Origin of the sequence: Mycoplasma anseris ATCC 49234 (assembly GCF_000702805.1) — a bacterium.
GTDB lineage: Bacteria > Bacillota_I > Bacilli_A > Mycoplasmatales > Metamycoplasmataceae > Metamycoplasma > Metamycoplasma anseris.
Window position 1 is genome coordinate 1 of the sequence record NZ_JNJX01000005.1, and the last position, 56,034, is coordinate 56,034.

A 56,034-nucleotide genomic window follows, 5' to 3' on the forward strand; every position below is an offset into this window, starting at 1 on the left:
AAAAACTTTTTTAAATTAACATTGGCAATTATAATTGTGAAAAATTACCCTCTTATATTTTTATAATTTTTTGAATGATTTTTACATTATGTATCAAATTTAAATATTAATATAATTAAGATCACGTTTTCATAAAAAAGAAATAATAAATTAATAGCAAACATTAAATAAAAACAAAAAAAATGAAGAAAACAAACAAAAAGTATTGAAAAAAGAATGTTTTTTTTTTTTTTTTCAAAAAAAATTTTTATTTTTTGATATTCTTTTTTTGAATTTTATAGAAGGAGAGTAAACAATGAGCAGAAATCGTAAAGTTAAAATTATTCTTGCAACAATGTTAGGTTTAGTAGCTGCTGGTGTTACTGCTGGAACAGCATATGTTTTATTAAGAAATGATATTGATAATAATTTAAAATTAGATATTGAAAAATTAATTAATGAGATCAATTCTTTTAAAGATAATAAATTAAACACTGATTTAAAGAAACATTTGAAGAATAAAGCATTGATGTTAGTTGATAATCTAAATAAAGCAAAATCAAACAAAAAGAATAGCGAATTAAAAGCAATCTTAGAAAAAACTAATTATGATTTTAGTCTTTTGAAAAAGCAAAATGAATATGTTGACTTAGCCAATGAAGTTGGTGAATATTTAAAAACTATTGGTACCAAAGAATACCAAGAAATTTATGATACATTAAACAATCAATTAAATGATAGTAATAATAAAGTTGAAATTGCTAAAACAGTTGATGACATTGCTCATGAAATTGATGAATTAAGAAATAAATTGGATTATGCTAAAAAAGAAGTAGAAAATCATATTGCATCATCAAAACGAAATTCATTGATTGAAAAATTCAATAAATTAGCCGAAGATATAAAAGTTGAATTAAACAATTGAAATGATCCAAAATATGACAATTTAAAAAATTCATTAAATACTAATGTAAATAAAGCAAAAGAGATTATTTTAAATCCAAACTCAACAATTGAAGATATTGAAAATCAAATAAAAGAGTTAACTGACAAATTTAATAACTCAAAACATCAAAAAGAAATTATTGCTGCGAAATCTGAATTTGGCAACCTTGTTTCATTAATAAATGATGAAACCTCATCATGAAATGATCCAAAATACTCTACAATCAAGGATGAATTAGATGATTTTATTCACAATAAAACTGAAGAAGTTACAAATGAAAATAATTCAGTAGAAAATATTAAAGCCAAAATTGAAGAAGTTAAATCTAAATATGAGGAATCTAAAAACAAAAAGGCAGAAATTGATAGTTTATCTGAAGAACAACTTCATAATCGTTTAGTTAATGAGCTTAGACAAAAAGCAAAAGAAATTAAAACAGAAACCAGCAAATGAAGTACTCCAAAATTTGATGACATCAAAAAACCTTTACTTGATTTAGTTAAAAACAAAGAATCAATCGCTGATATTGAGACAACAACTACAAAAGAATTATCAGATGCAATTAAAGAATTAAAGACTGAATATAAAAAAGCTCTTGATGCTAAAAAGGCTATTGAATTAAATGATGCTAAAGCAAAATTTAATGATTTAAAAAATGAAATTATTAATGAAATTAAAAAATGAAATGATGATAAGTATACTGATATTAGAACTAATCTTGAAAATTCAATATCAACTAAAAATGATACTGTGGGTAATGAAAACGAATCTATTGAAGCAATTGAAAGGGTTATTTCTAATTTAAGAGATGAATATGCAAATGCTATTTCAACCAAGGCAATTATTGATGCAAAATCAGAGTTTGATAAAGTGTTAGAAAAAGCAAACATTTTAAAAGATGATCATAAATTAGAAAATTACGAAATAATTAAACATTATTTAGTAAATCAAATAAATTTAACTACAAATAGTGTTGAAACAACTCCTACTGTTGAAAATATTAATAATCAAAAATCTATTTTGGAAAATGCAATTGAAAAAACTAATAAAGATTATGAAATTGCAAAAGCAGGCGATGAATATATTAGTATTTTCAGTAAGGCTCAATCATTGCATAAGAAATTAGAAAATAATTCAGCTGAAAAAATAAAATTAGATCAAGTAATGGTTGAAACAAAAAATACAGTTGAAGCCCATGATAGAACTAAGCAATCAATTGAAGCAGCAACAACAAAATTAAAAAACGTTATGTCTGAAATTGAAGAATCACTTGCTAATAAAGCTTTAAAAGAATTTACAGATGCATTGAATAAATTAAAAACATATCAAAAATCTCTATCTGCTTGAAATACTAATGCAGCACAACCTTTAACAATTCGTATCAATGATTATGATCAAAAATCAAAAGCACCTAATATTAATAACGAATTATTCAAACAATATACTAAAGAGATTAATGAGTTAATAACTAATACAATAAATAATGTATTAAGTTCTACAATCGATAAAGCACGTACTTATTCTAAATCAGCTCCTGCTAATGAATATCCTTCAATTCAAAGCAAATTAAACAATAAAATAGCCGAATATAATAATACTAGTTCTTGAAGTGAAACTGATAAAGATTCTAAATCTTTAGAATTACATAATTATGTTGCTACAATTAAAAATGAAATTAAAGAAAAAGCTTATTCAACATTTAAATCATTAAAATCAAATGCTTTATCATATATTTCAGGTGATTATACCGATTCAACTACTATATCTAAAATTAATGAACTTAAGTCATTGTTATCTTCATATGATTCATATAATGAAAATACTGATGAATCACAACTTGTAGTAGCTAATAAAGAAATAGATAAACGTTTAAGCGAAATTAATAATTATATTGAACACGACAAATTCTTGACATTAGAGAAAACCGTTCAAGATTTTATTAAAGACCCAAGTAAAGCTAATGAAGTTAAGTTTAAATTAAATAATGTTTTACCAGGTATTAAAAATAAAGAACTTACTGAGTTTGCTAATAAAAATACATTAGGAATTAGAGCACAATATACAGCTTTAAAAAATGTATTTGATTTTGCAACTAAATTTAATGAATATTATGATCTTAAAAAAGTGTTTCAATCATTAGAGACTAAATATCCACTATATAATGATGAACAATTCTTTATTGATGCTAAAAAAGTATTTACTTCATTAAAAACAGAAGAAGTACCTACAATCAATAATACTGATTTAAATAAAGCTGACGAAATGATTAATAAATTTAGACCTGTTGTTAACCAATTACGCCAAACAATAATGGAAAAAGAAAGAGCAAGAAATACCACTTTAAGTGCTGAAGCATTAAGAGTTGCTGATGCTGCTTCTACAAATCCCTTTGCATTTAAAGAAGTATTAACATATAAACAAGATATTGCGCCACTAGTGAATTATAGTGCTAATCCCGATGATATCGCAAATAGAAGATATGAAAAAATTACTGATGAATTTTATGGAAAAAATAATTTACTTGCTGATAAGATTAAAAATATTAATGATATAAATAATTCAGTTGCAAATAAATTTATATCAAATGATATTAAAACATGAACTACAAATACAATAAAAGAAACAGAGAATACTTTAACTGAATTGAATTCCAGAGCAGCTATATACAATGATGGTGTTACTTACAACTTTGCAAGACGTTTAATTAAATCAGAGTTTATTAAGCTTTTTAATCGTGTTACAAATAAATTTAATGATTATAAACAAAAATTCAACCAAAATCAAAATAATATTGCGTATTCAATAGCTGTTCAAACTTATGCAAAAACAATTGAGGAATTATATATTTATTATATGTCATCTGCTGATGTTGATTGGATTAAGCATAGAGGTGCTGGTCAATCAACAACCTGACAAAAGCTAACAAGAAAATATTATGGTTCACAATATGGTGCAAATTGACGTGGCTTATTTACAAATGAAACGGGAAAAAGAATTATTCCAAAAATCTCAAATTATCCTAGCAGATTTAAAAATAATGTTATTTCATCAATAACTGATGGTTTTTCAAGTATTTTTGGTCATGAAAGCTCTAGAAATCTAAATATAGTGTTAACACAAGATGGTTATATTCCAATTGTTACAAATACATTAAATTATGTTGATAAATTTATTGAGATTTTAAATAATATGTCAAGTATTGTAAAAGAAATGGATTCAAAAATTTCAGATAAAGCTAAGTTAAACCAAATATTGAATCATTTGAATTCTAAATTGCAAAGTATATCTTCTAATTTCACAAAATCCGTTGATAAATATGAGGTTATGAGCAGAACAGATTTACAACAAGAATTCTTTAACATGAAACAACAAATTACAACTTGATTGTCAAATTATAAGAGTGAATCATCAAGTAAAAATATTAGACATGAAGGTGCCACTTTATATTTAGAAGATCGCTTAAAAGATTATGAAGGAGTGATCACGACTTCAGGTAGTTTTGATGAACAAAAAGTAGCGTTGCGTTCATTATATGATGCATTTAATAATGCTAAACGTATTGCTGATAACAAAACATCAGGAGTTGTTGCCAATGAACATAAGTCATTCTTAAAATCTGAAAATACTAATTTATTAATTGAATTTTTTGAAATATTAATTAAATCCCAAGAAAAATATAATTTCTCATTCAAAAACCCAATTCAATGATTGCCTGTTTATAAAGCAGATACAATTATGGATGAAGATTGATACCATGATAAAGATTCAAATGGTAATATTGTTAATTCAAACTTTATAAACTTCGATGAACATGAATGAAATTGACAAAAAAAATATAATGTTCTTAAATCACGTGTTGATTTCGGTTTGGTATTCAATATGTTCCCATCATATGCAACCGAAAGTATTACAACTATAATATATCATGCAAATTATGCATATCAATTGGGTAGATATGAAGAAGCATATAATAAATTAAAGAATGAAATTAAAAAATATGATCCAAGTTTTGGAGACCCTAAATAAAAAATATTAGACAACGTTTGTTGTCTTTTATTTTATAGAATTTCTAAAACTTTATTATTTAAGCTAATACCAAAAAAACAAAAAAACTCACAAAAAGAAGTAGGTATTTCCAAAATTATATTTATTTAAAAAATATTTCTTAAGTAAAATTAAAAACCCAAACAAGATGTTTGGGTTCATAGAATAAATTATTTTGTAATTTTGATTACTGAACCAGCACCAACAGTTCTTCCACCTTCACGAATTGAGAATTTTGTTCCTTCTTCAACAGCGATTGGAGCAATTAACTTAACTTTTAAGTTAACGTTGTCTCCAGGCATAACCATTTCACGTCCATCAGTGAATTCAATTCCACCAGTAACGTCTGTTGTACGGAAGTAGAATTGTGGTTTATAGTTATGGAAGAAAGGAGTGTGACGTCCACCTTCTTCTTTTTTAAGAACATAAACAGCAGCTTCAAATTCTGTGTGAGGAACAATGGTTTTAGGTTTAGCTAAAACTTGTCCACGTTCGATTTCTGATCTATCAATACCACGTAGTAATAAACCAGCATTATCTCCAGCTTGAGCTTCTTTTAAGTTCTTTCTAAACATTTCGATACCAGTAACAGTTGTTTTTTTGGTTTCTTTTAAACCAACGATTTCAACTTCTTCACCTAAGGTTAACACACCACGTTCAACTCTACCAGTTGCAACAGTTCCACGACCTGTAATGGTGAATACGTCTTCAACTGCCATTAAGAATGGTTTGTCAGTTTCACGTTTTGGTTCTTCAATGTATGTATCAACTGCATCCATTAATTCTAAAATAATTTTTTCATATTCAGCGTCACCTTGAAGAGCTTTTAAAGCTGAACCAGCAATAACAGGAGCATTGTCACCATCAAAACCATATTCTGATAGTAATCCACGAACATCCATGTCTACTAATCCAACCATTTCTTCTCTTTCTTCTGGTTTGAACATGTCAATTTTGTTTAAGAATACAACAATTTTAGGAACACCAACTTGTTTTGCTAAAAGAATGTGTTCTCTTGTTTGAGGCATAGGACCATCAGTAGCAGCAACTACTAAGATAGCACCATCCATTTGAGCAGCCCCAGTAATCATGTTTTTAACGTAGTCAGCGTGACCTGGACAGTCAACGTGAGCATAGTGACGTTTTTCTGTATTGTATTCAATGTGTGAAGTATTAATAGTAATACCACGAGCTTTTTCTTCAGGAGCATTGTCGATTGCAGCATAATCTTTAGCTTCTGATAGACCTTTTTTTGATAAAACTGTAGCAATAGCTGCTGTTAATGTTGTTTTACCATGGTCAACGTGACCGATTGTACCAATGTTTACGTGTGGTTTAGCACGGTCAAAATCTAATTTTGCCATAATATTTTCCTTTCTAATGAAATATATTTTATGTGATTAAACGCGTTTAACCAACCAAAGTATAGCCTTTCAACTATATCCTGTCCATTTCGTTAATCATAGCATATATAATTTTACTTAAAAATTTTAAAAAGTTAATAAATAAAATTATATAGATAAAATTTGAATTTTTTTATTTTTAATAATCTGGAAAAGTACTATGTACTTTTGTAATAAGAAAACTTGTTTTTGTTTAAAAAGATTAATAAATTTCAATCTTAAATTCAACAATAACTAAAAAATAAAGATGCTTTTAATCAGCATCTTTAAAGATATTTACAAGAGTTTCTTGTAGTTGATCAAGAATAACAGGTGTGAACAATCCATTTTTAGCTAAAGTAATTCCCCCATTTTCTTCTGATACTACTAAAGTTGTTGCATCACAAATTTCACTAATTCCCATTGCGGCTCTATGCCTTGCTCCATATTTATTGTCAATTGATTTCTTTGTAATTTTGTAATATGTTGAAGCATAGTGGATTTTATTATTTTTAATAATAATAGCCCCATCATGTAATGGGCTGTGTTTATTGAAAATTGAAATAATTAATGAGCTTGAAACATTAGCATCAATAATAATTCCATCAGTTCTTAAATTATCTAAGTCATCATTATTTTCAATGGTAATAATGGCACCAGTTTTGGTTTTTGAAAGATATTCTAATGATTCTTTTAGTTGGTGGATTAATCTAATTTTAGTTGATTGCCCTAAAGCAGTTTTAGTATTTTTGGCCTTCTTTCAATTTCTTAAAAGAATTGTCCCATAATGAATTACTGCTCCAGCAAAAAGAATTGAAATCATTGCTAAAATAATATAAAGAATAATTAACATTTAATCTCCTATCATCACTTATTCAATCCAACTATAATCAATAACATTGCAATAAAAACTACGGTAACAACACTAATGATGATAATTCTTTTGGTCTTTGACAATGGTTTTGCTTTTTCAGCAAGAGGCGAATCAGATCATTTTTCATATTCCATATAAGGAGTGTATTTGGCTTTGAATAGTCTTTGGCGTTTGGCAGTCTCTTCTATTTTATCTTTCAAATTTTCATCCATTATTTTCATAAATCGAATCTCTTTAAAATATTCAAAAATTTTCATTTCATCAATTGGTTTAATAAAATGAGCATTTTTATGATAAATTTGAAATTCAGTAATTAAAGTTGAAACACTATCATTTTCTGGGTCATATTTTAAAGTTCTGGTATCTTTTTGTTTTTGTGCATTCAAGATTTTTTTCATGTCATCCCCCAATAATTAAGTAGTTAGATTAATATAAGAATTTTAGCATTTATTATATAATTTTAACAAATTCACAACGAGAAGGAGACAAAATGAAAAAAACACTTAAAGATTTGAATTTAAATGGTAAGCGCGTAATTTTAAGAGTAGATTTTAATGTTCCTATTATCGACAATGAAGTAGCTGACATTAAAAGAATCAAAGCAGCTTTACCAACAATTAACTATATTTTAGAACACGGTGCTAGTTTAGTTATGCTTTCTCACTTAGGAAGAGTTAAAAAAGAGGAAGATAAATTAACTAAATCATTAGCCCCAGTTGTTAAAAAATTTGCCCAATTAATCAACAAAGAAGTTAAATTTGTTGCTCAAACTAGAGGCAAAGAAGTTGAAAATGCAGCAAAGAATTTAAAGGCTGGTGAAATTTTATTTTTAGAAAATACTCGTTTTGAAGATTTAAATGACAAAGCTGAATCTTCAAACAACCAAGATTTAGCAAAAGAATGAGCAAGTTTAGGGGATGTTTTTGTTAATGATGCTTTTGCCACTGCTCACCGTGCTCATGCTTCAACAGCAGGTATTGCAAATTATGTTAAAGAATCTGCATTAGGTTTTTTAATGGAAGCTGAAGTATCACACTTAGACAAATTAGTTAACAATTTTGAAAGACCTTTTGTAGCAATTATTGGAGGAGCTAAGGTTTCTGATAAAATCAAAGTTTTAGAAAAATTGTTTAATGTCGCAGATAAAGTTTTAATTGGAGGCGGAATGGCATATACCTTTAATAAAGCTTTAGGAAAGAAAATTGGAACTTCTTTAGTTGAAGATGACCAAGTAGAATTAGCTAAAAAACATTTAGAAACTTACAATGATAAAATAGTATTGCCAATTGATAATGCCATTACTAAGGAATTTGCTAATAACGAACCAATATATACAACTCCAGAAAACAATAATATTCCTGATGATTATATGGGATTGGATGTTGGACCTGAAACTGTTAAATTATTTGCCAAAGAAATTGCCAAAGCCAAGACTATTTTTTGAAATGGGCCTTTAGGAGTAACTGAATTTTCATATTATGAAAATGGAACTAGAAACGTGGCAATAGCAATTGCTAATAATCAAGCTTGTTATTCAGTTGTAGGTGGCGGAGATTCAGTAAGTGCTATTAATAAATTAGGCTACCACGACAAATTTAGTTTCATCTCAACTGGTGGTGGAGCATCAATTGAATTTGTTCAAGGAAATCAATTACCAGGAATTGTTGCTATTCAAGATAAATAATTAGACATCTTAAAATTTATGAAACAAAAACCAAAAAAATTGTCAATCGAACAAAGACAAATTGCGATTGATTTAATTAAAGAAAAATTTAGAAAATATTTAGCAAAAGAACTTAAACTAATAAGAGTAAGTGCACCATTATTTGTAAGTAAACAAAGTGGATTAAATGATGGTTTAAATGGTGAAAAACCTATTGAATTTAAGGCTAAAACCATATATGATGATTTAGAAATTGTGCATTCATTAGCTAAATGAAAACGGCAAGCGTTAGGCAAATATGATATTGGTAAAAATAATGGAATTTACACTGATATGAATGCCATTCGTAAAGAAGAAAATTTGGATCAAACCCATTCTTTATATGTTGATCAATGAGATTGAGAACTAAAAATAAATCCCGAAGATCGTAATATTGACTATTTAATGAATGTGGTTTCCAAGATATACAATGCTTTAAGAAAAACTGAACATATTATTTATAAAAAATATAAAATTGCCAAAAGATTATCTAAGAAGATTTATTTTATTGATTCAGAAGAACTATACAATATGTACCCTAAATTAGAAGCAACTCAAAGGGAATATGAAATTGTTAAAAAATATCAAACAGTTTTTATAATGCGAATTGGTAATCTTTTAAAAGACAATAAACCGCATTCAAACCGAGCTAAAGATTATGATGATTGAACACTAAATGGTGATTTAATTGTCTATGATGAAATTAATGATTTAGCATTAGAACTTTCTTCAATGGGAATTAGAGTAAATAAAGAAGCTTTAATTAATCAATATAACTTACCTGAAGAAGAAATTAAATTAATTAGTCCATATCATAAAAATATTATTGAACAAAACCTTCCTTTAACAATTGGCGGAGGAATTGGTCAAAGTCGAATTGCAATGTATTTATTGCATTGCAAACACATTGGTGAAGTTCAAGTTTCTATTTGAGACGAAAAAAACAAGAAGTTTGCTAAAGAAAACAAAATTGTATTGTTATAAAAAAAAGAGGCAAAATAAATGCCTCTTTTTCATTTTATTAAGAATGATTACCTTTTTTGCCTTAAATTAAAGATAACAATTGCAATAATGCTTGCTATACAAATAAATAATAAAACCGGGATAATTCATCAATTGTCTAATGAATGAGCATTATAGGCAATGACATGATAAATAGCCAAGCTAAATGCGCAAAAAACAATTAAAGCCAAGGAAATATTTAAATAAATTTTGGCAATTTTTTGTTGAGGTGATACTGAAGTTTTTGTAATTCTTTTTTGCGCTGAAATTTCATTTAATAAAGCATTACAATAATTTTTATATTCTAAATTGTCAACAGCTTTAGTTAAAACTTTTTTATAAAAAATATTTTCATGAATGTTAATGAAATTATCAATGTAAGATTGATAATATTCAACTGTTGTCTCAATATTTTTTTGCATTTTTAAAGTAAAGTTGAAATGTTTAGAAATATTGTTTAAAACTGATTTAATAATGAATAATTCACTAATAATTTTGATTTGGGCTTGGATGGTTAAATAAATTTCGGTACTTTCAAAAATATCATTAATTGAATTTATAGTTTTTTCGGTTTTAATAACTAATTCATCTTTACCATAATAAAATTCATAATTAAATTGCTTAAAATCTTTTTTTTCATTATGCAAAAGCTTTTTAGATTGAAGAAAATCTTGTTCAATGTCTTTTAGTATTTGATTATTAAGTTTGCTTTCATTGATTTTTAATTTATGACTTGTTGTAATATAAAGTAATTCTTGGTCAGTTGCAACATTATTGGTAAATAAAACTGAATTAATATAATTAAAACCATTTTTACCAAAATGAATGCTTGATGCTTTTTCTCTAGGCAACAGATTCTTTTTCTTAAAATTTAATGAATAATAAACATCTCAACAAATGTTTTTAATTTTATTCATGATTTCAATTTCATTGGCAAATAATTTATCATTTTGATAATCATCATTTATGAATAATGATTTAGCAAAATGTCTAACAATAAAGTTTTTTAAAATCAATGAATTTGAATCACGATTATACTTATTTAATAATGCATTATGTTTATCAAATAAAATGAATAGGCCAATTCCATTTGCTTGAATTAAGAAATAAAATTCGTTAGTGATTTTAGCATGAGCAATAGTATCTTCAAATAAACTTGTTTTCTTAATTTCATAATCCAAAAAAGCATCTTGATTAGTTCATTCAAATGAATTAATTAATTGAATATTTTTTAATTCTTCAGTAAATTTAATATTAATTCCATTTAAAAAATTAGTGGTCTCATTTAGATCATTTAAAAGGTTTTTGCTTAATTTTTCAACTAATGTTCCACCAATCTCGAATGGAATGATGAATAAATGAGACATTGTCGGGCTAATCTTTATTTCATTTGTCATAAATCTCTCCTTATAAAAGTTCTTTATATAGTTTTTTATAAATTAACTTCACAATTTCAATCAAAATAATATATACACCTAGAAATAATACTAATCAAGCATAATAAATTGCTGGTAATCCTGACAAGAATAATCAATCTTTGATATATGGAATATATTGAATTGAAGTTATTATTCCAACTCCTAATGAAGTAGAAATAATAACTGGAGTAGAAGCATTTGAACGAATAAATGGAATTTTATTTGTTCTCATAAAATGAATAACTAGACATTGAGTTCACATTGAAGCAACTAATCATCCAGTTCAAAATAGTTGTTTAAATAATTTAATATCATTAGCCTCTGTTAATTGATTAAAATGTAATCCATTAAATTGGCTAGGAATCATTACATAATATAAAATTAAGAAAGTTATGATATCAACAATTGAACTAACCGGCCCAAATCAAAACATAAACTTAAAAATTGATTTATGTTCTCATTTCCGCGGTTTTTTAATAAATTCTTTGTCAACATTATCTCATGGAATCGTGCCACAACATAAGTCATAAATTAAATTTAAGAAAATAATTTGAACTGGCATCATTGGTAAAAATGGTAATAATATTGAAGCTAAAACGACACTTATTACATTTCCAAAGTTTGAAGAAACAGTCATTTTTACATATTTATTAATATTAGCATGTGTCTTTCTTCCTTCTTCAATTCCAGTTGCTAAAACATTTAAATCTTTTTCTAAAAGAATAATATTAGCAGTTTCTTTTGCAATATCTACAGCAGTATCTACTGAAATCGAAACATCAGCAACTTTCATAGCTGGAGCATCATTTATTCCGTCTCCCATATAGCCAACTACATGTCCATTTTTTCTTAGAATGTTAATGATTCTTGCTTTTTGATCGGGGCTTAATTTAGCAAAAATTTGGGTATTTTCCACTTCAATTGCTAATTCAGCATCACTCATATTGACAATATCTTTTCCTAAAAGAATCTTTTCATAAGGGATACCAACTTTAGAACAAATAGCTTTAGTTACATAAGGGTTATCACCAGTTAGAATTTTAACTTCAACACCAAGATTATGAAGTTTTTGGATAGCATCTTCAGCTGAGTCTTTTGGCGGATCTAAAAAAGTTAAATATCCAATTAGAGTCATTTCTGCTTCATCAGAAACCGAGAATTGTCCAACTGGAGCAGCATCATTTTTTGAAGCAATTGCAATAACTCTCATTCCTTCTTTACTTAGGTCTTCTACTTTTCTTAATACTTTTTTAATCATTTTTTTATCTAGCGGTACAACTTTACCTTCTAAATAAATTTTTGAACAAATACTAATAACTTCTTCAACAGCTCCCTTAGTAATCATTTTGATACGATTATTTTTTAATGATCTAACTAAAACTGACATTCTTTTACGGTGAAAATCAAAAGGAACTTCATCAATTTTTTCAAAATGTAATTCTAAATTATCTAGTTCTTTAATATTATCGGCTAATTCTAAAGTTCGATTAATAATAGATTTATCTAATAAATTTTTTAATCCAGTTTGGTAATATGAATTTAAAAATGCATATTTCAAAACATAGGTATCTTCTTTTCCTAAAACATCTAGATGTCTTTCTAAAATAACTTCATCTTGAGTTATTGTTCCAGTTTTATCAGTACATAAAATATCCATTGCTCCAAAATTTTGAATTGAATTGATATTTTTTATTATTGTTTTTTGTTTCCCCATTTTAATAGCACCTTTTGAAAGGCAACTAGTAATAATCATTGGAAGCATTTCTGGTGTTAATCCAACAGCAATAGAAACTCCAAATAATAAAGCATTAATTCATGGGCTTTTATCAGCATCTTTATTAGTTAACCCAACAATTAAAAATACTAAAGGAATAATAATTGCCATAATGATAGTTAGCATTATTGATATTTTTCTTACCCCTTTTTCAAAACTAGTTGGCACTTGTTTTTCATTAACTTTAGCAGCTACTTGACCAATATAAGTGTCATCCCCAACGACCACTACCACTGCTTTAGCAGAGCCAGAAATAATATTAGAACCCATAAAAGCAAGGTTAGGATGATCGGTGATATTATCATATTCTTGATTTGGATCAATTGAATTGAATTTTTCAATGGGTTCACTTTCTCCTGTTAAAGAAGATTGTGAAACAAATAAGTCTTTAGCTTGAATAATTCTTACGTCAGCAGGAATAATATCTCCAGCAGCCAAATGGACAATATCTCCTACAACAATTTCATCTAATGGGATTTCTTTAAGAACACCATTTCTTTCAATTAATGATGTTGTCTCAATTATTTCGATTAATTTATTAGCTGAAGAAGCTGATTTTTGTTCTTGATGAAAATGAATAATGCTGCTTGCAAAAACCATTACTAATATAACGATCATTGTTATATAGTTTCTTTCTTCAGGAGTAGCCAAAATAACATCTACCACCATTGAAATCATTGCTAAAACAAACAAGATAATATTAAAAGGATTGAAAAATGATCTAAACAATCTTTTTCCAACAGTGTCAGCTCCCTTTTTAGAAATAACATTTTTACCAAATTGTTCTTGATTTTCTTCAATTTGTTCTTCATTTGTTATACCATTTTGGGAACTATTATAATGTTTTAAAATGGTTTCAGTATTTTCCTTGGAAGCAAATAATAATCTTTTTTTAGTTTCCAAAAATTTTAGTTCAGCTTCTTTTTTAGCCTTTTTTGAATTTAACATCATTGCCATATTTGCCTCCATTAAAATGTGTTTTCTTTTTATTCAATTTTAGCATATAAAAAAATTTATTTCTTTGAATATAAAAAAAGGCAACTTGCCTTTAATAAATTTGAATTAATTTATTAATATCATTAAATTCAGTTTCATTTAATTTAACGATTGATTGGTTTTTAATTAAATAAACTGAATCAAAATTATGAGGAATTAAATTAAGATCATGAATGTTTAAAATAATTGTGGTTTTTTCTTCTTTATTAATGCTTTTTAATAAACTGATTACATCATTTGCTGAAATAATATCTAAATTGGAAGTTGGTTCATCCGCTAAAATTAATTTGGATTTCTTTAATAAAATTTTTGCAATTTCAACTCTTTGTTTTTGCCCACCACTTAAATCACTAATCCTAAAAAAGCTTTTTTCAAAAAGTCCTAATTTAGTTAAAACATTCATTATTTTTTGTTTATCTTTTTTAGTTAAAATGTTAAATCAAGCAAAGAATTTATTTTGAAAGTTATCATATGTTCTTTTAATTGAATCAAAGATGGTTTCATATTCGATTAAATTTGTTTCTTGAGATAAAAAACCAATTGAATTTACAATTCTTTTTCAATCTTTGGATTTAACATTTTGAATATCTTTTTTAAATAAAAAGCATTGCCCAGTTACAATGTTTAATTGTCTTAATAATAAGTTAAACAAAGTTGATTTCCCAGCTCCAGATTTACCAAGAATCGCAACCATTTCTCCTTCTTTGATATCCAAATTTATGTTTTTCAAAATTAAATCAGAATGTTTTGAATATGAAACCGATATATTATTTAATTTAATAATTTCTTCCATATTCAAAATTATATTTTAAAAAAACAAAGTTAAATAAAAAACGCTTTTTGCGTTTTTATTATTCACTAATTAAACCACTTGGTTTAGTATTAATTCTTTTTAACACTTCTAAGACTGTCTCTTTAATTTCTGTTGAATAACTATCAAATAATGCTTGATCTTTTTCTTCTAACCTAATTTTAGGAAGATGTCTATAACCTTCTTTTCCTAAAATTACCGGTAAACCAAAATAAACTCCCTTGGCTTGGTAACATTCAGGTAGCTGAACACCCAATGAAAAAACGGTTTGCACATCATTTACGATGGCTTTGGTAATTTCAGCTAAACCTTCACCGATTCCGAAATTAGTAATTCCTTTTCCAGAAATAATTTCAAATGCTTCATTTTTTACCTTAGCATTTAATTCATCTAATCAAGCTTGATCAATAGTATTGTTCGTTATGAAATCTCTTAAAGAACAAAGTCCGATTCTCATTTTTCAAAATGGAATCATACATCTAGCGCCATGTTCACCAATTACATAACCAGTGATGGCTGATGATTTCACATTTAATTTTTGTGATAAAAATTTCTTCATTCTGGCTGTTTCAAGAATTGTTCCTGAACTAATAACTTTTGAAGCATCAAAACCTGAAACTTGTTGATAAATGCTTGCCATGATGTCAACTGGGTTTGAAGCAATAACAGTAATTCCATTAAAGCCTGACGCTTTAATTTTTAAAGCAATTTCTTGCATTAGAATTGCATTATCGCTTAATAATTCTAAACGATCTTGTAATTTACCTTCTTTAGGTCTTACTGAAGCAGTAATAACAATTACTTTTGCATCTTTTAAATCATCATAATTACCAGCAACGAATGTTGACCCATTACTAATCATTGATGAAGCTGCATCATTTAAGTCCTTAGCTTGGGCAATTGCAAAAGATTCAAATGCATCAATTAAAACATATTCAGCTTCAATATTTCTATTTAAACTTGCATATAAATAAGAACTTCCAACAGCTCCAACGCCAATAATTCCAATTTTATTCATTTGTACTCCTAAATATCTTTGATATTCTTTTTGAAATTGATATTAAAACTATTTTGTGTATTATTAATAAAAGGATTAACTCCAATTAAATATGCGAACATAATTGAAGAATAATGTAAGAATGATAATATTCAACCAAAAGTTTCCACATTATCATCCATAATCTCAATTTTAATATTCGGTATTTTATAAATGATAACATGATTTTCAATAAAACTTTCTATGACAGTGCGATTAATTTTATTATAAGTAGTGTCAATTAGGTATTTGATATGTTCATCGCTTTGATTTTGATAAGGTGCAATCTTAAAATCATATTTGGGAATTTGGATGTGAATTGTAGTATAAAAAATTTTAAATTCATTTTCAGCAAGTGATTGTCCAAAAGCTTTAATTGAGCTATTTGCATGATTAAGAATTGGCAAAATTCCTTTTTTTTGTTTAACGCAACTTTCAGAAGCATACATTTGAAATAATTCACCCAATTTCATTTCTTGTTTGGAAAAGACATTAATATTTTCAATTTTAAATTCATTCCGATAAAGAATGTATTTAATAACAGCATATCGATAAGCACTATTTTTTTCTAAATCATCAATTGAAAATCACGCTTTGGCTTTAATTGCACCATCAATTACTTCTTTAATATTGATATCAGCACAAGCTAAGGGAAATAATACTGCCGGTGAAAGACCTAAATATCTTTCAGTTAAATTATCTAGTAAAATAAAATGTTTCAAATTATTGTTTGTAACTTCTTCAAATAAGTATCCGAAATTATTATTAGTTGTAATGTAAATATATTTGTTGGCTACCGCTTTTGAAAAAACTTGTTCCAAAAGTGATCTAAATTCTCTGTATAAAATTAAAGTTTCTAAACTCTCACTATTTTGTGAAATGACATTGATAGCAAAGGTTTTATCTTCTAAATAATTAATTAAATTAGTTAAATCTCGCCCATCTAAATATTCATCAACATAAATAATTTCAAGTCCCTTATTTTTATTTAATTTAGGCATAAACAAATCAATAAAAGCTTGTGATTGTAAGCAAATATGTTTACCCCCAATTACAAGTAATACCTGAACGCCTTCATCTTTTAATAATTTAGCTTCTTTTTGAATTTTAATTAAATCTTGTTCAATAGTATTTTTTAAGGGATCACGAAAGCCATAATTTTCATGTCCAGACATTGTTTTTTTGTTAATTCGGTGATTAATATCATTAATAAAAGCTTGAAATTTATTGATTGCTTCATCTTTAATAGCGAATTGATTTGAAATGGTTATTTTACAATTATTTGCCATATCTTAATCCTTTGTTTGTAAAATCTAATAATGCATCAAAATTAGTATCGATATCATCCATTCTAAATTCAAAAGGATTTCTTAATTCCTTTGGATGAATTCTTTTAAACGAAACAATATACTCCCCAGTATTGGTTACGTCTATGACAATTACTTCTTTAATATCTCCAATTTTAAAAAATTGTTTTAAATCACTAATAAAATAATCACTAACTTCTGATATATTTAAAAAGCATTTAACGTTTTCTTTAGTAGTTAAAATAACTGAGTTTTTTCAAACTTTAGTTACTTTCGCTTTGATTATTTTTGAAATATTCAAATCCATAGGAACTCCTTAATTAAAAATTATACAAAATTATCTATATAATTTAATTTATAAAGAACAGGGGTGCTTTTAAAAAAGCTGAGAAATACCCTCATTAACTGATCTGGTTAATACCAGCGTAGTGAGTTTCTCTTTTTTAGTACTCCTTCTAAAATTTTAGGAGGATTTTTTATGAAAAAAATATTATGAGGACTAAGTATCATGCCAATTTGTGGTATTTTGCCACTAACCACTATTAGTTGCAAAGAACCAAAAAATATAAAGGTTATTAATTTCGCCATCAACAAACCTTGATATGGTGAAAATAATGATTTCTTTTTTCAAACCATTGCTAATGAATATAACAAAATCAAGGATCAAGATTTAACAAAAATTGAAATTAAACCTGATTTTGTAGAAGCTAATGCTAGCATTTTAGATTCCTTAAAAAAAGGTTCAAGTGATGTAGCAATTTTGACTAGTGCTTTATATGAGAATTCTTCAGTTTCTGATAAATCTAAATATAAACCATTTATCCAAACTACAACAACTAGTTTTGTGTTTGATCAAGAATATTCAACTTATGTCAATGGGTCAAATGAAGATCCGTTAATAAAAATTGCTAAAGAAGCTGAAAAAACATTCAATTTAAAACCTTTTTTAGAATGAAATGATGAAGAATATCAATGAAATGGTTCATTATATAAGAAATTCTATAATGAATCAAATTTAGTTTCTTATTATCGAGGTGCTATTTGAATTTGAGGAACTAAGTCGGAATTAATAGCTATTAAAAATGCTTGAGATAATAAAGATTGAAATGCCTTTAGAAATTTTGGAATTTTATTAAGTGATGAAACAAGTGGTTCAAAATATCAAATTCAAGAAAAATTATTTCAAAAACATTTTAATAAGCCAGATCAATTGTTTCAATCATTTGCCTTTGATAAATTGAAGCATAATGATAAATATAAGATTGGCAAAGCCAAAGATATGGGAAAAGGAGCAAATGTTCATTTTCATATTGTTTTCGATGAATTAGGTAGCTTTGCTTATACTCATAATTACAAATTGAAAAATAATCAAAAAGAAATGAGAGATTATTATCGCCCTTCAGCAGAAAATACTTTTGTTGAAATGTTAACAGTTACCGATCCGATTGAATACAATAAATTTGTTGCCTCAAATAAATTAAGTACAAAAGAAATTGAATTTTTGCAAAAAGCAATTTTAAAGGTTTGAAAAGATGGTAAGGACTCTTATGGACCAACAGTTGGTTTTAATGGCTATAAGATAATAAAAGTAGAATAGGAAAACATGAACAATAACCAAAAAAGCATTTTCTTTGATGTATATCAATATCAACAACAAACAATTAAAGGAAAATTGAAAGCCAGATGAAAATTTTTGCTTTTATTTTTGTTTTTGCTTTTATTTTTTATTTTTTTTATTGGAATTGATTGAAAATTTGCTCCTAGTGGATTTGCTTTATTTAAAGAAAATATAATAAAGTTTTTTCATGTAAGCAACATAAGTAGTTATTATGGTAATACTAATTTATGAGTTTTAAGTTTTCAGTTTCTTTTTTATAGTATCAAAATAATTTTTGTAGCAACTTTTGTTGGTGCTTTATTAGCATTTTTAACAGCCTTATTGACTAATTATCAAATGGTAAAAAAATGAGTAGTAATCCCTTTTAAAATTATTGTTATTAGTTTAAGGCTTTTTCCTGAATTATTATTCATTTATTTCTTTTCCATTTCATTTGATAAAACTTTGGGTTTATTTCTATTGTTTGTTTGATTTACCTGACTATGATTACATGAATATTTTTCACAAATTATTGAAAATGCCAATTTTAAAATTTATTTCCATTTAGCAAAACAAAAAACAAATCGTTTTAAGGCTTTTTTTCAAGAAATTTGGCCTCAAATTAAGCCTAAAATATTAAATTACTTCTTGTATTCCTTTGAATCTAATTTAAGATGATCTTCAATTCTTTCACAGTTAGGATTTTTAGGAATTGGAACTTTATTGCAAGTACCTTTAATTCATAATAATTATTATTCTGAATTATTCATACCATTATTCGTTTTAATTTGTTTTTTTGTCATTTTAGAATTATTACAATTATTTATTAATGAAAATTTCTTTAAATCTAAAAGCTTAAAGACATTTAAACAATATAATGATTATTCACTTATCAAAAAATTAATAGTTGCTTTTCTTTCTTTATTGGTTATTTTATTATTGATTTTTGTTATTAATGATTTGGTAAATCAAAAAGTCTATTTTGCTAATCAAAAGGAATATTGAAATGATTTATTTAATCCCAATTGAAGAATTTTAAATTTGGAAAGTTATAAAGAAAATAACTTCTTTTGAATACTTTTTCAACTTTTTGCTTTAATATCTATAACTTGCTTATTATTATTCTTTGTTTTATATGTAAATCTATTTTTTATTAATAAATACATCTTCAATAAATTTGTATATATAATTTTTAAAATTATCAATTTATTTATAAGAATGATTCCTATTTTGATTTTATTTATTTTGATTAATCCAATATTTAATTCATATGCAACAACTTTTATTTTTGCTTTTGCTATTCATGGTTCTAGTTCTGTTATCAGAAACTTAGAAATGAGTATTAATAATTTAGAAGAATCAAAAATTAAAAGTCTTAAAAAGCAAAACTGGACAAAATGAAAAATTTATAATAAATTTATTCTTCCTTCCATTAAGTTAGAATTAAGCTCATTTATGACCTTTGAAATTGAGAAAATCACAAGAAATTTCATGAGCTATGGTCTTTATAATTCTTCGTTGTTTGGTGGAAATATGATATTAAATAGAGTTAGAGAATTTGACGATATTGCTCCTTATTTATGAATTGGTTTTATTTTGATTGCTATTATTTCTATTTTTGGATATTTAAAAAGATTACAAATCCAAAGAAATTACATTTTTAGGGCTTTTAAGTCCAAGAAAAAAACACCTTTAATTTCTTAAAAAACTTCGATTTATTTTTCTTATATTTAAAAATTGTTTAAAATTTACTTATTGATAAAAAGGAGTGAAAATGAATAAAATTAAATTAGTATTAGCAGGCACAGCTAGTTTTTCAGCAAAGATTTTTGAAAGCTTGTTAAACAATCCGGCTTTTGAAGTTGTTGCTTTGATTAGCCAACCAAACAAAGAAAAAAATCGTCAAAAAGAATTATTAGATACTGAAGTAGCCAAATTAGCAAAACTATATCATGTTAGATTGTTTCAACCAAATAAAATTAAAGAAATTTATGATGAATTAGCTAATTTGGAATTTGATTTTTTCATTACTGCTGCTTTTGGTCAATTTATTCCTAATTCTATTTTAAAATTACCTAAAAATGCTGCCATTAATGTTCATGGTAGTTTATTAGAAAAATATCGTGGAGCAGCACCTATTCAGCATGCTTTATTAAATGACGATAAAGAAACTGGCATTTCTTTGATTTATATGATTGATAAAATGGATGCTGGAAATATTATTAAAACTGCCAAATGTCAAATTGATCCTGAAGACACCGCTTTAGAGGTTTTTGATAAATTAGCAAATTTAACTATTGCAAACTTGGCTAATTGAATTCAAGAAATGAACAAACAAAAGATTGCTGGACTAATGCAAGATGAAAATAAAGTTACATTTGCAAATAAAATTACAAATGAACAATGTGAATTATTTAGTCATGAAAAGGCACGTGATGCTTTAAATAAAATTAGAGCTTTTAATGATCAACCTGGCGCTTTTATATTTATAAATAATAAACGCTTAAAAATTTATAGAGCAACATTAACTAAAATTAAAACGCCTTTATCTCTTCAATTTGCTGATGCTAAATTATATTTAATTGAATATCAATTTGAGGGCAAAAAGAAAGTTAGACATGAAATTTAATTTTCAAGACTTCTTATTAAAAGAACAACAAAAACCATATTATCAATTGCTGATGTTAAAACTTTCTTCAACAGAATATTTGCCTAGTAAAGAAAATTGATTTTTTGCTTTAGAAGATTTTGATTTTGATAATCTAAATGTTGTCATTCTTGGTCAAGATCCATACCATACTAAAGGTGTTGCTCATGGTTTAGCATTTAGTAGTTTAGCAACAAACACACCTCCATCATTAAGAAATATTTTTGATTGTATTAAAAAAGACTATCCAAAAACGGTTTTTGCTTCCAATAATTTAACTAATTGAAAAAACCAAGGTGTTTTATTATTGAATCCAATTTTGACTGTTTCACCTTCAAAACCATTATCACATAAAAATTTAGGTTGAGAAACATTTTCTTTAAATTTATTAAAAACATTAGTAAACCAATATTCAAATATTATTTTTGTAATTTTAGGCAAAAATTCTCTTGATTTTTTAAGTTCAATTGATTTAAAAAATCAAATTACTTTAAAAACATCTCATCCTTCTCCTTTTTCTGCACATTTAGGTTTTAATGATTCCCATATTTTTAAAAAAATTAATCAATATTTAATCAAATTAAATAAAAAACCAATTGACTGGTCAACAAAATAAATTAAGGAGTCCTATGATTATTTCATTTTTTCATTCCCTGAGAAGAAAATTTCAATTAAAATCTTTCAAATTGACTGTTTTCGAAATTGCTTTATATGGCTTATTATTAGGCATTTATTTTGGGTGTTCTTTATTAGAAAGATATGTATTTAAAGGACCCTTTAAAATCACTTTAACTTACGTAGTTTTTATTATCTTTGGTTTAGCCTTAGGACCTTTGAAAGGTGCTTTTTTAGGAATTCTTTGTGATACACTAGACCAAGTTATTTATGGAATTAGCACATGAATGGTTGAATATGCAATTGTTCCTGCAGTAATAGCAATTTTAAGTGGCTTAATGATGATGTTCATTTTTAGCACCAAAAAGCGAACATGACCCATTGGCTTTATTATATTAAGTATTATTACCACTATCATGGTTGTCTTTTTATTAAAGTATAATCAACCATTTGATTGATCTGAATATCGTTTTAAAAGTAAAGAACCAATATCTAAATTAGTAGTTGGTTTAGTAAGTGGTTTTGGTTTAGGAATTGTTTGAATAATGTCATTTTGTTTCTTTTTAGTTAACAAATTTAATAAGAATTTTGAAATTCGTTTTAAAATGCAAAATTTATTCGGGATTCTTATCGGAACATTTTTAATTATTGTAATTGTAAGATGGTTTTGAGGCCCTTTTGCATATATTAATTATCATAATCGGTTCCGAAATGGAACTTGAAGTTATCAAACTTATTTTTTACCATTTATGATTCCAATCATGTTTAAATCATTTTTAGAAGTTCCGGTTTATGCGACAGTTATTTTTGCCTTTAAACCAGTAATTAGTTTAATTGTTGATAAAATTAATTTCTATACCCAAAAAATTTTTGTATATTAAAGTAAATAAAAAGACAAGAAAATTAACCTTGTCTTTTTATTATTAAGCATTAGCTTGTTCTTCGTGGTTTTTTTTGCATTCTTTTTTCTTTTTAATAATTAAAGCAATTAGAAGAATTAGAATTAATAATGTTAATAAAGCAATGATTCATCAAATAATGTCATGTACTTTTGAATTAGATTTAGAATTGTTAATCCCTTCTTCTAATTCTTTTATTTTGTCTTCTAATTTAGTAATTTTGTCTTCTTTATCAGTTAGTTGTTTTAATAATAAAGACATTTGTGCTGAAGATAATAATTTGGAATCAAAACTTGATAACTTATCTGCATTAAAGTTATGACCATCTGCTAATTCAGTATTGGCATATAACAATGGTAATAAAATATCATTTAGTTTTTTGTTTAATTGTTCTAATGATTCTACTTTAACTTTTTCGGTTAAGAAAGCCTCAACAGGGCTTTTTCCTTCTTTTAACTTAGCTTCATAATATGTTATATATTCTCTTAAAGCATTAATTGAATCAGTAATTTCAGTTTTATTTTCTAAAGCGTTAACATTTTCATCATAAGAAATTTTGCTGTCATATTTAGCAGAAACTTCTAATTTGTTTGTTGCTAAAAATTCTTTGAATGGTGCTAATTTAGTATTAACTGTTTCATAAATAGGTTGATATTTTGTATTTTTAAATAATTCAACATTTTTTGAAATTTCTTTAATTAATGTTGTTGGTAATACATAGTCATATAAAACGCTACGGAATAAGTTGGCTTGATTTAATCATTTTGCAATAAGGAAAGTTCCTTCTTGTTCATTTTTAGTTTTTAATTCTTCTTTTAAAGATACTTTATTTTTTAAAACAATTTCAACATCTTGTTGATTTTCTTTATATGGAAGTCTAAATTCATTATTTGCTAATGTCATATATTTTTTGATTCATTCACTTGTGTTTGAAAAGTTTTCAAATTTTTCAATTCTGTCATATACATCATTGTTTTCAACATATTTATCATATAAATATGTTTTTAAATCAAAAGCAAGAATTTTTTTAGCAGCAGCATCAAAAGTAGCAGCTGAAATTGTTCCTCCATTGGCATTAGCTTCATTATATGCATTTATAAATTCTTGATTAGCAAGAACCATTTTTGCCGCAGCAGTTAAATCTGTTGGACTAAAATAATTTCCCATTGACACTTGAATTTTCTTAACTGCAAGTTGTTGTAGTTCAATAATTGTTTTTCTTTCATTAGAACTATTTTCATTTGTAGCAGCAGACATTAAAACTACTGGAGTTAAAGGCAACAAAGCAACACTTGATAATATTAATTTTTTCTTTAACATTTTTATATTCCTTTCATTAAAAATAAGTAAATTATAAAAGAAAAATACATGTTTATTACATTAAAAAAGAAAAAGTGCTTAAATTCTTTTAAAAATTGTGCTTTCATTTATATAAAAAATTCAATTTATAAAGTCCAATCAAAAATATTGAATCATAATATAATAGTAATATACAAGGTTATTAATTACATAAAACTAAGGAGATAATATGAAAAAAATATTAGTTTTATATTCTTCACCCTCATTAAAAACTAAGTCAAGTGCAAATTTTTTTGCAAATAAATTTATTGAAGAATACCAAAGAATTCATCCAGAAAATGAAATTAAATTTTATGATTTAAATGAATTAAAAATGGCTAATATAACACTAAATTCATTGAATATGAATAATTTTTTCAATCAAGAAGATAGTTTAAATTACATTAATGAGTTAAAATCATTTGATAAATTAATTATCATTACATCAATGACTAATTTTAATATTCCAGCTGTTTTAAAAAATTACATTGATCATATTTGTTTAGCTAATGAAACATTTTCTTATAAATATTCTAAAAAAGGTGATGCTATTGGCCTTTTAGATAATTTAACTGTTCAAATTATTGCAACTCAAGGTGCTCCAAAAGGATGATATCCTTGAGGAGATCATGTTGCTTATTTAGAAGGCACTTGTAAATTTTTAGGAATGAAAATTAATCCAAGTATTTTAATAGCTGGTACTAAATTAAAAGCATTTTCAGAAAAAACATTAGAACAACATTATGAAGAATTTAAGCAAGAATTTATTTCAAAAGCGAAGACTTTTTAATATATTAAAACATTTAGTTTAAAATGAGTTTTCATAATGAAATAAATTAAGTTTATTGGTTAAAAATGCAACATAACGTTTTATTACAATAAAATGTTGCTTTTTTATTTGTAAAGCAAGTTTTTTGATATAATAAAAAACGCAATTATTTAATTGCCTCTAGCAAGTGGGAGAATTCAAACAAGAAATTCATTTGCACCACAAAGATCGAAAGGAACTTATTTTATGGCAAAAGAAATTGTTAAAAAGGCAAAATTACAATTCCTTGCTGGTCAAGCAAAACCAGGTCCAGCTCTAGCTGGTGTAGGGATCAATATGCCTGAATTTACAAAAGCATTTAATGATAAAACAAGAGAAAGAGGTTCTGAACCTGTTCCTGTTTTAATTACAGTATACAAAGACAAATCATTTGATTTCCAATTATTTACTTCGCCTACTTCATATAAATTAGTACAAGCTGCTAAAGTTAAAAAAGGTAGTGGAGTGCCAAACAAAGAAAAAGTTGGTTCAATTACTATTGATCAATTAAAAGAAATTGCAGAATACAAATTACCAGATTTAAATACCAAAAATATTCGTTCAGCTATGAAACAAATTGCTGGAACAGCTAAAAATATGGGAATTACTGTTGAAGGGTATGAAGAATTTTTAAAGGAAGGAACTAACTAATGGCTAGAAAACTTTCAAAAAATTTAAAAAATGCTAAATCACAATTTGACAAAAACCAAGTATTACCATTATTAGAAGCAATCGAATTAGCAAAAAAAGTTTCATATGCTAAATTTGACGAATCTTTAGATATTGCAATTAAATTAAACTTGGATACAAGAAAATCTGATCAACAATTACGTGGAGCTATTGTATTACCTCACGGAACTGGGAAAACTGTTAAAGTTTTAGTTGCCACTGATGATGTCAATGCTCAAAAAGCTTCAATTGAAGCTGGTGCTGACTTTGTTTATACTGCTGCTGAATTACCAGAAATTTTAAATCAAGACAAATATGACTTTGATGTTATTGTTGCTGATCCAAAAATGATGTTAGTTTTAGGAAAATATGGTAAAAAATTAGGACCTAAAGGTTTAATGCCAAACCCTAAAACTGGAACTGTAACCACAAACCCTGCTAAAGCAGTTGAAGAACTTAAAAAAGGTAAAGCAAATTACCGTGCTGATAAAGGTGGAATTATCCATGCTTCTGTTGGTAAAAAATCAATGGATGCAAACTTATTAGCAGATAATGCCGGTGTTTTAATTAGCACAATTAAAAAATTAAAACCATCAACCGTTAAAGGTTCATATGTTTTAAACATTACCGTTTCAACTTCAATGGGGCCAAGTGTTAAAGTTAAAATTGATTAATAATTAAGATAATAAAAAAGACCTTTGGATTTAAAAAGGTCTTTTTCTTTGTTTATTTTTATTATTTTTTGTTGATATTATGTAATGAATTAAGTCCTTCAAATTTCGCTTTTTCACCTAGTTCTTGTTCAATTTTTAATAATCTGTTGTATTTAGCAATTCTATCAGTTCTTGATAATGAACCAGTTTTAATTTCGCCTGTATTAAAAGCAACTGCTAAATCAGCAATAAAGGTGTCTTCTGTTTCACCTGAACGGTGTGAAATAACTGGAACATAGTTGGCTTCTTGAGACATAGTAATAGCTTTAATTGTTTCAGTAATAGTTCCGATTTGATTGATTTTAATTAATGAGGCATTTATGGCATGTTTTTGGATTGCTAATTCAATGTATTTAGGGTTAGTTACAATCAAGTCATCACCAACTAATTGAACTTTACTTCCATATTTTCTTTCCATTTTTATAAAACCATATCAATCATCTTCATTATGTGAATCTTCAATTGAAATGATTGGATAATCTTTAATCAAGTGCCCATAATATTCAATTAATTCATCTGAAGTAAATTCGTATTTCATATTACTTAATTTTTCAAAACCAGGTCTTTTTGCTTCAATAGCATTTTTAAATTTCTTAAAGACATATTTTTTAGTTTCAGGATTGTATAGTTCTGAAGCCGCAGCATCTAAACAAATAGCAATGGCTTTTTTTCCGCTTGTAGCAGGCACAAACCCAGCTTCTTTAATTGCTTCAACTAAAAATTCTAAAGCCTCTTCATGGGTTTTTAAATTTGGAGCAAATCCACCTTCATCTCCAACTTGAGTTCCATGGCCAGCTTTTTTTAATAATTTAGCTAGAGTATGGAAAACAAAGTTTGCCATTTGCAAAGCTTGTTTAAATGTTTTAGCTCCAATTGGCATAATCATGAATTCTTGGAAATCAATAGTATTTGAAGCATGAGCACCACCATTAATTACATTTAACATTGGAACAGGTAATTTGTAAGCGGTTCTTTTTTCTAATGAAGCTAAATATTGATATAAAGGTATATTTTTTTCAATTGCACTAACTTTTGCTAAAGCCATTGAAACAGCTAAAATTGCATTGGCTCCTAAATTTGATTTAGTTCTTGTTTTGTCTAAATCAATCATTAGTTGGTCAAGTTCAGCTTGTTTTTTAGAATTTTTTCCAATAAGAGCTGGAGCAATGATGTTGTTAATGTTATCAACTGCAGTTTGAACACCCTTACCACCATATCAATTGTTTTCATACTTAGTTCCTTTATCTCTTAGTTCAAGCGCTTCTTTAGAACCAGTTGAAGCTCCAGAAGGAACTAAAGCTTCTGCATACGCTTTTTTAGTAGTTAATTCAACTTTAACAGTTGGGTTTCCACGGCTATCAAGAACTTCATAAGCATTAATTTTAATTATTTTTGACATTGTATCTCCTTTAATAAATAATACATATTAAATTATAAATTAAATTTTTAATCTACATAAATAGATGTATTGTTGCAATTCATTTTATTATATAAATTTATTTAAATATATGAAAATTTAATCTTCATGTTTTCATATTTATATTTTATGAGATATTTTATATAATTAAATGAAAATATATTTGCTAATTTTTAAAGAAATGGCAATATGATATTTAATGATTGAAACTATATTTATATAAATGGATACAAATTAAAAAATAAAATTGTTAATTAAAGATGCTCTCATGTGCCAATGAAAGCTATTATTTTTCATTAATTAATATTAATATAATGATATTTAAATACATAATAGTAAACCTTTAGGTTTTATAGATGTAAAAATTGTTCTTTCCATAAAATAGTAATAAAAAATAAAACATTTATTCCAAATGTAACTGATTTAGAAGATGAATCATTCTTAAGAATACAAGAAGAAATAGTTAAAATATATAAAAAAATATTGTCAAGAAATTTATAATTTTAGATTTATTGTAAGAAGTCTAAAAAAAGAAAGAAAGAACCCTTCCTTTTTTATTACACTTTGTATTTAAATTTATGTGTAAAAAGCTATTCAATATATGTAATTCCATTTATAACAATAGGTTTTTCTCCGAATTCTTTTTTCAAGTTTGTTATAAATGGTGTTTCATAAAAAGCAGACTTTCCAATTGAAGTAATACTATCTGGAATGTTGATTGATGTTAATGATGAACAATGAGAAAATGTGCGTTCATAAATTTTTGTAACATTATTTGGAATAGTAATTGATATTAAGTTTGAACAACCTCAAAAAGCTTCTTCTCCAATTCACGACACATTATCTGGTATATTTATAAAATTCAACTTTGAACAGTTTTTGAATGCTAGAGCATAAATTGATGTTATGCTCTTAGGAAGCGATACTGATGTCAAGTTTGAACAACCATTGAACATTCCGGTCTTGATTTCTTTAATACCATTTGGAATAGCTACTGATGTTAAGCTTGTGCAACCTTTAAACACTTCTCAACCAATTGATTCAACACTATCGGGAATAGTAATTGATTTTAACCCAGCGCAACCTGTAAATGCGTTATCTGCAATACGAGTTATATCTTCGAGTTTAATTGTAAAATTTGAACAATTATTAAATATTGAGTCCCAATATTTTATATAACTATTACTGATATAAAATGTTAGATCTGAACATCCACTGAATACATTAACATCAATTTCTGTAACACTATTTGGGATTGTTACTGTCGTTAATCCTGAACATCCCGAAAAAGCTCCGCGGCCAATTGATTTAACACTATTTGGAATATTAACTTCTCTTAATTTAGAACAACCTAAAAATGAACCCCAGCCAATCGTTGATACACCATATGGTATTTTAATTGATGTTAACTCTGAACATTCTCTAAATGCAAAATCACTAATTGTTTCTACATTGTATGGTATATCAATTGATTGCAAACTATTGCACCCATAGAATGTATATGGACGAATTATTTTAATACTTTTCGGAATGGTAACTGATACTAATTTTGAACAATTCTTGAATGCTTCTCCACCAATTGTAGTGACATTTTCTGGGATTACAATAGATGTCAATTTTGAACAATCATTAAATGCATTATCACCAATTAATTTAACATTCTCAGGAATTATAATAGATTCTAAGTTTGAACAACCATTAAACAATCCACTATCCACAGATTCAATATTTTTCGAAATTGTTGCAGACACCAAGTCCGAACATCCATAAAATGCTTCTTTTCCAATTGAAGTAACACTATTTGGAATATTTATGGATAATAATTTTGAATATCCTTTAAACGCATTTTTTCCAATTGAAGTAACACTATTTGGAATGGTAACTGATGTTAATCCTTTACATCCAATGAATGCATTATCTTCAATATAAATAGAGCCATCAAGAATATTTATATTAAAATCTAAACATTTATCCATGTTTAAACTTCAACCCCCTATATTTTTATTTGAAATATTAATTGTTAGTCCTAAACAGCCCTCAAACAAAGAATTACCAATTGAAGTAACGTTCTCTGGGATATTAATTGATGTTAAACTTGAACATTTTCCAAATGCACTATGCCCAATTGATATTAGATTTTTAGGAATTTTAATTGTTGGTAACTTCAAACATCTAAAAAATGCATAATCACCTATGTCAATAAGACTTTCTGGGAGGATAACAGAAGTTAATTCTTCACACCCGTAAAATGCTCCGCTTCCAATTGATTTAACACTTTCTCCAATTTTAATCGATGACAATCCAGAACATCCATTAAACGCATTTTTTCCAATTGAAGTAACGCTATCTGGAATATTTATGGATAATAATTTCGAACATTCTCCAAATGCACTATTACCAATTGAGGTAACACTATCGGGAATAGTGATTGATGTTAATTCAGTACATCCACTAAATGCTTTTTCATTAATAGAAGTAACACCATCAAGAATATTAATTGTAAAATTTTCGCTACCTTCAAATATGGGTTTTCAATTTGAAATATTTTCGTTTGAAATATTTATTTTCATTCCCGTATTTCCTGTAAATATTTTTTCACCAATTGCTAAAACACTACTTGGAATATTAATAGATGTTAGATTTATACATTTTCCAAAGGCGAAATCATTTATTACTGTTACACCATTCGGAATATTAATAGATGTTAAATTTGTACATCCATAAAATAATCCTTTATTAATTGAAGTAATCCTATTTGGAATATTAATAGATGTTAAATTTGAACATTTATAAAAAGCCCCTTCTTCAATAGATGTCACGCTATCTGGAATATCGACTGTCATTAAATTGATACAATCTTTAAAAGCCCCTTGACCGATTATTTTAACACCATTTTGAATTGTTATTGCTTTTAAATTTGTACATCCTTCAAACATTCAATTAGGAATTCCTTTTACGCTATTCGGAATTGTTATTGTTTTTAATCCCCTGCAACCATAAAATATTCCATTTCCCAATGATTTAACACCATTCGGAATATTGATTGATTTCAAACCTGAACATCCATAAAATGCACCTGCCCCTATGTCCGAAACAGTATTCGGGATTGTTAATGATGTTAAATTTAAACAATCTTTAAAAGCATCATCTCAAATAGATAGAACACCCTCTGAAATATCAACTGCTCTTAAATTTGTACATCCTTCAAACATTCCCTCTTTAATGATTTGAACACTTGCAGGGATATTAACGGACATTAATCTTGTACAACCTTTAAATGCCCCTCTTCCAATTGATGTAACGCTATTCGGAATTGTTATTGAAGTTAATTTTGTACAATTTTGAAAAGCATAAGAATTAATAGAATTTATGTTTTCTTTAATTTTTAAATCTCCTTCAAAATTCTTATCAACTCAAATTAATTCATTAGTGAGTTCATTTATTTTATATGGTTTGTTTTCTTCAATAGGTTCACCACATTTAGAACTGATTAATGGCAAAGTAAAAATTAAACTAGTTGCGCAAAAAGGCAATGTATATAATAGAATTTTTTTATTTTTTTTCATAATTTTCTCCAATTATTTCTTAAGAATTATTGATAAATAAATATAAATTGATTGTCAATTTATAAAGCATGAATTTTTTATATTTATTTCTATTTTTGAAACAAATTTTTTTAGTTAGAATCTGTCAATTACTTATCACTTTTAGTTCTATTACATATTTTATGCGTCAATTGAGCATTGTCTTCTGTTGTTAACCCGCCTTTGGAAAATGGATTGATGTGATCGATTTCACATAAATTGATGTCATTTATTTGTTGATTGCATATTGGACATACATAATTTTGTTTTTTAGCTAATGATTCTTTAATATCTGAATTAAAAAATCTTTCATTAGATTTAATATCTTCTTTACTAATTGGGTTATTATCTAAAATGTCTTTTATAGTTTTATAGATGATTTCTATTCTATAAAGTAGATGTTCTTTTTTACCAGTTGATCAATGGCATGAATTTTTATATTTTTCATCATATATTTGGATATTTTTAATTGCATTTTTAATTTTTTCTGCATTCATTTGAATGTGTAATTGTTTATAATCATTTAAAATTCATGCAAATGCAACTGTAATTGAATCAAATATACTACCTGAAAATTGGTTTACAATATTTAATTTATCATTTTTTAATTCTTTAGGTTTAAATGCATCTTTTCCTAATATATCAATAATTACATCAATACAATTGATGAATTTTTTCTCATATTGTTTTTCAAGTGCTTCTTTTTCTTCAAACACTTTCTTTGTTTTAGACATATATTCATTTAAATATTTTTTTAAATTTGATTTATATTCTTTAAGATTTTCTTCAGAAAGAGTAAAGAATTTTAATATTTGTTCCTCAAAAGCCATACGATTATTTTTTGAAACAAATAATTCAGAATAGCTTTCTTTATTTTCGATGATTTCTGCTAATTTATGTAGTAGATTATTGAATTTACCACGATAAACACAATTTCTAATTTCTTGTTCTTTTAAAGCAACAGCCCCTCTATTTAATCTTTCAAAAATATCAAATTGCTTATCTGAATCTTCTTTTGATATTGTAATACAATACATTGTTCTAGTTGATATTGTATCTTGGTAATGAGGTTCCAAATCTTTAAAATATTTACCATTTAAATCTTTAAATACTTCTAAATCCTTTAATTTAAAACGATTATTTAAAAATTCATGACATGTTCATAATCTTTGTTGCCCATCTACAACAAATTTAGTTATATCATCCTCTTGCACAAAATATATAGTTGGTAATGGTATGTTCATTAATAATGATTCAATTAATTTTGATTTTTTCTCTATGTTATATACCAAACCTCTTTGATACTCTGGTTTAAGAATTCTATTTTTAGTTATATCTGATGATAAAGTTTCAATTCTAGTGTTTTCTGATTTACAGTTAATATCTCTTCTTTCAATTTCTTGTTGTGACATATTTATCCCTTTCCTGTTATTCGAAATAGATCTCAAAATCATTAAATCAACCACTATCAGTTTGCTCTAGTTTTACATCTTCACCGCTAGTTACAATTTTTGCCTTAATTGTAGGGAATGTTGAAAATCATGAACTTGGTTTTTCATATAGTGTTTTAAATTTATAATCTGCTCCTCATGAAGAAATTTTTACTTTAATATCTTCTCCTGAAGAAACCCTTTTAAAGATTATTTTTTTACCTTTATATTTTTCTAAGTCTTTTTTTGTCATTTTTGACATAATTCCTCCTTATTTTTTAAGAATTATATATATATATATATATATGAATGATTTCATATAATTTTGTTTATAAATACACAAAAAAATAACCAATAGGTCATTTTAAATTCCATTTTTATAAATATATGATTATTTTTTTTGCATCAAACCATTATTAGACGAAAAAATATTTCTTCAAAACTTTAATATTAAAATAATAAAGAAATTAAATATTAACTTCCAATCTTATTAAGAAGCTAGTCAAATTACCTTCATAACTTGTTATTATAATAATTAAGGGATACAATGAATTTAAATTAAAAAATACGACTTTGATGTATAAAACCATTTTTTAATTTTTGTTAATGAAGCTTTTGTTTTATTTTAATTTAATTACTAATTTAAATAGAAATAAGGTAAGATTTTTTATATGAATAATCAAGATATAAACCAATTTGAAGAATTTTTAAAGGAAATTGAAAACATTAGAGAGCAAGACCCTTTAAAAGCAATATATTTAATTGATCAAAAATTAAAGACTTTTTTAAGCAAAGAATTTCATTCAACATTAGAAGCTTTAAGAGATGATATATTGTTTCAAATCAAGAAAAACGAATTAAAAACAAAAACTAATTTAAATACATTAGAGTTGATTAACTCATTAAAAAACAAAAAAATGGACTATATTTTCATGCTTAATTATAATCAATTAAGAGATCGAAAAGATGTTAAGGAATATGCTTCTGAATTTCAGCTATTCTTTAATGGTCAAGGATTTGATAATGATGGTTTTCAAACCTTAATTTATGATTTGTTAGCTGATAAAATGATTGATTATGATTATCAAGTAGCCAATGAAATTATTAATCCAAATAAATTAGGTTCATTTTTAAAAAATCCAGAAATTAAGAAAATTCAAAATGAATTGTTTAATTCTTTTAGCAAAGACGTTGCTAAATATAAGATTGCTTCACAAGTTTTTTCAGCTTACTTATTTGAAAATTGGGTTTCAATTTTACTAAATAAGTCAGTTAATGAATATCAAACAATTTCCAATGTAGTTGAAGTTTTAATGGGAAATAAAAATCAAACTGAGCTAAATGAAGCTGAGCATAATTTGTATAAATTATTTATTTAATATTTTAGAATAATCTATATAATTAATTAAAGTTATTTATTAAGGAGATACAATGTCAAAAACAGTTGATAAGAAAAATTCATTATTAAAAATCTCATACACCATTGAAGGTGAAGAATGAGCAAATGCTATTGAAAAATCAAAAGTTGAATTAAGAAAAAATGTAACCGTTAAAGGTTTTAGAAAAGGAAAAGCTCCTGCTAGAGAAGCTGACAAACATTTAAATTTTGTTAGAGTTATTGAAAAAGCTGTTGATTTATCATTAGATGAAATTTATAAAAATAAAATTCTTCCACAAGTTGAAAAAGAAAATATTATTGGAAGACCAGAATTAAATGTTACTGATTTAAGTCCTGAAAAAGCTACTATTGAAGTTTCATTTGGTTTATACCCAGAAATTAAATTAGGTGATTATAAAAATTTAGGTGTTAAATTAGGCAAAGTCGCTTTAACTAAAAAAGAAATTGCTGAAACTCAAAATCAAATTGTTTCAAGCTATGTTGTAATGCTAGACAGTCAAGAACCAATTGCTAAAAATGATGATGTAAACTTTGACTTCCAAGGTTTTATTGATGGTAAACCATTTGATGGCGGGGATGCTCAAGGTTATGACTTAAAAATTGGTTCAAACCAATTTATTCCAGGTTTTGAAGATGCTATGATTGGTTTAAAAGCCGGTGAAGAAAAAGATTTAGAATTAGCATTTCCTAAAGATTACCATGCTAAAGATTTAGCTGGTAAACCAGTAGTATTCCATGTAAAAATTAATTTTGTTAAAACTCCAAGTTATCCAACAATTGATGAACAATTTATTAAAGAAATTAATTTACCTTTAGTTTCAAGTGTTGAAGAATTTGAAGAATTTGTTAAACTAGAAGCCAAAAGACAAAAAACTATTGAATTACAAAACAATTTCATGGAAAAAGCAAATGCAAAATTATTAAAAGATTCAAAATTAACTCTTCCTCATTCATTAATAAGAGAAGAAGCTTTAAAATACTACCAAAACTTATTAAACAATTTAAAACAACAACAAATCACTGAAGCAGAATATTTAGAATTTACTAAAAATACCAAAGAAAACATCTTAGCAGAATATGACAAATTAGCAGAACCTAAATTAAAAGAAGTCTTTATTTTAGGAGAAATCGCTAAAGTTGAAAAATTTGAAGTAACTGATGAAGATTATGAAAAAGAAATTACTAAATTAGCAGATTTATATGGTGTTGAAGCTTCAACCGTTAAAGGCTTTTTAAGATTCGAAAATGTTCAAATGAACTTAACTAACAAATTTATCATTGATTTATTGATCAAATCAAATGATAAAGAAGGTTATGCTGAATTCAAAAAAGTAATGGATGAAATTGAAGCATTTGATAACAAAAAAACCGAAATCATTGTTGCTCAAACCAAACAAGCAAGAGCTGAAAAAGAAAAAGCAAAAGAAACCAAAAACAAAGATAAATAACTTTTCTAAAAGAATCTCTTATGAGGTTCTTTTCTTTTAATTTGTTTTTATATTAAAAAATAATATAAAATTGTTATTATGAATATAAAGAAATTATTTGAATTTAAATCAACTGAAATGAGAATCGCTGAAGCAACTTTAGCAAAAATTAATGCTTTGGAAGACGAAATTAAAGTACTAACTGATGAAGAATTAAAAGCTAAAACAGCTGAATTTAGACAAAGATTAAATCTGGGCGAATCAAGAGAAGACATTCGTCCTGAAGTTTTTGCTGTTTCAAGAGAAGCAACAAAAAGAGTTTTAGGGAAAAGACCTTTTGATGTCCAAATGATTGGAGGAATTATTTTGGATCTAGGTTCAGTTGCTGAAATGAAAACTGGTGAAGGTAAAACCATTACTTCAATTGCCCCAGTATATTTAAATTCTTTAACTGGATCAAGTGTAATAGTTTCAACAGTTAATGAATATTTAGCAGAAAGAGATGCTGAAGAAATGGGTCAAGTTTTCAAATGACTTGGTTTGACTGTCGGAATTAATAAGGCACAAATGTCAACCAATTTAAAAAGAGAAGCTTATGCTTGTGATGTTACTTATAGTGTTCATTCAGAATTAGGGTTTGATTATCTTCGTGATAATATGGTTATGTCCAAAGAAGAAAAAGTCCAAAGAGGGCTTGATTTCATCTTGCTTGATGAGGTTGATTCAATCTTAATTGATGAAGCTAAAACCCCATTAATTATTTCAGGTGGTGATGAAGGAGATAGTCCACTTTATAATATTGCCGATTTATTTGTAAGAACTTTAAATAAAGATGATTATTTTATTGATGAAGAAACTAAGTCAGTTTATTTAACTGAAAGTGGGATTGAAAAAGCAAATAAATACTTTAATTTTTCAAATTTATATGATATTCAAAATAGTGAGTTAGTTCACCGGATTCAAAACGCTTTAAGAGCTCATAAAGTAATGAAATTAGATGTGGAATATATTGTAAGAAATGACAAAATCGAATTAGTCGATTCTTTTACTGGAAGAATTATGGAAGGAAGAGCTTATTCAGAAGGCCTTCAACAAGCAATTCAAGCCAAAGAAAGAGTTGATATTGAACCTGAAACTAAAACTTTAGCAACTATTACTTATCAAAACTTCTTTAGATTATTTAAAAAGATTAGCGGAATGACCGGAACTGCCAAAACTGAAGAAAAAGAATTTATTGATATTTACAACATGAGAGTTAATGTGGTTCCAACTAATAAACCAACCGTTAGAATTGATGATAAAGATGAAATTTATGTAACAATGCATGCTAAATGAAAAGCTGTTGTTAAAGAAGTTAAAAAAATTTATGAAAAAGGACAACCGGTTCTAATTGGAACAGCTCAAGTTGAAGATAGTGAGGTGCTACATCAATATTTATTAGAAGAAAGAATTCCACATACTGTTTTAAATGCCAAACAAGATTCATCAGAGGCTGATATTATTTCTCAAGCTGGTCAAGTAAAAGCTGTTACAATTGCAACTAACATGGCTGGTAGAGGAACAGATATTAAACCTTCAAAAGAAGCTTTAGCATTAGGTGGATTATATGTTTTAGGAACTGAAAAAGCTGAATCAAGAAGAATTGATAACCAATTAAAAGGTAGATCTGGACGTCAAGGTGATGTAGGATATTCTAAATTCTTTTTATCATTGGATGATCAATTAATTTTAAGATTTTCTATTCAAGATCGTTGAAAAGAAATGTTCAAAGCATATGGAGATGATCCAATTGAAGGAGAAGCAATTAGAAAAGCCTTTTTAAGAGCACAAAAGAAAATTGAAGGATTTAATTATGATAATCGTAAAAGCGTTTTAAATTATGATGATGTTATTCGTCAACAACGTGATTTAATTTACGAACAACGTGATTTAATCTTAGAAAGAGATGATTTAGGTTCAATCATTAAAAAAATGATTCAAGTTTGTGTCGAACAAACTGTCAATAACCCATATTTTATAAATAAAAACAATACCTTAGATTTGGAAAATTTTGTGTTATATTTGAATAAAAATTGAATGAGTTTATCAGAACATAAATTTAGTGTCGAAGAATTAAAAAAATTCGACCGAGATGATTTAATTGATTATTTAATTAAAGTATTTAACAAAGAATATGATAAATTAAGAAGCAATATCATTGAAAAATACAGTATTAGTGCTTTAACAAGGAGCGAAAGAAATATTATTTTAAATGTTTTTGATAATGCCTGACAAGACCACATTAATACTATGGATAAACTAAGAAGAAGCTCTAATTTAGTTCAATATTCACAAAAAAATCCATACCAAATTTATACTAAATTAGGTTCAAAAAAATTTAAGGAATTAACAAATCGAATTGCTTTAGAAGCAATTGTAAATTTAATGAATAATTATGAAGCTCAAAAGGTGAATAATATTTTTAGCGATAATGTCTTTGGCAATTTAAATAAAGACCAAATTACTGATCAGGAATTAATAAACCGAATCAAAGAAATTATTGCTGAATATCAACCAAATGAAAAAGAAGCAGCAGAAACAAATAAGGATATAGAAGAAAATAAATAATAAGAGCAATAAAAATTGTTCTTATTTTTTTACTCATTTTGTTATGTGTTTTTTATAAAAATACAAAATTTTGTATTCTAAAATTTTTTTAAAAAATTATTTTTGAAATAAAATTCAATTGCTTTATTAAGAATTTTTACATCTTCTTCATAAGTAATTCTTGATTTAGCATTTTTTATATTTACTCATTCAACAACTTTAATTTCCTCTTCTTGATTAATTAATTGAAATGAAGTGGGTAGCCCAATAAAATAAATAACATCTTTTATAGTTAATAAATATGGCGAATAAGTGTTAACTTCTTTAAAATCATCTAAAATTTTTATATCAATATTTGTTTCTTCTTTTACTTCTCTAATTGCTGTTTCTTTTTCAGTTTCAGCTGGCTCGACATGACCTTTTGGGAAACCTCAATGACCAGCATTTTGTTCCACTAATAAAACTTCTAATTGTGAGCCATTATTTTTAAAAACAATAGCTCCACAAGATTTTTCTTTTCTCATATTCCCCTCTTAGTTATATATTTAAATGCTATCACATTAAAAATAGAAAAACCTAAAAAGTTTGATGGTTATGACTTTTTAGGTTTTTTAACTGTGTGAATTGAAATTAAAATGGTTGCAGGAATGCTTAAAATAATATTTAAAGAAAGAGCAAGGTTTAAGGTTAAAATAACTTTATTAACTTTTGGTAAAACTTGATTTATTGGTAAAGGTTTTTTTGTTGAATGTGTTTTAGCAATATCAGTGTTAATATTACCAAATACAATCACTATTATAATTAAACCAATACTAATGATTAATAAAATTGTGCTTATAATAAAGATACTTTTTAATAATTTGGTCTTATCATTAGCTTTATATTCTAATGAATATAAAAAGTAATAACAAAATGTTAGTGTACTTGGAGCTAAAATCAAAATTATTAAAAAAGTAACAAGGTTTTGGTTTATAGCAAAAAGATTTAAAATATTAAAAAGACTTAAAAGAATAATAGAAAAAATACTACTTAAAACTAGCAAAATCAAAAAGCTAATATTTTTTTTCAAATTCCCTCGTTTTTCTATAATTTTTCCTAAATTCATAATTTACCTCTTTGAATCTTTAATATTATAATAAAATGGTTGTTTTTTTTGTTTCAATTGGTAAAATATAAATAATCTTTTTAATAAGGAAGGAAAAATTAAAATGGATCAAAAATATTTAGCTTTTTATCGCCAATACCGCCCACAAAAATTTGATGAAATTGTTGGCCAAGAACATATTGTTAGAACACTTATTAATATTATTAATACAAATAAAATTTCGCATGCTTATTTATTTTGTGGTCCACACGGCACCGGGAAAACTTCTATTGCCAAAATTTTTGCTAATACTATTAATTGTGAACATTCAAATTCAAAAATTGTTCCTTGCAAAGAATGTATCAAAAATATTGATCGTAATTTAGATTTAATTGAAATTGATGCAGCATCTAATACTGGAGTTGATGACATTCGTGATTTAAGAGAAAAAATTAAACATTCTCCTACTCATTCTAAATATAAGATTTATATTATTGATGAGGTTCATATGCTTTCTAAAGGAGCTTTTAATGCTCTTTTAAAAACCTTAGAAGAGCCTCCTAAACATGCTATTTTTATATTAGCAACAACTGATCCTCAAAAAATCCCTTTAACAATCCTAAGTAGAGTGCAAAGATTTAACTTCAAGAAAATTGAAAACAAGGAAGTTGCAAATCACTTAAAATTAATTTTTGAAAAAGAACATATTCAAATTGAAAATGATGCTTTAGAATTGATTGTCAAATTAGGAAATGGAAGTTTAAGAGACGCGTTAAGTATTGCCGACCAAATATCAATTTATACTGCTGGTGACATTATAAAAAGTAAATACATTGAAGAATTATATGGTCTAACTAATGTAAAAAATGTAATTGATTTATTAAATTTTGCTTCTAATCATGATTATAAAAATTCCATTGAGCTATTTAATAATTTGATTCAATCTGGTGCTAATATTGAGAGATTATTTAACCAATGTATTGAAATTTTAAAGAATTTTGTTATTTATTCTAAAACCCAAAGTATTGATTTAATTCAAACTAATAGTATCAATGATTTACAAAACTTAAAAATTTCAGTAGATAAAACATATGAGTTTATTAATGAATTGGTTGAGGGTTTAAAACAAATTAAATATAGTGATACACCTCAACAAATGGCGGAATTAACATTAATTAAAATGGCTTCAATTAGAACACATGATGAAAATTATGTTAATGAAATAATTGGTCACAATTCAAATAATTTGGAACAAGAAAAACCAAAGGATTTCGAATTAATTGATGATGATATAGAAACGATTGATTTAAATCCTGAACAAACCAATGATTTTGTTTTAAATGAAAAAGAATTCGGTGATCAAAATAAGAATGCAAACAACGTTAATTCCTTCTTTAATTTATCAGACATTGCTAATTCATATAAAGTTAAAACAACTGAAATTAATGTTGATGAAATTCTTGAAAAAACTTCTGAAATTATTATTGATGAAACAACTAAAGAAATTGATCAAAGTGAGATTGAAGATTCAATTATCTCTTCTGCTAATATTGATGATTTAGATTCATTAGAAGACCAAGGAATTAACAATGATTTAATAATTAATAATTCATTTAAGTCTGAAGAACCAGAGAACTTATTAGAAATAAAAAGTCCTAAATTAGTGGATTTTGAAAGAATTATTGATTGTATGGTTTTACACCAACTAGAGAAGGTTCAAATTAAAAATGATCCAAATAAATTAGATATTCATTCTCAAGATAAAATTAATTTCTCAATGAGGGATCAAAAATTATTGAAAGAAAAAGATAATTTAATTAAAGACTTATTAAAAAACATGACATATAAAGCATCAGCAAACGATTTTGTTTTATTTACAAGCAGTATTGACGAAGAAGTATATAAATTAAATGAAAGCGCTTATCAAAAACATATTGTTACTTCAGCAGTTCATTTATTTGGAAGATTTGTTCATTTAATTGCTGTTACTTCCAAACAGCTTGAAGAAGCAAAACAATATTGAATTGAAAATAGAAATGAACTAAAAAATAGACAAATCAAACCATTTGAAGAACTTAAATCCAAATATGATACCAAAGCCAAGGAATTAGAAAAATTAGGTGAATCATTATTTGGCGACAAGTTTTCAATAAAAGAAGAAAAATAAGGAGAAAATATGGCAATGAACATGAATGAAATGCTTAAAAAAGCAAAGAGATTGCAAGCCGAAATGGATGCAAAAGAAAAAGAAATTCAAATTAAAGAATTTTTAGTTGAGAAACAAGGAATTTCAGTTGTAATTTCAGGTTTAAGAAAAATTAAATCTATAAAAATTAATGAAGCATTAATTGACCCAGATGATCCGGAATTAGTCCAAGATTTAGTAATGCTAGCAGTAAATGAAGCATTAGAAAAAGTTGATGAAGCTTATTCAGAATTAGAAGATCAATATAGTGCTTCAGGATTACCTTTTTAATGGAAAATCAAAAAATTTTTGAATTAGAATTAATATTGAAGAAAATTCCGGGTTTTTCAAAAAAACAAATTCAAAAAATAATCGATTATTTAATTAATTCTAATAAACAAGAAATTGATTCATTAATCAATGCTATTCAAGATTTCAAAGAGAACATCAATAAATGTGAATATTGTAATAATTTATTAGCATATGTTAAAGATTGCATTATTTGCAATGATAAGAATCGTGATAAAAAATTATTAGTTGTTGAACAATATCGTGATATTGAAAAATTTGAAGATCTAAAAATTTTTAATGGTTATTATTTTGTTTTAGAAGGACTATATAAATTAAAAAATAATGACCAAAATATTCTTAACAACATTGACAAACTATTGAAAATAATTGATAAATATGATGAAATCATTTTAGGATTATCTGCAACTTTGGAAGCCCAATTTTGTATGCAATATTTGCAAAAATATATAAAATCCAAATACCCAAAAGCAAATGTTTATCAATTATCAATGGGTATTCCTCTTGGAGCAAGTGTTGAATATGTTGATTCAATTACTTTAAAACAATCATTAATCAACAAATTAAAAATGTAAAGGAAATTTTATGAAAACAAAATCAGGTAAATTCATAACAATTGAAGGAATGGACGGAGCAGGGAAAACAACAATATTAAAAATGTTAAAAGCTCATTTAGAAAAACAAAATATTCTTGATAAATTTGTTTTCACTAGGGAACCGGGAAGTGCTTATTCAAAAGAAGCAGAAAAAATCAGAGAATTAATTCTAGACAATGATAATGAGTTTTCACCAATGGTAGATGCATTATTGTTTGCTGCTTCAAGAAGATTGAATTTAGAAAAAGCAATTTGACCGGCTCTAAAAGAGGGTAAAAACATTATTAGCGATCGTTATTGACATTCTTCTTTTGTTTATCAAGGAGTATTAGGAGGAGTAGGTTTAAAAAATGTTAAGAAAATAAATGAAATTGCTACCAATAATACCAAACCTGACTTTGTAATTTTTTTAGACTTAGAACCAGAAATTGTAATTCAAAGATTAACTAATTTAAGAGATTCCAGAGACCGTTTAGAAAAAATTGATATTACATATTATAAAAAATTAAGACAAGCTTATAAAGAGGCAATTGAAGTTGACCAAAATTCATTTGAAGTGATTGATGCATCTTGTGATATAAAAGAATTATTTAATCAAGTTTTACAAGTATTTCAAAAAAAAGGTGTTTTATAATTGAAAAATAATCATTTTTATACCATTATAAACAATGCAGAAAACACAGATAAATGAAGTCAAGTTTATTTATTATCAGCACAACCTAGTGTTGATTTTTCGAAATATTTAGTTTATTTCTTAAATCTAGTCAACAAAGAAAATCAACTTCTTTATAATGAATTTTTTAAGTGTGATGGATATTACTTAACTTCAGGTAGAAATAAAAATATTTTAAAATCAGATATTATAAATGTGATAAATAAAATTACTGAAAGCAATTTAAATGTTCATAAGAAAAAAATTTGAGTTATTGAAAATATTGAGAATGGGAATTCACATACCTTGAATGCTTTATTAAAATTTCTTGAAAATCCTCCAAGAAATTTAATTGTCTTAATGACAACCAATAATTCAAACAATGTTTTAAAAACAATTAAATCCAGAGCTTTTGAAATTATTATCCATAAAGAAATTCCGGATGATTTATTTATTGAAGAATATTCAAATTTCTTTAATTTGTTTTTGCAAACTAAAGAAGAATATAGCAAAATAAAAGCACTTTTATCACTTGAAACACTTAATGAACTATACTTAAAATTAAAATTAGCTCCTAAAAACCCATTTGATTTGTTAAGTTTTTTAAAAACCAATTTAAATAGTTCAAATATGAATTATTGGCTAATTTTTATCCAAAATTTCTTTTTAGATATTTTAAAAACAAAAAAAAGGATTTCTAATCCCATTATTTTGAAGTCAAAAAAAGATATTGCTCAATATTTAGAAATTAATTATTTAAATGAATTTATTTTATTGTGTGAAGAAACCAAAAGAATGATTAACAATAATGCAAACTTTATTGTACAAATTGCTTCATTTATTGTTAAATTAGGAGAATTATATGGAATATAAATTAAGTATTGTTGGGACTCCAATTGGGAATTTGGATGACATCACTTTAAGAGCATTAAACACTCTAAAAGAAGCTGATATTATTTTATGTGAAGATACAAGAGTTAGCCAAAAATTGTTAAAGCATTATGATATTACTGATAAAAAAATAATTAGTTATCATAATTTTAATGAAAAAGCAATAAGTCCTAAAATTATTACTTTAATTAAGCAAAAAAATAAAAAAGTTGCCCTAATAAGTGATGCTGGAATGCCATGTATCTCTGATCCTGGTTTTGAAATTATTTATTTAGCTAAACAAAATGGGATTTTTGTTGATGTAATTGGCGGGCCAACTGCCTTAATTCATGCTTTAATTAAGGCAAATTTTGCTAATACATTTACTTTTTTAGGTTTTTTAAAAGATAAAAGTGGAGCAAGACAAAATCAATTAAAAGAATTGATATATGGAACATATGTTTGCTATGTTTCACCTCATAAATTAATAAGTACGATTGAAGATTTTAAGATAATTTTTGATAATAATGTTAAATTATTTTTAATTAAAGAAATGACTAAAATACATGAAATGTCATATGAAGGAACTCCTCAAGAAATTCTAGAATCATTGAATAATGATAATAATATTAAAGGTGAATTTTCATTGGTTTTTTCAATTCTTAAACCTAAAATTGGTAAAGTAAATAAATATGCTAAAAAGTAAAATATAATAAAAACTTTGTTATAATTAATTAGCAAATTAAATGGCGTTCGTGGCGAAACGGCTAACGCATCGGGTTGTGGCTCCGACATTTCGAGGGTTCGACTCCCTTCGAACGCCCCATTTTTTTTATTTCTTTTTTAATTAAAAAAATGACATAATAGTCATTTTAATTTTCTATTGAATCATCATCGACTTCCAAATATAAATTGTCATCCTCTTGATTTTCTTCATTATTAAGATCAAAGATGGCTTTTTTATTTGCTAATTTTATTTTATTATTAACTGTTGTTGCTATACGCATGGCAGTTTGAATTTCTTTGTTAACATTTAAATTACTTTTTTGAACTTTTTCCATATGTGAGATGATTGATTCATAATTTTTATTAATATATCCCATTAATTCTTGAACTGATTTAATGTTATTCATAATATTTTGGCTTTGAGTATAAATCAAGAAGTTTCTTATTGATGGCATAATGGTTGAAGGACCAGTTACAATAACATGGTAGTTATATCAAATTTTACTAATTTCTTCCATCTGACTAACTGCTTCAGCATAAATGGCTTCAGTTGGCAAATATAAGATTGCATAATCTGTTGTCATTCCTTCAATAATATATTTTTCACTAATTGACTTAGCCATAGACTTAATGTCATCAAAGAAAGCTTTCTTAGCCTTTTCTTTATCTTCAATATTTTTGGCATCAACAATTTTTAAATAGTTTTCTAAAGGAAATTTAGAATCAATTGGTAAATACGTCAATTTATTGTTATTATTTTTCATTTTAATAACAAAGTCAACGGCTTCATTGCTTTTTGATAAATTAACTTGTTTGTCTCATATATCTTGTGAAGAAAAATTATTTCTTAAAAGATTTTCTAGATTCAATTCACCAAAATTTCCTCTTGTTTTAGAATTATTAAAAGCCTTATTTAAATCGGAAACATTGCTTTGTCAAGATTCAAATTTAGTAATATTATTCTTTAAGGAATCCATTGATTCTGAAACCATTTTAAAATGCTGATCTAAATCTTTTTGTAATTTTGATTTAAAATGTTCATTGATTTCATTATTGATTTTTTGAATTTGATCATTTGCGTTTTCAATGAAATTATTTAACATTGAATTAATTTTTTCATTGGTTTGTTTTTGCAATTCATCAAATTTCTTGGACATTTTTTCATTAAAACTAAAGAAATTATCATTGTTTTCTTTTAATTGCTTAGTACTTTTATCTTCAATTAAATTTTGTAAAATTTGAGTTTTCTTTTCCATCAAGCTAATTGAATCTTCATTGTATTTCTTTAATTCTTTTAATTTATTTTCATCATTATTTGTTATTTTTTCTTGTAAATTGCTTTGTCTGTTTTCACAAATATTGAAATGATTTTCCAATGATGTTTGAACAGTATTTGTCAATACTAAAAAAGTGCTATTTAAGTTCTCAATTTTTTGTTTTAATTCAATAAATGAATCCATTATTTCCACTTCATTTTTCTTATTTTCCTTACTCTTTTTAGAGTTTATTAAATAAATAGTAATAAGAAAAATGGATAATAACAAGGCTAATATGCATATTACTAGAATTGAAATTAATATTGTTTGATTCATAATATCCTCCCCTTTTCTATTTAATAAATTATATTTTAAAATCATTAATTTGACTTTTATATTATAAATTTAAGACTAAAATAGGAATAAAATGGTATTAATAATTTTCTAATTTTAGTAAAATTAGAATATGAAAAAATCCAAACTATTACTATTAGGGGCACCAATAATTCCTCTAGCACCAATGGTGGCTGTTTCATGTGAAAAACCAGCTGATCATAAATTACCAACTAATGATGAAGATCCAAACTATCAAGATGTTGTTAAAGCTCTTCATAAAATTACATTTAATGACTTGAATTTTGAAGAACAAAATCCAGCTGAATGAGATATAAAGAGTTTTTATGATCATTTTATTAATGATACAAACATCCCGAATACAAAATTAAATTTAAAATCAAATTCGGATTTTTATAAATCAGTTGGTGGAAAAGCTGAATTTGAAAAAAAATATGAAATTTATTTTAGTGCCGCTATTATAAATGAATTAGATATTTCATTTTCAGCATGATTAGCGCCTAAAGGCAATAAAAAGGACTACACATTTAAAGGAAAACTTTATAAAAATTATTTCTATTATGAAAGGGCACAATTTAAAGTTTCTGGATTTAGTGGAGATAAAGAAAAAAGAGCTAAAAAAGAACATGATGAAAAGGTCTGAAATATTGTAAGAATTTCAGTTCCAACCATTGTAGCAGTTGGAGTAGCAATTTTTGTTATTATTCAAATTATTAGGAAAAAGAAAGGCTTAATTAAAAATAAAGGAGCAAAGAAATATCATGGCTGAAGACGTAATAAATAACAAAAAACCAATTGTTTTTTCAGATGTTGATGGCACAATTTATAATAATTTTATTCCTCAACAGGAGACAATTGAAGATATTAAATTTTTAATTGAAAATGGTGGGGACTTTAATATCTGCACTGGTAATCCTTGTTTTCAAAGAATGTTTTGGTTATCAGAAAGATTAAATGCAAGATATATTATTGGTTCTTCTGGTTCACAAATATTCGATACGAAGATAAAGAAAATAATTTATTCAAAGCATATTTCAAATAGAATTTTTAATAATATTCTTGATATTTGTAAACAACATGAAATTCAAATGATTTTTTGAGACAACGAAAATTATTATTACTTATTTGATTGACCCATCAATGACATAATTTTTCAATATCATTTTGAAGATCTAAAAGTTAAAAAAGAATTTCCTAAAAAATATGATTTTGAATTTATTGAACCAGTTAAGATTGAATTATACCCACACAATGATGCCGATCAAAAAGAATTAAATCAAATATATTCAATAATCAAAGACTTAAAGGAATTAAAAATAATTCAAACAGCAGCCTTAATTGAAATTGAAGCAGAATTAATCGATAAAGGAAGTGCAATTCAATGAATGATGAGTAATATCTACGCAAATGAAGAGACTAAATTAGAAGATGTAATGGCAATTGGAGACGGAAACAATGATGTTCCAATGATAAAATTAACAAATTTCGGATATGCTTTGGCAAATTCAAATCAAAATGTTCATAATGTAGCCCATTTTTACACTAGTTCTGTGGAGCAAAATGGGGTAGGCGAAGCAATTATTGATTATTTATATCGTTTAAAACATATTGTTAAGAAATATTTATTACATGACTTTAAAAAATAGGAGAAAACATGTTTAAAAAATTACCAAATTATAAAATTACTTTAGAAGGTTTAAAGCACATTTCGCCATTTCAAGACGGAACATATTCAAAAAAAATCTTGTATATAAAAACCAAGAACTTTTTAGAAATTGATAATTATGAATTAACAATAAATAGTTCAATGACTTTGGAGGAATTAAATTTAATTATTTTAAATTCTTTTGAATTGATGAATAATGAAATTTTATCTTGATTCACATTTGAATATCAATCAAGTATTGATGAAGTTTTTAAACTATATTTTTTACCCGAATCAATCAAAATGGATGTTCCATATTTTAAATCATTGATTTCAAATTTTAGATCAGCCGATACTAGCTTATACAGTGTATGAAATAATATAAAAGCTTTAGATAATGATAATGCTTTAAGTGCTAGCAAACCAATTCTAAAATTCAATATTGTTTTAAAAAATGGTGTTTTATTAGGATTCAATGTTAAATTGAAAGAAACTAAGGAAGAAAAATTTGCATTTTCAGACTTTTCGATTAAATGCAATGGAGATTTTGTGTTTGATTTAAAGAGTGAAGATATAAAAAAAATTGAAGAACCTTTTGTTAATAGCAAGAAAAAAACTAATTTAAATTTAAATAAAGTGATTGACAAAAAACTTCAAATAAAACCAGTAGCAAATAAAATTAAAGCAATGGAAATAATTAATAAAATTGAACAATTAAAAGCCAAAAATAATTCAATATTCCCAGAAAATAATGAAGATATTTCAATTGAAATTGGTGCTGAAAGTAAAGATATTGAAATGGGTGATATGGTTTTCTTCGTTGGTTTAAAATTATTAGATGAATATCAAGCTGAATTCAATGAAAAACATTCAATAAGAAAACCTTTTGATTATGAAGAAGAATTACCTGAATTTGCTCCTGGTATGCCTTCATTAGAAGATATGGTTGAAGAACTATATGAATCAGCTAAAATGATGGGTGTTGAAGATGATAATATTGTAGAATATTTCTTAAATTCTTATAATCAATTTAAAGAAATCAATTTAGGTTGACAAAGCGCCGATCCTGAGGCAACTAAGTTTTATGAAGATTTAATAATTTCCAAATTAAAAACATTAATGGATGCTAAGAATAAGGATAGAGCCAAGAAACTTAAAACACCTAAAAAAGTGGTTGAAGATAAAAAAGAAGACAAATCAGATTTAAAGGATTTAGATATTAATTAATATGTTTAAAATAAAAATTAGAGATAAAGATTGCTTCTCTTTTTTTATTAAAGAGGATAGCCAAGAATTTTATGATTGAAAGATTTTAAATCCTAAACTTGAAGAATTTGTTAATAAATTTCAAATTTCACCTTCAAATTTAATTAAATACATTTTAATCGATCGTAAATTCCCAGAAAAAAGATACTCATTTTCAGCAAAATGAGATTTTTATAAGTTCTCTAATTTTTTAAATTTGTCGGATAATTTTTGAATTACAAATGATTCAAATAAAAAATTTATAGATGTTAATTTATTTGATACATTTAAGAACGAACAAATTGATTTTATTGAAAAAGAACCTTTTAAAAAACAAGAAAATCCAGCTTTTTTTACTAATGGTAATTTAAAAAAATGTTGATTTATTAAAGAAAACCAACAATTTTTAGTTAAACAAAATTCAAATTCAATCAATTCAAAATCAATGCTAGAATCATATAGTGAATTTTTTTCTTCTCAATTGGCTAAACATTTAGGATTAGATTCAGTCGAATATGATTTAATAAAATTTCAAAAAAACACTTTATCGATTTGTAGGAATTTTGCTAATAAAGATGCTTCATATCTGCCTTTAAGTGTTTTTGTAAAAGAAACAGAAAAAGTTAACCAAAAACTTTTAAATAAATTAGAAAAAATTATTGGAAAAAATTTCTTTGAGGATTTGATGCTATTTGATGCTCTTATTTGTAATACTGATCGTCATCTAGGGAATCTAGGCATTTTGATTGATGAAGAATTTAATGTTATTAAAAATGCTCCTATTTTCGATAATGGGAATAGTTTATTTTTTGATATTAATATCTATGATGATAATATGATTGAAACATATATTAATAATTACGGAAAAAACAAAGCTAAGCTTTTTAAAACTTTAGATGACCAAATGAAATATTATTTACGTCCTAGACATGTAATCTGAATTAATAAATTAAAAAAATTTAAATTTAAACAACATAGTCATTGCAAATTAAAATCCAGTATTTTTAAAAGAATTCAAAAGGAATTTAAACAACGTGTTAGCTTTTTAGAATCGCTGTATAAAGAAAAATTTAATAAAGACAAGGAGTAATATGAATAATAAAATAATTGTTAAAGGTGCTAAGGAAAACAATTTAAAAAATATTGATGTAACCATTCCTAGAAACCAATTTGTTGTCTTTACTGGAGTTAGTGGTTCTGGTAAATCTTCATTAGCTTTTAATACTATTTATGAAGAAGGAAGAAGAAGGTATGTCGATAGTCTTTCAAGTTATGCTAGACAATTTTTAGGAGGAACAAAAAAACCTAATGTAGAAAGTATAGAAGGGCTTTCTCCGGCCATTTCTATTGAACAAAAAACTGTTCATAATAATCCAAGAAGTATTGTAGGAACAGTGACTGAAATTTATGATTATTTAAGATTGTTATATGCAAGAGTTGGTAAACCTTTTTGTCCTAATCATAAACATGAAATTACTGCCCAAAGGTCAAAAGACATTATTAATAATATTTTTAAATATGAAGAAGGAACAAAGATTTATATTCTTTCCCCAATGGTTTTAAATGAAAAAGGTTCACATCAATTTTTATTAAATAAATTAAAAAGAGATGGCTTTTTGAGGGTAAAAATCAATGGCACAATCTTTTTATTAGAAAATGAAATTGTCTTAGATAAGAATAAAAAATGAACTATTGAAGTTGTAATTGATCGAATTGTTCTTAATAATGAAAACAAATCAAGAGTAAGTCAGGCTGTTGAAATAGCTTTGGAATTATCAAATGGTTTGGTTTCGTTAGAAGTAATTGATTCAAAAATTGAAAAACAAACTTTTTCAATTTTCCATAGTTGTGAATATGGAGATTTTGACATGCCTAAAATTGAACCGAAATTATTTTCATTTAACTCCCCATACGGAATGTGTAATGAATGTAAAGGAATTGGTTTAATCCAACAAGCTGATTTTGATTTAATATGTCCTGATAAAACACTTTCTATTAATGAAGGGGCAATCAAATATTTTAAAAATTTAATAAATACCACTAATTTAGAATGACAAGAATTTCAAGTTTTATTAAGACATTATGATATTGATATGAATAAACCAATTGAAGAATTAAGCAGACGAGAGATCGAGATTATTAAATATGGTTCAGATGAACAAATTACTTTTAGTTTACAAAGTTCGACCACTAAAAGAGTAGTTACAAGAACTATTGAAGGAATTGTTGATAAATTGGAAAGAAGGTATTTAGAAACTTCTTCAGAAGAGGCTAGAAGCTATTACAAAAAATATTTATCTGATATTGATTGCAAAGTATGTAAAGGGCAACGACTAAATAATTTTGCTTTAGCAGTTAAAATTGCTGGCTTAAACATTTATGAAATTTCAAATAAATCAATTGAGGAATTAAATGAAATTATTAATAAATTAGAATTGTCTTCAATTGAACAAGAAATTAGCGAATTAATTATTAATGAATTGAAACATCGTTTAACATTTTTAATTGATGTTGGTTTGCAATATTTGACATTAAATCGAAAAGCTGAAACTTTAAGTGGAGGCGAAGCCCAAAGAATAAGATTAGCAACTCAAATTGGCGCAAATTTAACTGGGGTTTTATATGTTTTAGACGAGCCTTCAATTGGATTGCATCAAAAAGATAATCAAAAACTTCTTAATTCTTTAAGACACATGGTTGATATTGGAAATAGTTTAATAGTTGTAGAACATGATGAAGAAACAATTCGCCAAGCTGATTTTATTGTTGATATTGGTCCAATGGCTGGAGAACATGGTGGCAATATTGTTGAATCAGGAACAATTGAAGAAATTAAAAATAATCCGTCATCAATCACTGGTAAATATCTTTCAGGTGAATTAATTATTAATATCCCCAAAAAAAGAAGAAGTGGCAATGGAAAAGTTTTGGAACTTAAAAATGCCAAAACAAATAATTTACAAAACGTTTCAGTTAAATTCCCATTAGGAAAATTAATTGCCATTACTGGAGTCAGTGGTTCAGGAAAAAGTAGTTTAATCAATGAAGAACTTATGAATAGAGTTTCTAATTATTTAAACAACCCATTGTATGACATAAGAAGGGATAAAAACTTAGTTGGACAATTGAATATTGATAAAATTATTCAAATAACTCAAAGTCCAATTGGAAGAACGCCACGTTCGAATCCAGCTACTTATACAAGTGTTTTTGATGATATTAGAGAAGTTTTTTCAAACATTGAAGAAAGCCGAATAAGGGGTTATCAAAAATCTAGATTCTCTTTCAATGTATCAGGTGGTAGATGTGACAAGTGTGAAGGTGATGGAGTAATTAAAATTGAAATGCATTTTTTACCAGATGTTTATGTGCAATGCGACCATTGCGATGGTAAAAGATATAATGCTGAAACTTTAGAAGTTAAATATCATGGCAAAAATATTAATGATGTCTTAGAAATGACAGTAGAACAAGCTCATACCTTTTTTATTAACAAAGCAAAAATTGCTGATAAATTAGCAACTTTAATGGATGTTGGTTTAGGCTATATTAAATTAGGTCAATCTGCAACCACTTTAAGTGGTGGTGAAGCTCAAAGAATTAAATTAGCAACATATTTACAAAAAAAACCAACTGGTAAGACCCTTTATTTATTAGATGAACCCACAACCGGACTACATTCTTTTGATGTTCAAAATTTATTGAATGTATTAAATAGAATTGTTGATAATGGAGATACAGTAATTGTAATTGAACATAATTTAGACATCATTAAGAATGCTGATTATATTATTGATTTAGGCCCTGATGGTGGAAACGGAGGAGGAAGAATTATTGCTTCAGGAACTCCAGAACAAGTAGCTGAATCTGAAATTTCATATACAGCAGAATATTTAAGAAAAATCCTTAAATAAAACATTATTACTTAATAATGTTATAATTAAATTTATTTATTCAAAAGGAGAAATTATGTCAACACATATAGAAGATTTTGCTGGTGTGCAGTTAAAAGTTGGGCCTTTTTATGTTTATTCACTTTGCATTATGCTTGGAATGCTTTCTTCAATTTTAACTGTATTATATTTTTGAAGACGAGAAAAATATTCATTTGAACAATTCTCAATTTTAGTTTTAATCGCCCTACCAACAGCTATTATTGGGGCTAGAGCCTTCTTTATTATTCAACAGGCTATTGATCACAATTGAGAAACTGTAAAACGCTTTTATGCAATTTGAGAAGGTGGTTTATCAATCCATGGTGGTGTTATTACAGCAACTACTTGTTGTGTGCTTTACATTTTATTTTCAAAAAACAAAAAGAAAATTGATTTAAGAAAAGCATTTACTATTATTTTACCAGCTGTTTTAATTGGTCAAACCATTGGTAGATGAGGAAACTTTGCTAATCATGAAGTTTATGGCGGTGTTATGGAAGTAGAATCATTAGCCTTTAGAATCTTACCTGAATTAATTAGGTCACATATGTTTATTGGCGGTCATTACAGATTCCCACTATTCTTATATGAATCAATTGCAAACTTTGTCGGCTATATCATAATTGTTTGAATTTTAAACTTCTTTAATTGATTAAGACCAGGTACTACTGCTGGAATTTATATTCTTTATTATGGAATCATTAGATTTGGAATGGAGCCATTAAGAGAAGACAACTATACAATATATAAAGTTATTTCTGCTTTATATATTATTACTGGAATTATTTTCATTACTATTTGCGAATTTTTATTAAAATCACAATACAATGTTTATAAGATTAATTTATATAAAAAAGAATGAACTCATAAATATTTCTATTTCATAGTTTATGAAAAGAAACAAGCCTTTGTATTTAATAAGAATACTAAGAAAATTGATATTGATAAAAAGCAACTTGAATTAGCTTTGAATAAATAATTTATGTATGATACTTTAATTATTGGTGCTGGTCCTGCTGGACTTACCGCCGCTTTATATCTATCAAGAAATAATTTAAAGGTTGCTTTTATCGAATCTTATATGCCTGGTGGCAAAATGGCAGAACAAAGTAAAATTGAAAATTACCCAGGTTATGATTTTATTTCAGGTCCTGAAATTTCTATTAAAATGCTAAATCAAGCCAAATTAAATGGCGCTGAATTTATTTATGGCAAAGTAGTTGCTATTAATAATGCCAACGAAAACATAAAAGAAATTGTTTTAGAAAACGGAAACAAATTTCAAACTAAGACAATTATTATTGCAACTGGTATGCAAAATTTAATTCCTCATGAAATTGAAGGAATTAATCAATTTAATCAAAAGGGAGTTTCATATTGTGCTGTTTGTGATGGTGCATTATATAAAAATAAAATTTGTGGCATCATTGGTGGTGGAAATTCAGCTTTTGAAGAATGTTCTTATTTAGCTTCAATGGCAAAAGAAGTCCATATTTTTGTAAGAGATGGAATTATTGCTGAAAAAAAACTAGTTGAAGATGCAAAAAAACATGACAATATTTTTATTCATGAAAACGCTAGAGTTTTAAAATTAATTGGAAATGAAACTTTGGAAGAAATTGAATATGTTATTGATCAAACCAAAGGCAAAATGCAAATGAATGGTCTTTTTCCATACATTGGTTTCAAACCAAATACTGCATTTTTAAAAGAGCTTGGGATTTTAGATCAATATGGTTTTATTATTGTTGATCAAAACATGGAAACAAAAATCCCTAATATCTTTGCTGCTGGAGATGTTATTCAAAAATCAGTCAGACAAATTACAACAGCTACTTCTGATGGAACTATTGCTGCTAAAGAAATTGGAAACCGAATATAAGAAAAACAAGCCCTCAAGTTATCTTGGGAGCTTGTTTTAGGTTATAATAATTATGTTTTAATAGTGGTCACATAGCTCAGTGGAAGAGCATAAGCCTCCTAAGCTTAGGGTCGCAGGTTCAACTCCTGTTGTGATCGCCATTATTTTTTATTTTTCTTTTTAAAGACAACTAATCCAACTGAAATTCCTATTAATAATAGAATGATTGGTATTGCTACACTCAAAATAATTGTTGTCAAATCTTTATTTTGTGAAGAACTATATTGAGGATTTTTAACTTTTTGAATTATGTCATTAAACTCATTTAATAGCAATGTTAATGCCTCATTTTTTTGTATAGGCGAATCATTCTCATTGTTTATAATATTGTTACAATTTGTTGTTAAACGTTCTAAGCGATTAATATAAAATGGATATTCCTTTAGTTCTTTTTCTTTATATTCATCAACTCTTAATTTTAATTTTTCAAATGCTTGTTTAAATAATTCTGTTTCAATTGTATGGAAATATAATTGTTTGTTTTGCAGTTCAGTGATTTTTAAATCTAATTGTTCGACACTTAATAAATCTAATTCAATATTTAATAATTCATTTATATAATCACTTATTTCACTATCTAATTCTTTTAAATAAATGATTTTCTTGATGTTATTTACATAATCTTCAAATTTAGTTTTAAATTCATTAATAATTGTAATTTTTTTATTCTTTTCCTCTTCATTATTTACAACTGTTTCTTTTTCTTTATTTTCAGATTCACTTGTTTCTGACGAAGAGTCTTTCTTTTCGAAATATTTATGTATTAAATCATAAACTTCTTTGAAATTAAATTGATTATTATTGATTGCTGTTTTTAAATTATTTATTTCAGTGCTTTCTGCATTAACTGAATCTT

General features: G+C 26.0%; 45 protein-coding genes, 2 tRNA genes and 1 riboswitch. Of the genes, 29 read left to right on the forward strand and 18 right to left on the reverse strand.

Annotated elements, in window-relative coordinates; translation table 4 throughout:
- The first annotated feature begins 295 nt into the window (after positions 1-295).
- Positions 296-4,951 carry a hypothetical protein gene (locus T401_RS06660; protein WP_033178718.1) on the forward strand — a complete coding sequence of 1,552 codons (4,656 nt, stop codon included), beginning with the start codon at positions 296-298 and terminating at the stop codon, positions 4,949-4,951.
- Positions 4,952-5,139: 188 nt separating this feature from the next.
- Here the strand turns inward: T401_RS06660 and tuf are convergent, their stop codons facing one another.
- From tuf to T401_RS0101470, 3 genes are all read right to left on the reverse strand, one after another.
- Positions 5,140-6,333, reverse strand: coding sequence for an elongation factor Tu (gene tuf, locus T401_RS0101460; protein WP_033178719.1), 1,194 nt, complete (start codon positions 6,331-6,333; stop codon positions 5,140-5,142).
- Positions 6,334-6,625: 292 nt separating this feature from the next.
- Positions 6,626-7,204: a diadenylate cyclase gene (locus T401_RS0101465; protein ID WP_033178720.1), complete on the reverse strand. Its 579-nt coding sequence runs from the start codon at positions 7,202-7,204 to the stop codon at positions 6,626-6,628.
- An 8-nt stretch (positions 7,205-7,212) separates the two neighbouring features.
- A complete protein-coding gene (locus T401_RS0101470) occupies positions 7,213-7,623 on the reverse strand; it encodes a hypothetical protein (RefSeq protein ID WP_033178721.1) in 411 nt (136 codons plus the stop codon).
- Between the two features lie 92 nt (positions 7,624-7,715).
- Between T401_RS0101470 and T401_RS0101475 the strand changes: the two genes are divergently transcribed.
- Both T401_RS0101475 and asnA read left to right on the forward strand, forming a co-directional pair.
- Positions 7,716-8,909 (forward strand): phosphoglycerate kinase, encoded by a 1,194-nt coding sequence (locus T401_RS0101475; protein WP_033178722.1) that lies wholly within the window; start codon positions 7,716-7,718, stop codon positions 8,907-8,909.
- 18 nt (positions 8,910-8,927) lie between these two features.
- Positions 8,928-9,911, forward strand: a complete 984-nt coding sequence (gene asnA / locus T401_RS0101480) for an aspartate--ammonia ligase (RefSeq protein WP_033178723.1) — start codon at positions 8,928-8,930, stop codon at positions 9,909-9,911.
- A 47-nt stretch (positions 9,912-9,958) separates the two neighbouring features.
- Here the strand turns inward: asnA and T401_RS06665 are convergent, their stop codons facing one another.
- From T401_RS06665 to T401_RS06675, 6 genes are all read right to left on the reverse strand, one after another.
- Positions 9,959-11,326 (reverse strand): hypothetical protein, encoded by a 1,368-nt coding sequence (locus T401_RS06665; RefSeq protein WP_033178724.1) that lies wholly within the window; start codon positions 11,324-11,326, stop codon positions 9,959-9,961.
- Between the two features lie 10 nt (positions 11,327-11,336).
- Positions 11,337-14,072, reverse strand: a complete 2,736-nt coding sequence (gene mgtA, locus T401_RS0101490; RefSeq protein ID WP_371836246.1) for a magnesium-translocating P-type ATPase — start codon at positions 14,070-14,072, stop codon at positions 11,337-11,339.
- A gap of 97 nt (positions 14,073-14,169) precedes the next feature.
- On the reverse strand, positions 14,170-14,910 hold the full coding sequence (locus T401_RS0101495; protein ID WP_033178725.1) for an ATP-binding cassette domain-containing protein: 741 nt from the start codon (positions 14,908-14,910) through the stop codon (positions 14,170-14,172).
- A 58-nt stretch (positions 14,911-14,968) separates the two neighbouring features.
- Complete coding sequence (locus tag T401_RS0101500) at positions 14,969-15,946, reverse strand: lactate/malate family dehydrogenase (RefSeq protein ID WP_033178726.1); 978 nt, start codon at positions 15,944-15,946, stop codon at positions 14,969-14,971.
- A gap of 8 nt (positions 15,947-15,954) precedes the next feature.
- Complete coding sequence (locus tag T401_RS06670; protein ID WP_033178727.1) at positions 15,955-17,253, reverse strand: glucose-6-phosphate isomerase; 1,299 nt, start codon at positions 17,251-17,253, stop codon at positions 15,955-15,957.
- A complete protein-coding gene (locus tag T401_RS06675) occupies positions 17,243-17,578 on the reverse strand; it encodes a S1 domain-containing protein (protein ID WP_033178728.1) in 336 nt (111 codons plus the stop codon). Before T401_RS06675 ends, T401_RS06670 begins: the two co-directional genes overlap by 11 nt.
- A gap of 49 nt (positions 17,579-17,627) precedes the next feature.
- Positions 17,628-17,720: riboswitch (TPP riboswitch) on the forward strand.
- A 29-nt stretch (positions 17,721-17,749) separates the two neighbouring features.
- On the opposite strand from T401_RS06675, the gene cypl reads away from it, so the two are divergent.
- The 5 genes from cypl (at position 17,750) to T401_RS06695 (ending at position 23,011) form a co-directional block, all read left to right on the forward strand.
- On the forward strand, positions 17,750-18,868 hold the full coding sequence (cypl, locus tag T401_RS0101515; RefSeq protein WP_052169648.1) for an ABC transporter thiamine pyrophosphate-binding lipoprotein p37/Cypl: 1,119 nt from the start codon (positions 17,750-17,752) through the stop codon (positions 18,866-18,868).
- A gap of 6 nt (positions 18,869-18,874) precedes the next feature.
- Positions 18,875-20,572, forward strand: a complete 1,698-nt coding sequence (locus T401_RS06680; RefSeq protein ID WP_052169649.1) for an ABC transporter permease subunit — start codon at positions 18,875-18,877, stop codon at positions 20,570-20,572.
- A 70-nt stretch (positions 20,573-20,642) separates the two neighbouring features.
- A complete protein-coding gene (fmt, locus tag T401_RS06685) occupies positions 20,643-21,497 on the forward strand; it encodes a methionyl-tRNA formyltransferase (RefSeq protein ID WP_033178729.1) in 855 nt (284 codons plus the stop codon).
- Positions 21,487-22,131 (forward strand): uracil-DNA glycosylase, encoded by a 645-nt coding sequence (locus tag T401_RS06690; RefSeq protein ID WP_033178730.1) that lies wholly within the window; start codon positions 21,487-21,489, stop codon positions 22,129-22,131. The genes fmt and T401_RS06690 overlap by 11 nt, the downstream gene beginning before the upstream one ends.
- A 13-nt stretch (positions 22,132-22,144) precedes the next feature.
- A complete protein-coding gene (locus T401_RS06695) occupies positions 22,145-23,011 on the forward strand; it encodes a hypothetical protein (RefSeq protein ID WP_033178731.1) in 867 nt (288 codons plus the stop codon).
- Between the two features lie 42 nt (positions 23,012-23,053).
- Here T401_RS06695 and T401_RS06700 read toward each other — a convergent pair whose 3' ends face one another.
- Positions 23,054-24,349, reverse strand: coding sequence for a hypothetical protein (locus T401_RS06700; protein ID WP_033178732.1), 1,296 nt, complete (start codon positions 24,347-24,349; stop codon positions 23,054-23,056).
- A 208-nt stretch (positions 24,350-24,557) separates the two neighbouring features.
- Between T401_RS06700 and T401_RS06705 the strand changes: the two genes are divergently transcribed.
- The 3 genes from T401_RS06705 (at position 24,558) to rplA (ending at position 26,518) form a co-directional block, all read left to right on the forward strand.
- Complete coding sequence (locus tag T401_RS06705) at positions 24,558-25,157, forward strand: FMN-dependent NADH-azoreductase (protein WP_033178733.1); 600 nt, start codon at positions 24,558-24,560, stop codon at positions 25,155-25,157.
- A 225-nt stretch (positions 25,158-25,382) separates the two neighbouring features.
- Positions 25,383-25,826, forward strand: coding sequence for a 50S ribosomal protein L11 (gene rplK / locus T401_RS0101550; RefSeq protein ID WP_033178734.1), 444 nt, complete (start codon positions 25,383-25,385; stop codon positions 25,824-25,826).
- On the forward strand, positions 25,826-26,518 hold the full coding sequence (gene rplA / locus T401_RS0101555; protein ID WP_033178735.1) for a 50S ribosomal protein L1: 693 nt from the start codon (positions 25,826-25,828) through the stop codon (positions 26,516-26,518). The genes rplK and rplA overlap by 1 nt, the downstream gene beginning before the upstream one ends.
- Before the next feature lie 61 nt (positions 26,519-26,579).
- On the opposite strand, the gene eno is transcribed toward rplA, so the two are convergent.
- The 4 genes from eno to T401_RS06710 all read right to left on the reverse strand — a co-directional run bounded on the left by eno (position 26,580) and on the right by T401_RS06710 (position 33,250).
- Positions 26,580-27,956 (reverse strand): phosphopyruvate hydratase, encoded by a 1,377-nt coding sequence (eno, locus tag T401_RS0101560; protein WP_033178736.1) that lies wholly within the window; start codon positions 27,954-27,956, stop codon positions 26,580-26,582.
- Between the two features lie 608 nt (positions 27,957-28,564).
- Positions 28,565-31,540 (reverse strand): leucine-rich repeat domain-containing protein, encoded by a 2,976-nt coding sequence (locus T401_RS03300; RefSeq protein ID WP_036430435.1) that lies wholly within the window; start codon positions 31,538-31,540, stop codon positions 28,565-28,567.
- Positions 31,541-31,668: 128 nt separating this feature from the next.
- A complete protein-coding gene (locus T401_RS0101570) occupies positions 31,669-32,970 on the reverse strand; it encodes a GmrSD restriction endonuclease domain-containing protein (protein WP_033178737.1) in 1,302 nt (433 codons plus the stop codon).
- A gap of 16 nt (positions 32,971-32,986) precedes the next feature.
- Complete coding sequence (locus T401_RS06710) at positions 32,987-33,250, reverse strand: hypothetical protein (protein WP_033178738.1); 264 nt, start codon at positions 33,248-33,250, stop codon at positions 32,987-32,989.
- A 409-nt stretch (positions 33,251-33,659) separates the two neighbouring features.
- On the opposite strand from T401_RS06710, the gene T401_RS0101580 reads away from it, so the two are divergent.
- From T401_RS0101580 to secA, 3 genes are all read left to right on the forward strand, one after another.
- Entirely contained in the window at positions 33,660-34,367 is a 708-nt protein-coding gene (locus tag T401_RS0101580) for a hypothetical protein (protein ID WP_033178739.1), read from the forward strand.
- A gap of 52 nt (positions 34,368-34,419) precedes the next feature.
- Positions 34,420-35,835, forward strand: coding sequence for a trigger factor (gene tig, locus T401_RS0101585; RefSeq protein ID WP_033178740.1), 1,416 nt, complete (start codon positions 34,420-34,422; stop codon positions 35,833-35,835).
- Between the two features lie 78 nt (positions 35,836-35,913).
- Positions 35,914-38,421, forward strand: a complete 2,508-nt coding sequence (gene secA / locus T401_RS0101590; RefSeq protein WP_033178741.1) for a preprotein translocase subunit SecA — start codon at positions 35,914-35,916, stop codon at positions 38,419-38,421.
- 77 nt (positions 38,422-38,498) lie between these two features.
- Here secA and T401_RS06715 read toward each other — a convergent pair whose 3' ends face one another.
- Both T401_RS06715 and T401_RS0101600 read right to left on the reverse strand, forming a co-directional pair.
- The gene (locus T401_RS06715) at positions 38,499-38,924 is read right to left on the reverse strand and encodes a bis(5'-nucleosyl)-tetraphosphatase (RefSeq protein WP_033178742.1); all 426 of its coding nucleotides are present in this window, start codon (positions 38,922-38,924) and stop codon (positions 38,499-38,501) included.
- A 68-nt stretch (positions 38,925-38,992) separates the two neighbouring features.
- Positions 38,993-39,469 (reverse strand): hypothetical protein, encoded by a 477-nt coding sequence (locus T401_RS0101600; RefSeq protein WP_145960549.1) that lies wholly within the window; start codon positions 39,467-39,469, stop codon positions 38,993-38,995.
- Positions 39,470-39,608: 139 nt separating this feature from the next.
- Here T401_RS0101600 and dnaX point away from each other — a divergent pair, with 139 nt between their 5' ends.
- From dnaX to T401_RS0101635, 7 genes are all read left to right on the forward strand, one after another.
- On the forward strand, positions 39,609-41,651 hold the full coding sequence (dnaX, locus tag T401_RS0101605) for a DNA polymerase III subunit gamma/tau (RefSeq protein ID WP_052169650.1): 2,043 nt from the start codon (positions 39,609-39,611) through the stop codon (positions 41,649-41,651).
- Positions 41,652-41,666: 15 nt separating this feature from the next.
- Positions 41,667-41,960 carry a YbaB/EbfC family nucleoid-associated protein gene (locus T401_RS0101610; protein ID WP_033178762.1) on the forward strand — a complete coding sequence of 98 codons (294 nt, stop codon included), beginning with the start codon at positions 41,667-41,669 and terminating at the stop codon, positions 41,958-41,960.
- On the forward strand, positions 41,960-42,553 hold the full coding sequence (locus tag T401_RS0101615; RefSeq protein WP_033178745.1) for a toprim domain-containing protein: 594 nt from the start codon (positions 41,960-41,962) through the stop codon (positions 42,551-42,553). The genes T401_RS0101610 and T401_RS0101615 overlap by 1 nt, the downstream gene beginning before the upstream one ends.
- Positions 42,554-42,563: 10 nt before the next feature.
- Entirely contained in the window at positions 42,564-43,208 is a 645-nt protein-coding gene (gene tmk / locus T401_RS0101620; RefSeq protein ID WP_033178746.1) for a dTMP kinase, read from the forward strand.
- Complete coding sequence (locus T401_RS06720) at positions 43,209-44,099, forward strand: DNA polymerase III delta subunit-related protein (protein ID WP_033178747.1); 891 nt, start codon at positions 43,209-43,211, stop codon at positions 44,097-44,099.
- Positions 44,089-44,802, forward strand: coding sequence for a 16S rRNA (cytidine(1402)-2'-O)-methyltransferase (gene rsmI / locus T401_RS0101630; protein WP_033178748.1), 714 nt, complete (start codon positions 44,089-44,091; stop codon positions 44,800-44,802). The genes T401_RS06720 and rsmI overlap by 11 nt, the downstream gene beginning before the upstream one ends.
- Positions 44,803-44,845: 43 nt before the next feature.
- Positions 44,846-44,922: transfer RNA gene (locus tag T401_RS0101635), tRNA-His, on the forward strand.
- Positions 44,923-44,968: 46 nt separating this feature from the next.
- Here the strand turns inward: T401_RS0101635 and rmuC are convergent.
- Positions 44,969-46,414: a DNA recombination protein RmuC gene (rmuC, locus tag T401_RS0101640; protein ID WP_033178749.1), complete on the reverse strand. Its 1,446-nt coding sequence runs from the start codon at positions 46,412-46,414 to the stop codon at positions 44,969-44,971.
- A gap of 130 nt (positions 46,415-46,544) precedes the next feature.
- Between rmuC and T401_RS06725 the strand changes: the two genes are divergently transcribed.
- The 8 genes from T401_RS06725 to T401_RS0101680 all read left to right on the forward strand — a co-directional run bounded on the left by T401_RS06725 (position 46,545) and on the right by T401_RS0101680 (position 55,279).
- Entirely contained in the window at positions 46,545-47,216 is a 672-nt protein-coding gene (locus T401_RS06725) for a hypothetical protein (protein WP_033178750.1), read from the forward strand.
- On the forward strand, positions 47,194-48,078 hold the full coding sequence (locus T401_RS06730) for an HAD-IIB family hydrolase (RefSeq protein WP_033178751.1): 885 nt from the start codon (positions 47,194-47,196) through the stop codon (positions 48,076-48,078). Before T401_RS06725 ends, T401_RS06730 begins: the two co-directional genes overlap by 23 nt.
- 8 nt (positions 48,079-48,086) lie before the next feature.
- The gene (locus T401_RS06735; protein ID WP_033178752.1) at positions 48,087-49,304 is read left to right on the forward strand and encodes a hypothetical protein; all 1,218 of its coding nucleotides are present in this window, start codon (positions 48,087-48,089) and stop codon (positions 49,302-49,304) included.
- Position 49,305: 1 nt separating this feature from the next.
- A complete protein-coding gene (locus T401_RS06740; protein WP_033178753.1) occupies positions 49,306-50,412 on the forward strand; it encodes a HipA family kinase in 1,107 nt (368 codons plus the stop codon).
- A 1-nt stretch (position 50,413) separates the two neighbouring features.
- Positions 50,414-53,236, forward strand: coding sequence for an excinuclease ABC subunit UvrA (uvrA, locus tag T401_RS06745; RefSeq protein ID WP_033178754.1), 2,823 nt, complete (start codon positions 50,414-50,416; stop codon positions 53,234-53,236).
- Between the two features lie 55 nt (positions 53,237-53,291).
- Complete coding sequence (lgt, locus tag T401_RS0101670; RefSeq protein ID WP_033178755.1) at positions 53,292-54,236, forward strand: prolipoprotein diacylglyceryl transferase; 945 nt, start codon at positions 53,292-53,294, stop codon at positions 54,234-54,236.
- 3 nt (positions 54,237-54,239) lie between these two features.
- Positions 54,240-55,139 carry an NAD(P)/FAD-dependent oxidoreductase gene (locus T401_RS0101675; RefSeq protein WP_033178756.1) on the forward strand — a complete coding sequence of 300 codons (900 nt, stop codon included), beginning with the start codon at positions 54,240-54,242 and terminating at the stop codon, positions 55,137-55,139.
- A gap of 65 nt (positions 55,140-55,204) precedes the next feature.
- Positions 55,205-55,279 (forward strand) — tRNA-Arg (locus T401_RS0101680).
- Here the strand turns inward: T401_RS0101680 and T401_RS03490 are convergent.
- A partial coding sequence (locus T401_RS03490) for a hypothetical protein (protein WP_033178757.1) occupies positions 55,280-56,034 on the reverse strand: 755 nt, incomplete at its 5' end.